Source organism: Bosea vaviloviae (assembly GCF_001741865.1).
Lineage (GTDB): Bacteria > Pseudomonadota > Alphaproteobacteria > Rhizobiales > Beijerinckiaceae > Allobosea > Allobosea vaviloviae.
The window spans coordinates 2208341-2265733 of record NZ_CP017147.1 but is presented as its reverse complement, the minus strand read 5'-3'; the positions used below and the strand labels follow the sequence as shown (position 1 = coordinate 2265733).

50 protein-coding genes (2 of these 50 only partly in view) are annotated in these 57393 nt (G+C 66.7%); 18 read left to right on the top strand and 32 right to left on the bottom strand.

What is annotated here, in order from left to right:
- The 3 genes in view from BHK69_RS10590 to BHK69_RS10580 are tightly spaced (each overlapping or abutting the next) and all read right to left on the bottom strand, a layout consistent with a single transcriptional unit that may run on beyond the window.
- Positions 1–353: the 5' end (the start) of a DUF6352 family protein gene (locus BHK69_RS10590; RefSeq protein WP_069690066.1), read on the bottom strand. 658 nt of this gene lie to the left of the window's left edge; only the first 353 of its 1011 coding nucleotides appear in the window; the start codon lies at positions 351–353; its stop codon lies beyond the left edge, outside the window.
- Positions 350–940, bottom strand: coding sequence for a DUF6505 family protein (locus BHK69_RS10585; RefSeq protein WP_069690065.1), 591 nt, complete (start codon positions 938–940; stop codon positions 350–352). The genes BHK69_RS10590 and BHK69_RS10585 overlap by 4 nt, the downstream gene beginning before the upstream one ends.
- The gene (locus BHK69_RS10580) at positions 937–1680 is read right to left on the bottom strand and encodes a biotin/lipoate--protein ligase family protein (RefSeq protein ID WP_069690064.1); all 744 of its coding nucleotides are present in this window, start codon (positions 1678–1680) and stop codon (positions 937–939) included. The genes BHK69_RS10585 and BHK69_RS10580 overlap by 4 nt, the downstream gene beginning before the upstream one ends.
- 138 nt (positions 1681–1818) lie before the next feature.
- Here BHK69_RS10580 and BHK69_RS10575 point away from each other — a divergent pair, with 138 nt between their 5' ends.
- Positions 1819–3858 (top strand): 4Fe-4S binding protein, encoded by a 2040-nt coding sequence (locus BHK69_RS10575; RefSeq protein ID WP_069690063.1) that lies wholly within the window; start codon positions 1819–1821, stop codon positions 3856–3858.
- Between the two features lie 161 nt (positions 3859–4019).
- On the opposite strand, the gene BHK69_RS10570 is transcribed toward BHK69_RS10575, so the two are convergent.
- A complete protein-coding gene (locus tag BHK69_RS10570; RefSeq protein ID WP_069690062.1) occupies positions 4020–5258 on the bottom strand; it encodes a c-type cytochrome in 1239 nt (412 codons plus the stop codon).
- A 293-nt stretch (positions 5259–5551) separates the two neighbouring features.
- Here BHK69_RS10570 and BHK69_RS10565 point away from each other — a divergent pair, with 293 nt between their 5' ends.
- The 3 genes from BHK69_RS10565 to BHK69_RS10555 all read left to right on the top strand — a co-directional run bounded on the left by BHK69_RS10565 (position 5552) and on the right by BHK69_RS10555 (position 7416).
- Positions 5552–5782: a sulfurtransferase TusA family protein gene (locus BHK69_RS10565; RefSeq protein WP_069690061.1), complete on the top strand. Its 231-nt coding sequence runs from the start codon at positions 5552–5554 to the stop codon at positions 5780–5782.
- 26 nt (positions 5783–5808) lie between these two features.
- On the top strand, positions 5809–6933 hold the full coding sequence (locus BHK69_RS10560; RefSeq protein ID WP_069690060.1) for an Mrp/NBP35 family ATP-binding protein: 1125 nt from the start codon (positions 5809–5811) through the stop codon (positions 6931–6933).
- A gap of 90 nt (positions 6934–7023) precedes the next feature.
- Positions 7024–7416: an SRPBCC family protein gene (locus BHK69_RS10555; RefSeq protein WP_069690059.1), complete on the top strand. Its 393-nt coding sequence runs from the start codon at positions 7024–7026 to the stop codon at positions 7414–7416.
- A 227-nt stretch (positions 7417–7643) separates the two neighbouring features.
- Here BHK69_RS10555 and BHK69_RS33400 read toward each other — a convergent pair whose 3' ends face one another.
- From BHK69_RS33400 to BHK69_RS10535, 4 genes are all read right to left on the bottom strand, one after another.
- Entirely contained in the window at positions 7644–7769 is a 126-nt protein-coding gene (locus BHK69_RS33400; protein WP_280142028.1) for a hypothetical protein, read from the bottom strand.
- A 207-nt stretch (positions 7770–7976) separates the two neighbouring features.
- Positions 7977–8606 carry a molybdenum cofactor guanylyltransferase MobA gene (gene mobA / locus BHK69_RS10545; RefSeq protein WP_069690057.1) on the bottom strand — a complete coding sequence of 210 codons (630 nt, stop codon included), beginning with the start codon at positions 8604–8606 and terminating at the stop codon, positions 7977–7979.
- Entirely contained in the window at positions 8599–9480 is an 882-nt protein-coding gene (locus BHK69_RS10540; RefSeq protein WP_069693549.1) for a formate dehydrogenase accessory sulfurtransferase FdhD, read from the bottom strand. Before BHK69_RS10540 ends, mobA begins: the two co-directional genes overlap by 8 nt.
- A 34-nt stretch (positions 9481–9514) precedes the next feature.
- Entirely contained in the window at positions 9515–10030 is a 516-nt protein-coding gene (locus BHK69_RS10535) for a DUF2478 domain-containing protein (protein WP_069690056.1), read from the bottom strand.
- A gap of 211 nt (positions 10031–10241) precedes the next feature.
- On the opposite strand from BHK69_RS10535, the gene BHK69_RS10530 reads away from it, so the two are divergent.
- Complete coding sequence (locus BHK69_RS10530; RefSeq protein ID WP_069690055.1) at positions 10242–11504, top strand: hypothetical protein; 1263 nt, start codon at positions 10242–10244, stop codon at positions 11502–11504.
- A 160-nt stretch (positions 11505–11664) separates the two neighbouring features.
- Here BHK69_RS10530 and BHK69_RS10525 read toward each other — a convergent pair whose 3' ends face one another.
- From BHK69_RS10525 to argE, 6 genes are all read right to left on the bottom strand, one after another.
- Positions 11665–12672 (bottom strand): ABC transporter ATP-binding protein, encoded by a 1008-nt coding sequence (locus BHK69_RS10525; RefSeq protein ID WP_069690054.1) that lies wholly within the window; start codon positions 12670–12672, stop codon positions 11665–11667.
- Positions 12669–13670 (bottom strand): ABC transporter ATP-binding protein, encoded by a 1002-nt coding sequence (locus BHK69_RS10520; protein WP_069690053.1) that lies wholly within the window; start codon positions 13668–13670, stop codon positions 12669–12671. The genes BHK69_RS10525 and BHK69_RS10520 overlap by 4 nt, the downstream gene beginning before the upstream one ends.
- Before the next feature lie 34 nt (positions 13671–13704).
- On the bottom strand, positions 13705–14646 hold the full coding sequence (locus tag BHK69_RS10515; protein WP_069690052.1) for an ABC transporter permease: 942 nt from the start codon (positions 14644–14646) through the stop codon (positions 13705–13707).
- Positions 14647–14665: 19 nt separating this feature from the next.
- Positions 14666–15643 (bottom strand): ABC transporter permease, encoded by a 978-nt coding sequence (locus BHK69_RS10510; protein WP_069690051.1) that lies wholly within the window; start codon positions 15641–15643, stop codon positions 14666–14668.
- A 150-nt stretch (positions 15644–15793) separates the two neighbouring features.
- Positions 15794–17383, bottom strand: coding sequence for an ABC transporter substrate-binding protein (locus BHK69_RS10505; protein ID WP_069693548.1), 1590 nt, complete (start codon positions 17381–17383; stop codon positions 15794–15796).
- Positions 17384–17643: 260 nt separating this feature from the next.
- Positions 17644–18795, bottom strand: a complete 1152-nt coding sequence (argE, locus tag BHK69_RS10500; protein ID WP_244548460.1) for an acetylornithine deacetylase — start codon at positions 18793–18795, stop codon at positions 17644–17646.
- Positions 18796–19227: 432 nt separating this feature from the next.
- Here argE and BHK69_RS10495 point away from each other — a divergent pair, with 432 nt between their 5' ends.
- From BHK69_RS10495 to BHK69_RS10485, 3 genes are all read left to right on the top strand, one after another.
- On the top strand, positions 19228–20196 hold the full coding sequence (locus BHK69_RS10495) for a threonine ammonia-lyase (RefSeq protein ID WP_158516188.1): 969 nt from the start codon (positions 19228–19230) through the stop codon (positions 20194–20196).
- 178 nt (positions 20197–20374) lie between these two features.
- Positions 20375–20914 (top strand): GNAT family N-acetyltransferase, encoded by a 540-nt coding sequence (locus BHK69_RS10490; protein WP_069690049.1) that lies wholly within the window; start codon positions 20375–20377, stop codon positions 20912–20914.
- A gap of 241 nt (positions 20915–21155) precedes the next feature.
- Positions 21156–22805, top strand: a complete 1650-nt coding sequence (locus BHK69_RS10485) for an OpgD/OpgG family glucan biosynthesis protein (protein WP_244548459.1) — start codon at positions 21156–21158, stop codon at positions 22803–22805.
- Between the two features lie 419 nt (positions 22806–23224).
- On the opposite strand, the gene BHK69_RS10480 is transcribed toward BHK69_RS10485, so the two are convergent.
- On the bottom strand, positions 23225–24388 hold the full coding sequence (locus BHK69_RS10480) for a mandelate racemase/muconate lactonizing enzyme family protein (RefSeq protein WP_069690048.1): 1164 nt from the start codon (positions 24386–24388) through the stop codon (positions 23225–23227).
- A gap of 100 nt (positions 24389–24488) precedes the next feature.
- Here BHK69_RS10480 and BHK69_RS10475 point away from each other — a divergent pair, with 100 nt between their 5' ends.
- Positions 24489–25388 (top strand): LysR family transcriptional regulator, encoded by a 900-nt coding sequence (locus BHK69_RS10475; protein ID WP_069693545.1) that lies wholly within the window; start codon positions 24489–24491, stop codon positions 25386–25388.
- Between the two features lie 274 nt (positions 25389–25662).
- On the opposite strand, the gene BHK69_RS10470 is transcribed toward BHK69_RS10475, so the two are convergent.
- The gene (locus tag BHK69_RS10470) at positions 25663–26742 is read right to left on the bottom strand and encodes a citrate synthase/methylcitrate synthase (protein ID WP_069693544.1); all 1080 of its coding nucleotides are present in this window, start codon (positions 26740–26742) and stop codon (positions 25663–25665) included.
- 98 nt (positions 26743–26840) lie between these two features.
- Here BHK69_RS10470 and BHK69_RS10465 point away from each other — a divergent pair, with 98 nt between their 5' ends.
- Positions 26841–27980, top strand: a complete 1140-nt coding sequence (locus BHK69_RS10465; protein WP_069690047.1) for a citrate synthase — start codon at positions 26841–26843, stop codon at positions 27978–27980.
- A 169-nt stretch (positions 27981–28149) separates the two neighbouring features.
- Here the strand turns inward: BHK69_RS10465 and BHK69_RS10460 are convergent, their stop codons facing one another.
- Positions 28150–28440 (bottom strand): peptidoglycan L,D-endopeptidase MepK, encoded by a 291-nt coding sequence (locus BHK69_RS10460; RefSeq protein ID WP_158516187.1) that lies wholly within the window; start codon positions 28438–28440, stop codon positions 28150–28152.
- A gap of 654 nt (positions 28441–29094) precedes the next feature.
- Here BHK69_RS10460 and BHK69_RS10455 point away from each other — a divergent pair.
- Together BHK69_RS10455 and BHK69_RS10450 are read left to right on the top strand one after the other, a co-directional pair.
- Complete coding sequence (locus BHK69_RS10455; RefSeq protein ID WP_069690045.1) at positions 29095–30267, top strand: M20 aminoacylase family protein; 1173 nt, start codon at positions 29095–29097, stop codon at positions 30265–30267.
- Between the two features lie 112 nt (positions 30268–30379).
- Positions 30380–31483: an NAD(P)/FAD-dependent oxidoreductase gene (locus BHK69_RS10450; protein WP_069690044.1), complete on the top strand. Its 1104-nt coding sequence runs from the start codon at positions 30380–30382 to the stop codon at positions 31481–31483.
- A gap of 129 nt (positions 31484–31612) precedes the next feature.
- On the opposite strand, the gene eda is transcribed toward BHK69_RS10450, so the two are convergent.
- The 8 genes from eda to BHK69_RS10410 form a co-directional block, all read right to left on the bottom strand.
- Positions 31613–32257 (bottom strand): bifunctional 4-hydroxy-2-oxoglutarate aldolase/2-dehydro-3-deoxy-phosphogluconate aldolase, encoded by a 645-nt coding sequence (gene eda, locus BHK69_RS10445; protein ID WP_069690043.1) that lies wholly within the window; start codon positions 32255–32257, stop codon positions 31613–31615.
- Between the two features lie 60 nt (positions 32258–32317).
- Positions 32318–33028 (bottom strand): 6-phosphogluconolactonase, encoded by a 711-nt coding sequence (locus tag BHK69_RS10440; RefSeq protein ID WP_069690042.1) that lies wholly within the window; start codon positions 33026–33028, stop codon positions 32318–32320.
- Complete coding sequence (gene zwf / locus BHK69_RS10435) at positions 33028–34530, bottom strand: glucose-6-phosphate dehydrogenase (RefSeq protein WP_069690041.1); 1503 nt, start codon at positions 34528–34530, stop codon at positions 33028–33030. Before zwf ends, BHK69_RS10440 begins: the two co-directional genes overlap by 1 nt.
- Before the next feature lie 367 nt (positions 34531–34897).
- The gene (locus BHK69_RS10430) at positions 34898–35668 is read right to left on the bottom strand and encodes an ABC transporter ATP-binding protein (protein WP_069693543.1); all 771 of its coding nucleotides are present in this window, start codon (positions 35666–35668) and stop codon (positions 34898–34900) included.
- 11 nt (positions 35669–35679) lie between these two features.
- Positions 35680–36552, bottom strand: coding sequence for an ABC transporter ATP-binding protein (locus BHK69_RS10425; RefSeq protein ID WP_069693542.1), 873 nt, complete (start codon positions 36550–36552; stop codon positions 35680–35682).
- 4 nt (positions 36553–36556) lie between these two features.
- Entirely contained in the window at positions 36557–37447 is an 891-nt protein-coding gene (gene nikC / locus BHK69_RS10420; protein WP_069690040.1) for a nickel transporter permease, read from the bottom strand.
- Positions 37448–37456: 9 nt separating this feature from the next.
- Positions 37457–38482: an ABC transporter permease gene (locus tag BHK69_RS10415; RefSeq protein WP_083269828.1), complete on the bottom strand. Its 1026-nt coding sequence runs from the start codon at positions 38480–38482 to the stop codon at positions 37457–37459.
- Positions 38483–38625: 143 nt separating this feature from the next.
- Positions 38626–40215, bottom strand: coding sequence for an ABC transporter substrate-binding protein (locus BHK69_RS10410; RefSeq protein ID WP_083269242.1), 1590 nt, complete (start codon positions 40213–40215; stop codon positions 38626–38628).
- Between the two features lie 254 nt (positions 40216–40469).
- Between BHK69_RS10410 and BHK69_RS10405 the strand changes: the two genes are divergently transcribed.
- From BHK69_RS10405 to pobA, 4 genes are all read left to right on the top strand, one after another.
- A complete protein-coding gene (locus BHK69_RS10405) occupies positions 40470–43874 on the top strand; it encodes a transglutaminase family protein (RefSeq protein ID WP_069690037.1) in 3405 nt (1134 codons plus the stop codon).
- A 127-nt stretch (positions 43875–44001) separates the two neighbouring features.
- Complete coding sequence (locus tag BHK69_RS10400) at positions 44002–46572, top strand: circularly permuted type 2 ATP-grasp protein (RefSeq protein WP_069690036.1); 2571 nt, start codon at positions 44002–44004, stop codon at positions 46570–46572.
- The gene (locus tag BHK69_RS10395; protein ID WP_069690035.1) at positions 46569–47447 is read left to right on the top strand and encodes a transglutaminase family protein; all 879 of its coding nucleotides are present in this window, start codon (positions 46569–46571) and stop codon (positions 47445–47447) included. Before BHK69_RS10400 ends, BHK69_RS10395 begins: the two co-directional genes overlap by 4 nt.
- Before the next feature lie 150 nt (positions 47448–47597).
- On the top strand, positions 47598–48770 hold the full coding sequence (pobA, locus tag BHK69_RS10390) for a 4-hydroxybenzoate 3-monooxygenase (RefSeq protein WP_069690034.1): 1173 nt from the start codon (positions 47598–47600) through the stop codon (positions 48768–48770).
- Between the two features lie 22 nt (positions 48771–48792).
- Here pobA and BHK69_RS10385 read toward each other — a convergent pair whose 3' ends face one another.
- Positions 48793–49149 (bottom strand): winged helix-turn-helix transcriptional regulator, encoded by a 357-nt coding sequence (locus BHK69_RS10385; RefSeq protein ID WP_069690033.1) that lies wholly within the window; start codon positions 49147–49149, stop codon positions 48793–48795.
- Positions 49150–49250: 101 nt separating this feature from the next.
- On the opposite strand from BHK69_RS10385, the gene BHK69_RS10380 reads away from it, so the two are divergent.
- Positions 49251–50264: a zinc-binding alcohol dehydrogenase family protein gene (locus BHK69_RS10380; RefSeq protein ID WP_069690032.1), complete on the top strand. Its 1014-nt coding sequence runs from the start codon at positions 49251–49253 to the stop codon at positions 50262–50264.
- Positions 50265–50297: 33 nt separating this feature from the next.
- Here BHK69_RS10380 and BHK69_RS10375 read toward each other — a convergent pair whose 3' ends face one another.
- The 3 genes from BHK69_RS10375 to BHK69_RS10365 all read right to left on the bottom strand — a co-directional run bounded on the left by BHK69_RS10375 (position 50298) and on the right by BHK69_RS10365 (position 54519).
- Positions 50298–52124, bottom strand: a complete 1827-nt coding sequence (locus BHK69_RS10375) for a chloride channel protein (RefSeq protein ID WP_425285553.1) — start codon at positions 52122–52124, stop codon at positions 50298–50300.
- A gap of 174 nt (positions 52125–52298) precedes the next feature.
- Entirely contained in the window at positions 52299–53744 is a 1446-nt protein-coding gene (locus BHK69_RS10370; protein ID WP_069690030.1) for an aldehyde dehydrogenase family protein, read from the bottom strand.
- 118 nt (positions 53745–53862) lie between these two features.
- Positions 53863–54519 carry a glutathione S-transferase family protein gene (locus BHK69_RS10365; RefSeq protein ID WP_069690029.1) on the bottom strand — a complete coding sequence of 219 codons (657 nt, stop codon included), beginning with the start codon at positions 54517–54519 and terminating at the stop codon, positions 53863–53865.
- Between the two features lie 181 nt (positions 54520–54700).
- Here BHK69_RS10365 and BHK69_RS10360 point away from each other — a divergent pair, with 181 nt between their 5' ends.
- Positions 54701–55915 (top strand): polyhydroxyalkanoate depolymerase, encoded by a 1215-nt coding sequence (locus BHK69_RS10360; protein WP_069690028.1) that lies wholly within the window; start codon positions 54701–54703, stop codon positions 55913–55915.
- Between the two features lie 31 nt (positions 55916–55946).
- On the opposite strand, the gene BHK69_RS32855 is transcribed toward BHK69_RS10360, so the two are convergent.
- From BHK69_RS32855 to BHK69_RS10350, 3 genes are all read right to left on the bottom strand, one after another.
- Positions 55947–56099, bottom strand: a complete 153-nt coding sequence (locus BHK69_RS32855) for a hypothetical protein (protein WP_199579085.1) — start codon at positions 56097–56099, stop codon at positions 55947–55949.
- Positions 56100–56191: 92 nt separating this feature from the next.
- A complete protein-coding gene (locus tag BHK69_RS10355; protein WP_083269241.1) occupies positions 56192–56872 on the bottom strand; it encodes a phosphatase PAP2 family protein in 681 nt (226 codons plus the stop codon).
- Between the two features lie 51 nt (positions 56873–56923).
- Positions 56924–57393: the 3' portion of a diacylglycerol/lipid kinase family protein gene (locus tag BHK69_RS10350; RefSeq protein ID WP_069690027.1), read on the bottom strand. It continues 427 nt past the right edge of the window; the window shows 470 of its 897 coding nt (coding positions 428–897); its start codon lies beyond the right edge, outside the window; the stop codon is at positions 56924–56926.

The following is a 57393-nucleotide window of genomic DNA, read 5'->3' as shown; positions in this document are numbered from 1 at the left end:
AGCTGGTCGAGGAACAAGGGCGGCACGCCCGCGACGCCCTCGCGGATGATCCGCGCATAGGCCGCCTCCAGCGTCGGCGCAGCGAGCAACCGGTCGCGCCAACCGACCAGGAAGCGCCAGTTCTCACGGGCATCCTCGTCTGCGATCGCAGCGATCTCGGCCGCCGCCACCTCGGCCTGAGGCGTCGCCATCAGCTTGGCATGCAGCGCGCGCTCGGCGTCGCAGGCCTCCTCGGGCGGCAGCACTTCGGGCCGCGCCAGATAGGCCTTGAGGAAATCATCGGTGACGACGAGCCCGCCGCCGGCGGCGCGGTCCAGCAGGACATGGCCGGAGGTCGCCCAGAAATGCATCATGATGCGTCCGTCTTCTTTCCCGATGCCAGTTTCTTGCCCGATACCGGCGTCTTGCCCAGCGCCAGCAGATCGACCTCGTCCTGCGGCCCGTCCTCGCCCTCGACCTCCATAAACTCGAAGGCGCGGAAACCCGTGCCGCCCGGCTCGCCGCGCGGGGTCAGCGTGCGGAAACGCTCGCGGATTTCGCCATCCTCCAGCGTCCGATGCAAGGCGATCAGCGTCTGCGCCGGATGGTCGCAGAGCGAGGCGGCGAAGGCGACCTCCTCGGCCGCAGCAGCGCGCGCCGTGGCGAGATCGGGCGCGCCGAGTTTTGCAACGAGATGGCCGGCAAGCTGCGCGATCGCGGCCTCGCGCTCCGCCTCCGTCGCCTCGCTCACCACCGCCAGGGTGCTCCAGCCGAAGCTCGCAATGCCGAGGAAGCCGGAGCGGAAGGCTGTGCGCCCCTTGGCGTCGAGTGCCGCGATCCCGGTGGGATCGAACAGGAAGGAGCCGGTCACCAGCCATTCGCCGGGCTCGGCGGCGCGGCGGAAGACGAATCTGTCCGACGGGTCGAGCCGGATCGCGCGTGGCAGTTTGAGCGCGTTCACAGCTTGGGCCCGCCGCTGTCGCGGTCGAGCCAGTCGGCCCGGCCCAGCGCATCGACCAGGCTCCGGCGCTCGGCGCCACTCTGCGAGGTCGCGATGAGATCGCCATTCGCCTCGATGCCGTGGCGGATGCCGACGACCTTGTCGAGCCGGTCGAGCCAGCGGCGGGCCACGGCCTTTGGGCCATCGCTTTGCCAATGCGTGACACCGAGCATGAGATGGCGCGCGAAGGATTCGATCAGATCGACGGCGTCGACCTCCTCGAAACCTTCCTCCGCCATGCCGACGCCGGTCTGCCCCAGCGCGAAGGGCGCCATGGTGGTGGCGCGCAGCATCGCGCCGAAGACCAGCCAATCCGGCACATCGCCCTCGCCGCAATCCTGCGGCCAGGCGAGCCGGCCGCCGCCGATCAGGCCATGGTCGTAGATCAGCGCGTCAGGCCAGCGGAACAGGACCGGCCGCTCCGGCGGGCAATGCACGGCAAGCGCGTCGGCAAGCGCATTCATCGCGAGATAGTGGGCGAGTCGCGCCTCGCCGAGCACGGCGTCCGGCTCCAGTACCACCGCGAATTCGACGATGTCGAAGCGGCGCACCCAGACCAGCGTCGCAGCCCCCGCCTCGGCGGCGATCGCCTGGGCATGGGCGAAGGCGTCGCCGGCTTCGCGCAGGGTCACAAGCGAAAAGCCCGGCGGCAGGACAGGCTCCCGCCTGAGATCGTCAGGGCGCGGGACATTCACCGGCATCGACCTCCTGCTCCCTGGTGGCGCGACGAATTGCTCATCGCCGGTTTCTTTTGAACCTTTCCAATTCCATATAAGCCTTGATCATCGCAAGGGAGACGAAAAGACGCTCCCGGCAGATCGGCCAAGGACGAGAACGTGATGACCGGCACCGCACGCACGCTGATGGTCTGCTCCTGCGAGGACACGATGCCGCTCGATGGCGAGGCGCTGGCGCGTGGTTGCAAGGGCGGCGAGATCAGGACGGCGCGGCATCTCTGCCGCACGCAGACGGAGATCTTCACCAAGCTGCTCGGCGAGCGCGACGCCATCACCGTCGGCTGCACGCAGGAGGCCCCGCTTTTCGAAGAAATTGCTGCGGACCTCGACTACTCCGGCGATCTCGTCTTCGCCAATATCCGTGAGACCGGCGGCTGGGCGCGCGAGGCGAAGTCGGCCGGCCCCAAGATGGCGGCTCTGCTGGCAGCCGCCGCCGAGCCGATGCCGCCGACGAGCTTCACCACATTGGAAAGCAAGGGCGTGGCGCTGGTCTATGGTCATGACGAGGTCGCGCTCTCGGTCGGGCGGACGCTGGCCGAACATCTCGACGTCACTATCCTGCTCTCGCGGCCCGGCGAGATCACGCCGCCGCGCCTCTCCGACATCCCGGTGCTGAAGGGCACGATCGTCGCCGCGACCGGCTGGCTTGGCGCCTTCGATCTGACGGTCAACGATTACGCCGCGCCCTCCCCCTCCTCGCGGGGCAAGCTCGTCTTCGGTGAAGCGCGCAATGGCGCGAATTCGCAATGCGACATCGTTATCGATGTTTCCGGCGGCGCGCCTCTCTTCCCGGCCGGCGATTTGCGCGCTGGCTATCTGCGTGCCGACCCGCGCGACCAAGCGGCGGTCGAGCGCCTGATCGGACAGGCCAGCCATCTCGTCGGCGAATTCGACAAGCCGGCTTACGTCCGGCTGAACCAGGATCTTTGCGCCCATTCGCGCTCGTCCAAGACCGGCTGCACGCGCTGCCTCGAGCTCTGCCCGACCGGGGCGATCACGCCAGCGGGCGACCATGTCGCGATCTCGGCCGAGATCTGCGCCGGCTGCGGCGCTTGCGCCGCCGTCTGCCCGACCGGCGCCGTGACCTACGCCCTGCCACCGACCGACGCGCTGCTGCGCCGCCTGCGCACCCTGCTGACCACCTATACTGAGGCCGGCGGCCGCGAGGCCGTGCTGCTGCTGCATGACGGCGAGCATGGCGAGGCGCTGATCGACGCGCTCGCCCGCTTCGGTGACGGCTTGCCGGCACGCGTGCTGCCGCTGCGCGTCAACGAGATCACGCAGATCGGGCTCGAGACCCATGCGGCGGCGCTGGCGTTCGGGGCGTCTGCCATCCGCGTGCTCGGCCGCGCCAAGCCGAAGCACGACCTCTCCGGCCTGACCCGCAATCTCGACTACGCCAACGCGCTCGCAGGCGCGCTCGGCTATAGCGAGGGCCGCGCCGGGCTGATCGAGACCGACGACCCCGACCAATTGGCGCAGGCGCTGGCGCGGATCGCACCCAGTGCGACGAGCGCCACGCCGGCCCGCTTCCGCCCGATGGGCGATGGCCGGCCGCTGCTGCGCCAGACGATCGGGGAACTGCATGCCGCCGCACCGACGCCCATCGCGGCCGTGGCGATGCCGCCGCTCGCCCCCTTCGGGACGATCCATGTCGACAGCGAGGGCTGCACGCTCTGCCTGGCTTGCGTCTCCGCCTGCCCGGTGCAGGCGCTCTCGGACAATCCCGACCGGCCGACGCTCGCCTTCCAGGAAGACCTTTGCGTGCAATGCGGGCTCTGCGCCGCGACCTGCCCGGAAAAGGTGATCACTCTGGAGCCGCGCCTCGATTTCGACGCCTGGGCCGGCGGCAAGCGCGTGCTGAAGCAGGAAGAGCCCTTCCACTGCATCAACTGCGCAAAACCCTTCGGCGTCAGGAGCACGATCGAGAAGATCGCGGCCAAGCTGGAGAACAAGCACTGGATGTTCTCAGGCGACGCCGCCAAGCGCATCTCGGTGATCAGGATGTGCGAGGACTGCCGCGTCGAGGTCGTGGTCAATGAGAGCTTCGACCCACATCTCTCGCCGCAGCGCCCGCCGGTGCGCACCACGGACGATTATCTGCGCGAACGGGCGGAACGGGGCGAGGATCCGTTGCAGTAGCGCAGCTGCTTTTCACACCCGCGCCGTCATCCCGGACGCAGCGAAGCGGAGATCCGGGATCCATCATAGGGCTGCGTCCTGCCCTACGACGGATTCCGGATCGGCGCGGCTGCGCCGCTTGTCCGGGATGACGGCGCGGGTCGGATCAGGAGTGTACTACTTCACCGCGTCACCTTCTCCAGCCACTGCACCAATGCCTGCCGGTCCTCGGCCGAACCGATCGTCTGCTCCGGCATCTTGGTTCCTGGCGTATAGGCATTCGGCCCGAGCTCGAAGAGTTTCGCCACCGTCTCCTTGCTCCAGACGATGTCCAGCGTCCTGAAGGCGTCGGAATAGGCGTAGCCCGGCGCGGTCGCGATCCTGCGTCCGAAGAGGCCATGCAGCGTCGGCCCCGCCCGGTTGCCATCCGCCGGGGCGAGCGTGTGGCAGGCGGCGCAGGCGCGAAAGACCTGCGCGCCGCGCTCGCCCTGGAAGGCCGCCAGCACGTCCTCGCCGGCGCGCGGAACCACAGTGCCGATGTGCTCGCCGGTGACCGCGTTCCAGCGCCGGACCAGCCGGTCCGCGCCGCCCGAGAGCAACTCCTTGCCGCCGGGCAGGAAAGCCAGGGACCAAACGGGCAAGCCGGGCCCGAGCAGCGTCGCCCGGATCGCACGCGCCTTGCGGTCGATCAGCGCGACCTGCCCGCGCAAGCCGCCCGCCGCGATCGTCGCGCCATCGGCCGAGAGCGTCAGCGCGATCAACGGCGTCTGACCGATCTCGATCTCGGCGCGGGCCTCTCCCTCGGGGCCGAACAGCCTGAGCCTGCCATCGGCGGCGGCGACCGCGATCTCGCCATCGGGCGCGACCACGACGCCGTTGAGCGGCGCCGGCAGCGTGACGATCCTGGCCGGCCCGTCGCCCGCCGGCCAGATCCGCAAGGTTGCGTCGTAGCCGGAGCTGACGACGGCCCCGCCGGGCGCGAAGGCGACGCCGTTCACCGGCCCCTTATGCCCCTCCAGCACGCGCGCGGAGCCATCGGCGAGCGAGGTCACGCGCAACGTCTCGTCCCAGGAGGCGGAGGCGATGCTGCCGCCTTCGGGCGAGACCGCGAGCGCCGAGACCTGCCCCTTATGCCCCTCGATCACCCGCGCCGGCTCGTTCGCATCGCCTTGCCAGAGCGCGATGCGGCCATCCTCCCCGCCTGTGGCGAAGCCGATGCCGTTCACGGTCGCAGCCGCGTTGACCGCGCCCTGGTGGAAGCGCAGCACCTTTTCGGCGCTGCCCGTGCTTAATCGCCAGAGGATCGCCGATTGATCGAAGGAGCCCGTCAGCGCGAACTGCCCGTCGGCAGAGACCGCGACCGCGCGCACCGGCCCGCCATGGCCGCGCAGCTCCTGGGCGGGGGCAGGCGCGGCAAGCATTGCCAGGAATGCAGTGAGGAGGAGCGCGCGAATCCTTCTCCCCACCCATCTCGGGCTTGCCCGAGCTGGGAAAGGCAGAGTGTCAAAGTCGGCAACAACCGACTTTGATCGGGAGAAGGTGGCAGCGCGAAGCGCTGACGGATGAGGGAAGTCCAGACGTTGTGCCATCCTTCCCTCATCCGTCTGCTGCGCAGACACCTTCGCCCCCGAGGGGAGAAGGATCAAGCCTATGGTTGCCCGCGGCGCGAAAGCCATCATATGAAGCGCAGCCCTTTCGCCGAGTTCCGTGTTCCATGACCCCGATCCCGCTCAATCTACGCGGCCTGAAATGCCCCCTGCCCGCGCTCAGGGTGCGCAAGGCGCTGAAGGGCGCTGCAGCCGGCGCGCTCTTCGTGGTCGAATGTACCGATCCGATGGCGGCGATCGACATTCCCAATCTGATGCGCGAGACCGGCGACGCGATCGAACGCAGCGCGAGCGAGGGTGACCTGCTCGTCTTTCATATCCGCAAGGCGGCGGCCTGACGCCGCACCCGATTGGAGTTGCCGAATTGGCCCTGACCCAAGCCGACATCCTGCGCGCGCTCGAACTGGTGAAGCTGCCGGCCAGCGGGCAATCGCTCGCCGCGTCCGGCCGCGTCAACAACATCCTGATCGACGGTGGCAAGGTGATCTTCGCGATCGGCATCGACGCGACCGAGGCCGATGCGATGGAGCCGGTGCGCAGACAGGCGGAAAGCGCCGTCTCCGGCCTGCCGGGAGTGACGCAGGTGCTGGTCGGCCTCACCGCCGACAAGGCGCCTTCCTCGGCCGCGGCCCAGGCGCGCAGCCAAGCGCATCGCCCCGCACCCGGCCCAGGCGGGCCACCTCCCAAGGCCGCCGGCGTTCCCGGCGTGAAGCAGATCATCGCGGTCGCCAGCGGCAAGGGCGGCGTCGGCAAATCCACCACCACCGCCAATCTCGCCGTTGCGCTCAGCGTGCTGGGCCTCAAGGTCGGCGTGCTCGACGCCGATATCTACGGCCCGTCCGTGCCGAAAATCTTCGGCATCACCGGCAAGCCGAAGCTGATCTCGGGCCGGACGCTCGCGCCGATGGAGGCTTATGGCCTCAAGATCATGTCGATCGGCTTCCTGATCGACGAGGAAACGCCGATGATCTGGCGCGGGCCGATGGTGATCTCGGCCATCACCCAGATGCTGCGCGAGGTCGCCTGGGGCGAGCTCGACGTACTCGTGGTCGACATGCCGCCGGGTACCGGCGACGCGCAGCTCACCATGGCCCAGCAGACGCCGCTGGCGGGCGCCGTCATCGTCTCGACGCCGCAGGATCTGGCGCTGCTCGATGCCCGGCGCGGCGTCGCGATGTTCCGCAAGGTCGAGGTGCCGATCCTCGGCGTGGTCGAGAATATGAGCTATTTCATCTGCCCGGAATGCGGCCACCGCTCCGATATCTTCGCCCATGGCGGGGCGCGGCACGAAGCGGAACGCCTCGGCGTGCCCTTCCTCGGCGAGGTGCCGCTCGCCATGTCGATCCGCGAAACCTCCGATGGTGGCCGCCCGATCGTCGCCAGCGACCCCGACAGCGCCCATGCGAAGGCCTATCTCGCAATCGCGCGGCAAGTGCAGGCGGGCTTAAGCGGCGCGGTCAGGGCAGCGCCCCGCATCGTCATCGAGTGAGTGCGCGGCCCGGAATCAGGGCGCCTCTTGACATGACCGCTCGATAGTTCTTCTTTTGTTCTTTATGAACCGAAGGAGCGGCCCGTGTCCATGAGCCCTGCGCGCCATATCGGGATCGGCATCGATCGTCCGGCGGACGAGGTCTATGCCTTCCTGGCCGAACCGCTGAATTTTCCGAAATGGGCCGAGGGGCTCGGGCATGGTTTCAGCCATGTCGAGGGCATGACCTGGGTCGCCGAGACGCCGATGGGCCGGATGCGGATCCTGTTCAGCGAGCCCAACCGCTACGGCGTGCTCGACCACGCCGTCATTCCCGATAATGGCAAGGCCATGCACAATCCGATGCGCGTCTTGGCCAATGGCGATGGCAGCGAGGTCGTGTTCACGCTGTTCCAGCGCGACATGTCCGACGACGAAATGGCGCGCGACGCCGGCATGATCGCCCGCGACCTGGCGGCGTTGAAGGCGCTGCTGGAGGGTTAGGCTTTCCTGCGCTCGCAAGGACCGATGCCGTCATCCTGGACACAGCGAAGCGGAGACCCGGAATCCGAAGCACGTCATGGCCGGGCTTGACCCGAGCATCTCGTAAACCAGAGCGCTCTGGTCATGAGATTCTCAGGGCACAAGCCCGAGAATGACGCTCTGCGATGGATCCCTTGTCCAGGATGACGCGGAGTTTCCGAGTAAAGGCGGCAAATTCCAAATGCGCGTCAGAGCCTGACGCTGCCGGTCGAATAGGCGGTCTCCACCGGTTTCTGGAAGAAGTCGTTCAGCACGAGGCTCGCCCCGAAAGCGGCGACCACGGCGAAGATGACGGCGGCAATGAATGATTTCACGATCTTCCCCCAAGGCTCGGCAGCGATAAGGCTCGGCAGCGATAAGCCGCTCTTATCACGAGAGATAGTCAGACGCGGTACATCTATCAAGCCGACGGCAGCCGTCATTGCGAGGAGCGCAGCGACGAAGCAATCTAGGAGGTCTCGCACTACGTCCCCTGGATTGCTTCGCTGCGCTCGCAATGACGGTATCGCGAGGCCGAAGCCTCAGCCGCCATTTGGCGAAAGGTTCGCGAAAAGCTGCTCGGCCTCGGTCAGATCCTCCGGCCGGTTGGCGTTGAAGAACGGATCGACGGGATCGACCGGCCACTCCGCGCTGGCGCAGCCATGGCGCGCCGTCCAGCGGTCGATCTTGCGCTCATCCTCGACGGTCAGCGCCTGGCGCAGGTCCTCGCGCAGTACCAGCGGCCAGAGCCCGATGACGGGATGCGTCCAGCCGCCCGATGCGGCGCAGGCAAGTGGAACATTCAGCTCCGCGCGAGCCCGATGCAGCCGGGTGACGAGATCGCGCGGGATGAAGGGCGTGTCGGCGGCGACGCTGACCATCCAGTTCGATCCGGGCCGGTGCTGCGCCATCCAGTCGAGCCCGGCCAGGATGCCGGCGAGCGGGCCGGCGAAATCGGGCACGCTGTCGGCGACGACCGGCAGGCCATAATCGGAAAAGCGCGCCGGATCGCCATTGGCGTTGATCAGCAGGCTCTCGCATTGCGGGCCGAGGCGTTCGATCACATGAGCGAGGATGGAGCGGCCCGCAATCATCCGCAACGGCTTGTCGCCACCGCCCATCCGCCGCGCGAGGCCGCCAGCGAGGAGCAGCCCGAGGGTGGGCTCAGTCATCACGCTCCGCCCCCTTGCGCCGGCTCTTGCCGCCCTCTTCCTCGACGCTCTCGGGATCCTGGTCGAAGACGATGTTGCCCTCGCCGGCGAGCGCGACGAAGCGCTTGCCGCGCGCCCGGCCGATCAGGGTCAGCCCGGCTTTCCGCGCCAGCTCGACACCCCATTCGGTGAAGCCGGAGCGCGAGACCAGCACGGGGATGCCCATGCGGACGGTCTTGATCACCATTTCCGAGGTCAGACGGCCGGTTGTGTAGAAGATCATCTTCGCAGGATCGACATCGTGGCGGAACATCCAGCCGGCGACCTTGTCGACGGCGTTGTGGCGGCCGACATCCTCCATATAGACCAGGGGCCGATCGCCCTCGCAGAGCACGCAGCCATGGATCGCGCCGGCCTCGAGATAGAGCGAGGGCGTGGTGTTGATCTTGCGGGTCAGCGCGTAGAGCCAACTCGTGCGCAGTTCGGCCTTGGGCAGTTCGATCTCGTCGATCGCTTCCATCAAGTCGCCAAAAGCGGTGCCCTGGGCACAGCCGGAGGTCAGCGTCTTCTTCTTCAGCTTCGCCTCGAAATTGGTGCGCTCGGGCGTGCGCACCACCACGACTTCGAGCTCCTCGTCATAATCGACCGCCTCGACGACATCGCCGCGTTTCAGCATGTTCTGGTTCAGGAGATAGCCGAGCGCGAGATAGTCGGGATGATCGCCGATCGTCATCATGGTGACGATCTCCTGAGTATTCAGATAGAGCGTCAGCGCCCGCTCGGTGACGACACGGGTCTCGACTACAGCTCCCGTCTGGTCGATGCCAGAGACGGTCGCGCCCAGGCGCGGCGCGGCGGGGTCCGGGCGCACCAGGTAATCGTCGAGAAAGCTCATATCCTGCGCCACGGCGCTTGCTCCGGCGGGTTTGTCAGGCCGCGATGCGCGCTTGCGCGGCGGCCCAGGCCTCGACGGCGGCCTCCTCGGGCGCGAGCTCGACCCAATCCTCGCCGGCGAAATCGCGCCAGGCCGGCAGGAAATCGCGGCGGACGGCGATGAGCAGCGGCAGGCCGGCCAGCAAGGCGGCGGCGATCTCCTGCCGCAAGCCCTGGCCGAGCATCTCCTGCCGGCCGAATTTGTTGACGATCACGAGCTCGGCCCCGCCAGCCAGCGCCGACGCCATCGCACCGCCGGCGGCTGCGAGCCCGGTCGCATCGAGCCTGCAACCCGCAGAGCCCGCGCCGCGATCCTCGCTGATCGGAAAATGCCGGCCGCTCGCCAGATCCTCCAGCATCATCGCCGCACAACCGCTCTCACAGTCATCCGCGTTGAGCTGCACGACGCCGCCGAGCCTGACGCCGCGATCCTTCAGGCGTCGCGCGAGGCCGGCCATGAAGCCGTCGATCGGGAAGCCCTGGGAATAGGGAATGGCCGCGAGCAAAGTCATGCCGATTCATCCCACGAAAGGCCCGTCCAAGGCCAGCGTGCTTTCGTCGCAGAAGCGACCAGTCCACCGGAGCCGGGTTTCGAGATGCCGGCCGAGATGCTGGCAAAGTGTTGCGCCGCACCTACAGCCGCGTGCCCGGCGGCCCGCTAGGGTGCGGGAAGGTTGATGTCCGGCGCTTTTTCCGGATGAGGCTGGCTGCTGGTTTATCGTCATGATCCGCCGTAATGCTCAAGGACCTCGCGACCCCGCCGTGGATGCCGCCGTGCTGCTGCGCCGGATCGGCTTCGCGACGCTGGCGCTCGCGCTGCCATTGGCGTCGCTGGTGTCGCGTCGCGCCGCAGTCGTGCTCGTGCCGATCGGCGTCGTCCTGCTCGTCATCTCCTCGCTGGTCGAGGAGCCCGGCTGGTTCACCGGCACGCTCAAGCGCGCTTTGCTGAGCCGACCGGGGCTGATCCTGGTCGGCCTCGTCGCCTGGTCGGTGCTCTCGCTGATCTGGAGCCCCTACACCTCCTCGGCGACGGAGAAGGCCGGCAATCTCGTACTTGCGGTCGCGCTCGGCTTCTGCGGTACCTCGGCGCTGCCCGCGCGCATGCGCGCCTCCAATCTCAATCTTGCGGCACTCGGCACGGGCCTGGCCGCCATCTTCGCGCTCGCGCTCATCGTCGTCGCGGCGCTGCGCCGCTCCGATGCGGAGATCGGCAGCGTCGAGCGCGGCATCAGCGTCGTGCTGATCATGGCCTGGCCGGCACTGGCCTGGCTTTTGTCGCGCGCACGGGGTTTAAGCGCGCTCGGGCTCGCCCTCGTCGTCGGCCTGCTCGCGCTGACGCGCTTCGAGGATGGCGAGGCTGTCGCGATGATCTGCGGCGCGGTCGCCTTCGGTGCCGTCAGCGCCAATCGCGAGAAGGCTGTCCCGATCATCGCGGCGCTGATCGGCGGCGTCATGCTGCTCGCGCCGATCCTGCCCTTCCTGCTGATCCCGATCGTCTCGCGCTTTCCCGAGAGCACCAGCGACTTCGTGCAGGCGCTCGGCGTCTGGGCCGATGTCGTCGGCCGCGAGCCGGTCCAGTTGATCACCGGCCACGGGCTCGACACGGTTCTGCGCGGCCGCGTGACCGGCGCCCTGCCTATGACGACGCCGACGACGCTGCTCTTCGAGACCTGGTACGAGCTCGGCATCGTCGGAGCTGCCGCGGCAGCGGCCTGCCTGTATTTCGCCATCCGCGCCGCCCGCCATATGCCCGTCGCGCTGGCGGCGGGTGGCGTCGCCGCCTATACGACAGCCTTCGCGTTGACCGCGCTCGGCTTCGCCACGCTGCAGCCCTGGTGGCTGATGACGCTGGCGGCAGTGGTCCTGCTATTCGCGGCGATCGCACGCGGGCAATACCGCACCGAGCGGCCGGTCGCGCCCTTGCCGGCCGATGTGCAGAACCGGCGCAAGAACGACAGGCCGCTGGCGCCCGCCGCCGAGAACTGAGCCGGCTCATATCGCCATTGCGAGCACCCGGGTCTTGCCTTCGGCAAGCCCGAGTACAGGCTCCGCGAAGTAATTCAGGAGGCGTAGAGCGAGCCCTCCTGGATTGCTTCGTCGCTGCGCTCCTCGCAATGACGGGAGAGGCCGTGCGGAAGATCTCGATTCAAGCCGCAGCTATGCGACCCTGATTGACCGCGTGGCAGGCCACCCCGTCGATCACCGGCGGGTTCTCGACGCGGCAGCGCTCGAAGACCAGGGGGCAGCGCGGATGGAAGGTGCAGCCCGAGGGCGGGCTGATCGGGTTCGGGATCTCGCCCTTCACGCCCTCGCGCGCCTTGCCGGCCATGGCCACGTCGGGCACCGCGTCGAGCAGCATGCGCGTATAGGGATGGCGCGGATGCGAGAAGAGCTGCTTGCCCTCCGAGACCTCGACGAGGCGGCCGAGATACATCACGCCGATGCGCGTCGCCATGTGCCTGACGACCGCGAGGTTGTGCGAGATGAACAGATAGGTCAGCCCGAATCTCTGCTGCAGATCGCGCATGAGGTTGAGGATCTGGGCCTGGACCGAGACGTCGAGCGCCGATGTCGGCTCGTCGCAGACGATGAACTCGGCATTGGAGGCGAGCGCACGGGCGATCGCGATGCGCTGGCGCTGGCCGCCGGAGAATTCATGCGGGAATTTCCCGGCATCGTCGGGATGCAGGCCGACCAGCGTCAGCAATTCTCCGACGCGGCCGGTGATGTCCGCTTCGCCATGGACGATGCCGAAGGCGCGGATCGGCTCGGCGATGATCCGCCCGACACGCCAGCGCGGGTTGAGGCTGGCATAGGGATCCTGGAAGATCATCTGGATGCGCCGGCGCAGGCGCTGGCGCTCCTGCGCCACATTGACGTCGTTCATCGAGATGCCGGCGATCGAGACCGTGCCGTCCGAGGGCGGCAGCAGGCCGACGACCATGCGCGCGACGGTCGATTTTCCCGAGCCGGACTCGCCGACCAAGGCAAAGGTCTCGCCCCGGCGAATGTCGAAGGAGACGCCGTCGACGGCCTTGAGATATTGGCGCGGCGCGCGCTCCAGCACGCGGTTGAGCCAGGGCTTCGAGACGTCGAAGATACGGCGCAGGTCACGGACCTGGACGAAGGGGCGCTCGGGGGGACCTTGATTCACGCTGCGATCTCCGCCTTGTCCCGCGCCGATTGCGGCTGGTCGTAGAGATGGCAGGCGACCTTGCGGTCGCCGAGCTGGACCAGCTCCGGCCGCTCGACATGGCAGCGCGCGAAGACTTTCTCGCAACGGGGATTGAAGGCGCAGCCCGGCGGAATCGCCGAAAGCCGCGGCATCGCGCCCGGGATCTGCACCAGGCGCTCGGCATCGCCCTCGAGCGAGGGTATCGCGCCCATCAGCCCCTTGGCGTAGGGGTGCAGCGGCTGCTTGACGACGTCGCGCACCGGGCCGATCTCGACGATGCGCCCGGCATACATCACCGCGACCCGGTCGGCAGTCTCGGCGATGACGCCCATATCGTGGGTGACGAGCATCACCGAGGTGCCGCGCTCCTTACAGAGCCGCCTGATCAGCGCGATGATCTGCGCCTGCACGGAAACGTCGAGCGCCGTCGTCGGCTCGTCGGCGATGATGAATTCGGGTTCGGCGCAGAGCGCAAGCGCGATCACCACGCGCTGGCGCATGCCGCCGGAGAACTCATGCGGATAGCCGTCGATGCGGCGCTCGGGCGCGGGAATGCCGACCTCGTCGAGCAAGGCGATGGCGCGCTTGCGGGCGTCCGCCGCGTTGAGATCGGTATGGGTGCGGATCGTCTCGATCAATTGCTCGCTGATGCGGTAGAGCGGGTTCAGGCTCGTCAGCGGATCCTGGAAGATCATGCCGATGCGCTTGCCCCGGACCTTGCGCATGGCGTCGGGCGGCAGATTGTCGATGCGCTCGCCCGACAGAACCACCTCGCCGCCGGCGATGCGGCCGGGCGGGTCGATCAGGCCGATGATGGCTGAGCCGGTGACCGATTTGCCGGCGCCGGATTCACCGACGACGCCAAGGACCTCGCCGCGCGCGATGTCGAAGGAGATGGCGTCGAGCGCCCGCAACGTGCCGCGCCGCGCCATGAATTCGACGGTGAGGTTGCGGACGGAGAGCACGGGGACGCTCATCGGGCCTCCGGACGCGAGCTGCATGGGGCCATGATCACCTCAGCCTTGGATTGAGGGCGTCGCGCAGCCAGTCGCCGAGCAGGTTGACCGCCAGCACCAGCGCCGCCAGCGTCACGCTGGGAAAGGTCACGATCCACCAATCGCCCGAGAACAGGTATTTGTTGCCGATCGAGATCAGCGTACCGAGCGAGGGCTGCGTCGCCGGCAGCCCGACGCCGAGGAAGGACAAGGTCGCCTCGGTGATCACGGCGAGCGCGAGGTTGATCGTCAGGATGACCAGCACCGGCCCGATGACGTTGGGCAGGACATGGCGCAGCATGATCAAGGGCGCCGGCAGTCCCACGAGGCGGGCCGCCATGACATAGTCCTTGTTGCGCTCGATCAACGTCGAACCGCGAATGGTGCGGGCATACTGCACCCAGAAGCTCAGGCCGATCGAAATCACCAGCACATAGATCGCGGTGTCCTCGCGCGAGGCCCTGGGGAAGACGCCGCGCACGACGCCGTCGATCAGCAGCGCGATCAGGATCGCCGGGAAGGTGAGCTGGACATCGGCGATGCGCATGATGAGCGCGTCGGTGCGGCCGCCGAGATAGCCCGCGAGCAGCCCCAGCGTGATGCCGATCGAGGCCGCCAGGAGGCAGCCGAGCCCGCCGACGACCAGCGAGACGCGCATGCCGTAGAGGATCGCGGAATAGAGGTCGCGGCCCTGGTCGTCGGTGCCGAGGATGAAGCGCGCCTCGCCGCCATCCTGCCAGGCGGGCGGTATCATCGAATCCGCCAGGAAGACGGTCGCAGGATCGAATGGATTGGTCGGCGCGAGCCAGGGCGAGAAGGCCGCGCCGACGAAGAGCAGCAGCACGACGAGGCCTGCGACCATCGTCACCTTCGATTTCAGGAAGCTCGCCAGGATGTCGCTGTCGCGGAAACGGCTCCAGCGCGAGGGGGCGGCTGCCGGTGGGGGGATCATGCTCATTCTCTCGCCTCCCCGTTTCTCACGCGCCGACCGTGGCGCGCAGGCGCGGATCGACCAGTGCGTAGAGCAGGTCGACCGCGAGGTTGATGCTGACGAACAGAAAGGAGATCAGCATCAGATAGGCCGCCATAATCGGGATATCGACGTTCTGCACCGAGCGCAGGAAGAGCTGGCCCATGCCCGGCCACTGGAACACGGTCTCGGTGATGATGGCGAAAGCAATGATCGAGCCGAGCTGCAGGCCGGCGATGGTGATGACCGGCACCAGCGTGTTCTTCAGCGCATGGCCGAAATGGATGGCGCGGGTCTTCAAGCCCCGCGCCCGGGCGAATTTGATGTAGTCGGCACGCAGCACCTCCAGCATCTCGGCCCGGACAAGCCGCATGATCAGCGTCATCTGGAACAGGCCCAGCGTGATCGAGGGCAGGATCAGCGCCTTCAGCCCCGAGCCGGTCAAAAGCCCGGTCGTCCACCAGGAGCCGATCTTGACGACCTCGCCACGCCCGAAGGAAGGCAGCCAGCCCAGCGTGACCGAAAACAGATAGATCAGCAGGATGCCGATCAGGAAGGCCGGCAGGCTGATGCCGATAAGCGAGATCGCCTGGAAGAGCTTGGCGAGCGGGCTTTCGCGTCTCAGCGCCGTATAGACGCCCATCGGAATGCCGACCGCGAGCGAAAACAGCGCCGAGCAGAAGGCAAGCTCCAGCGTCGCCGGGGCGCGCTCGCCCAGAAGCGAGATCACCGGCAGGCGGAACTGATAGGACACGCCGAATTCGAGCCGCGCCGCATTGTAGATGTAGCGGCCGAATTGAACGAGGAAGGCATCGTCGAGCCCCAGCGAGCGCCTGATCTCGGCGACCTGGGCCTGCGGCGTGTCGATCGAGACGATCTGGTTCACCGGGTCGCCGACGAAGCGGAACATCGCAAAGGCGATCAGCGCCACGCTCAGCATGACGATGAGCGACTGGAAGAGCCGGCGCAGGATGAAAGCGAGCATGAACGCCTTACAGGGAACGCGCTCCCCGTCATTGCGAGGAGCGGAGCGACGAAGCAATCCAGGAGCCGTAGAGCAAGACCCTCTGGATTGCTTCGCTACGCTCGCAATGACGAGGTGGGGCGACAGCGATGCGCGACAACGCGCTCCCGTTCACTCCTTGATGGCGTATTGGAAGTTCACCGCATTGTCGGCGCGCTGCGGCAGCTTGACCTTCTTCGACACGCCCCAGGCCAAGGCCTGCTGGTGCAGCGGGATGTAGCCGAAATCGTCGATCGAGAGCTGGAACGCCTCGCGGATCATCGCGTCGCGCTTGGCCTTGTCCACCTCGACCAGGATCTTGTCGGTCAGGGCGTCCAGCTTCTTGTTGCAGTACCCCCCGACATTGGATTCGCCACGCGAGGAGGCCGGGTTGTCGCGGCAGCCCATGATGTCGAAGAGCACATTGTGGGCGTCGCTGGTGCCGGGCGTCCAGCCGAGCAGATAGAACGAGGTCTTGTAGCCGCCGGGCTTCAGCACCTTGCCGAAATACTGGCCCTTGGGCTGGGCGTTGAGGTTCACCTTGACGCCGATGCGGGCGAGCATGCCGACGACAGCCTGGCAGATCGCGCCGTCATTGACGTAGCGATCATTCGGGCAATCCATGCCGAGCTCGAAACCGTCGGGATAGCCCGCATCGACCAGCAGCTTCTTGGCCGCGGCGCTGTCGAACTTGGCGCGGGTGAAGCCGGTGCTGGGGAAGAGTTCCGGCGCGATCATTAGGGGAGACGGCGTCGAGAGGCCGCGCATGACGCGGCTCTTGATCGTCTCGATGTCGATCGCCTGGTAGAAGGCCTGGCGGACCCGGACATCCTTGAACGGGTTCTTGCCCTTGACGCTGGACTCCACCAATTCGTCGCGGGTCTGGTCCATGCCGAGGAAGATCGTGCGCAGCTCCGGCCCTGTCAGCACCTGGGCGTTGCCGGAGGCGTTGACGCGCTGGATGTCCTGGATCGGCACCGGCTCGATCACGTCGACCTCGCCCGACAGCAGCGCCGCAACGCGCGTGGCATCCGAGGCGATCGGCGTGAAGATGATCTCCTTGAGATTGTGCTCCGGGCTCTTGTTCCACCAGTTCTCGTTGACCTTGTAGACGGTCTTGACGCCCGGCTGATGGCTCTCGACCTTGAAGGCGCCGGTGCCGTTGGCGTTGAGCGAGGCGAAGGTCGGGGTGGTGGCGTTGGCCGGCGTCGGCTGGGTCGAGTTGTTCGCCTCGGCCCATTTCTTCGACATGATGTACCAGGTGTCCCACTGGTAATGCAGGATCGGGTTCGGCGAGGGCAATTGGAAGTCGACGGTGTAGTCGTCGATCTTGACGACCTTGGCGCCGGTGGGGACACGGGTCTGGACGTTGGAGCCCGGCGCGCGCGAACGATCGGCCGAGAACACCACGTCGTCGGCGGTGAAATCCTCGCCGCCCTGGAACTTCACGCCCTTGCGCAGGAAGAAGCGCCAGGTCAGGCCGTCAGTCGAGACCTCCCATTTCTCGGCGAGGCCGGGCAGGATCTCGAGGTTCTTGCCGCGCCGGATCAGCCCCTCATAGGGGTGGCCTAGATGGGCGTGCGTCGTCGTCTCGTTGATGGTGTAGGGATCGAGCGATTTGAGTTCGCCCTGGTTGGCGTAGCGCAACGTCTGCGCCTGGACCGCGCCGCACATCAGCGCCAGGCCTGCCACCGCGGCAAGGCAGTTCGTCTTGAACGACATGATCGGTTGCTCCCCTTTGATTGAGAGCTCCGAACGGAACCGGAGCTCCAAGACGCCCACCCCTCCCGGGAGCGGTTTCCGATCGTCCACATGCGTTGGCGGACGATCGAAGAAGACAATAGCTTAGAGACGCCCTGGCAGCGGCGTCCAGCCTGACGCCGCCTTTTCGTTCCAGATTGAACTTTTATCCGAGCGCCATGGCCGCCATCCTTGCGTCGCCGGCGATGCAATCGCCGTGCCTTGGACCGGCGCGACTACAATCAGCGCGCGAGATCGGCGATCAGGCCGCGCACGAAAGCCGTGCCGGCCTCGAGCTGGGCGACCGTGATGAACTCGTCGGGCTGATGCGCCTGGGCGATGTCGCCGGGGCCGCAGACCACGGTCGACCAGCCCGCACCCTGGAACAGGCCGCCCTCGGTGCCATAGGCGACGACATGGCTGCCATTGTCGCCGGTCAGGCGGCGCGACAGCGCCTCGGCCGCGCCGTCCTTCTCCGGGCCGAGCGGCGGCGTGGCGGAGGTGATCTCGACGGTGATGCCCGTCTCGGGCGCGATCGCCTTCATCTCGGCCTCGATCTCGGCGACCCTGGCCTTGTAGCGCCCGACGAAATCGACGCCCTCATCGCCGGGAACGACACGGACCTCATGGCTGAACTCGCAATGCTCGGCGGTGATGTTGACCGCCGTGCCGCCCTGGACGACACCGACATGCAAAGTGCTGTAGGGCGGCTCGAAAGGGTTTTCGTTGCTCGCCCGCGCCTTGTTCTCCGCCATGGTCTGGTTGTGCCACTCGATCAGCTTGCCCGCGATCATGACCGCCGGCACGCCGACATCGACGCGGCTGGAATGAACGGCATGGCCCTTCACCGTGGTGCGCATCCGGGTACCGCCCTTGTGGCCGGTGACGACCTGCATCATCGAGGGCTCGCCGACGATCACCGCCGCGGGCTTGATGCCGGCCGCCGCCATCGCCTCGACCAGGATGCGCGCACCCAGGCAGCCGACCTCCTCGTCATAGGACAAGGCGATATGGACCGGGCGCTTCAACGGCGCCTTCAGCATCTCCGGCACGAGGGCGAGCGCGATGGCGTCGAACCCCTTCATGTCGCAGGCGCCGCGGCCATAGAGCTTGCCGTCACGCTCCGTCAGCGTCCAGGGATCGGACGTCCAGTCCTGGCCTGCGACCGGCACGACATCGGTATGGCCCGACAGCACGACGCCACCCTCAACCTTCGGCCCGATCGTCGCATAGAGATTGGCCTTCTCGCCGTCCTCGCTGGGCACCAGCGTGCTCTCGACGCCAAGGGCAGTGAGATAGTCGCGGCAGAAATGGATCAGCTCGAGATTGCTGCGCTGCGATTCCGTGTTGAACGAAACCAGTTTGGCGAGCATCTCCTTCGGCGTCAGGGTCACGGGTCACAATCTCCAAAGATCGGGCGAGAGGCAGGTTTCGTGCCGGCAGGCTACGCTGCTGGAGCGCCGGGTCAATCCGCGAAGCGCGGAGCGGGCAAGGCGATCGCGTTTCGCTTCCCTCAGCCTCATCCAGAGAGTCAGGCTGGCGCGGGGAACCCTTCTCCCGTGTGGGAGAAGGGCAGGGATGAGGGCCCGCCGCTGATTATTGAGGCGCGACCGCACCGCAGCGCCGGCTTCATCCTGAAAGCGCAGGAGACGATGCGGAGCCGCTTGCGCGATCTGGTTGTCTGGCCTGCCCTTCTCCCACACGGGAGAAGGGTTCCCCGCGCCCTTCATCCGGCACTTCGCTTTTCCCGCCCCTCCACAAATGCCCCTCGCCCGCAGCCGCTGATCGCCTATAACGGCAGCAGCCCAGCAAAAAGGCGGATGCCCATGAATTTCGACGTCACCCTCGCAGATATCCAGGCCGCCGCGACCCGGATCGCCGGCAAGATCAGGCGGACCCCGACCTATCACAGCGCGGGCTTGTCGGCCCGGCTCGGGGTCGAGACCGTGGTCAAGGTCGAGTCGCTGCAGCTTGGCGGCTCGTTCAAGGTGCGCGGCTGCTTCAACAAGCTGATGGGCATGAGCGAGGCGGAGCTCGCACGCGGCGTCGTCACGGTCTCGGGCGGCAACCACGCCATCGCCGTCTCGATGGTCGCCAGCGCGATGGGCGCGCGCGCGCTGGTACTGATGCCGAAGGACGTAGCGCCCTTGAACATCGCGCTGACCAGGAGCGCCGGCGGCGAGGTCGAGCTCTGCGAGGACGCAATCGAGGCCTTCGGCAAGGCTGCGGACTATGCCGCGCAGGGCATGACCAACATCCATTCCTTCGACGATCCCGCCATCATCGCCGGCCATGGCTCGCTCGGGCTCGAACTCGCCAGCGACGCCAGCGGGCGGCTCGACCATGTCTTCATCTCGATCGGCGGCGGCGGCTTCTCGGCCGGCGTCGGCGCGGCGCTGAAGGGGCTCGACCCGGCGGTGCGCATCCATGGCGTCGAGACCGAAGGCGCCACGACGATGACGCAGGCGCTTGCCGCGGGAAAGCCGGTGCCGCTGCGCCCGACCTCGATCGCCCGCACGCTGAACGCCCCCTTCGCAACCGAGCGGACGATGGCCGCCGCGCGGCAATTCCTCGAGGACATCGTCGTCGTGCCCGATATCGAGGCGGTGCGCGAGATCGTCTGGGTGCTGCAGAACGGGCGCGTCCTGCTCGAGCCGGCGGCGGCCTGCGTCGTCGCCGCCGCGGTCGCGAGCAAGGACAAGTTCAAGCCAGGCGAGCGCGTCGGCCTCGTGCTCTGCGGCTCGAATGTCGCGCTGGAGGACATCGCCGCCTGGCGGACGCAGTTCGGGGTGTGAGATCAGGCGTTGGCTTTGCGCCGACCTGACCACTCAGGCGGATTGCGTGCGATGGTGGCTGTGGGCGGGAAGCGGAGATTGGCGACTACCACAGCCACGTCGCAAGCTTCTCGATTTCGCCCGCCTCTTCGCTAGTTATTGGCCATGACATTTGCAGGAAGCTTGGTGGGTATTGGGGATGGCGGTGTTGCAAACAAGCGCTCTCACCCTGAGTCCTTGCAGCGCAAATGATTGCGCTGACTTCATCGGCCTCGAACTCGATCCAGAGGTAATGCATTTCCTGAACGGCGGTGCGGTCGATCATGAGAAGACCGACCCGAAGGATGTAACATTCCTTATGCCAAGGGGATCAGAGCCTTATGTTTGGACGGCGCGGCGAACAGCCACTAACGCGTTCGTTGGATGGTTCTGCTTGTTTCCGGAGACCAAGACGCTAGCCGAGATCGGATACCGCCTACGACGGGAAGATTGGGGGCAGGGATTAGCGTCGGAAGGGGCCTCGGCTCTTGTGAATTGGGGGTTCACCAGCGCCGGATATGACAAGATCATCGCCTGCACTATGGCAGTGAACCATGGCTCGCGCCGCGTAATGGAAAAGATCGGAATGAAACACGCCCGCACGACCTTCCCCGACTTTCCCGCCCGTATCCCTGGTGTTGAATACGGCGAGGTTTGGTACGAATTGCTGCGCTCGGAGTGGAATTGCAGTAACCGGTAGGTCCGCCACGGGTCGAAACCGCCCCACGCAATTGCCAACCCCGACACCCGGACCGCCCCGGGCAGAGGAACATTACCGACGCTGACCGGTTCACGATGCACAAGGCATCACGGGGCGGATCGACAATGAAAACGCGAATGAGATGTGCTGGAGCGCTGGTGGCGATGATGGTTGCCAGGCGCAGGATGCGCGCAATCGCGCCGTCCCCCTGCACGCGATGACCCAACCGAGAGACGCGTCGATGGCTGCGAAAAACGTGCACGCCATGGTTTCCGATCACCATGCCGGGCGGCTTCATTCGCGCCGCACCGCCCTGGCCCTGCTCGCATCATCAGCCCTGTTCGCCACCAGCAAACCGGGTTCCGCGGCGCCGCCGGCATCGGCTCGCGGCGGGCCGTTCAGCTATGACGACGTCGTCGAACAGGCTCGGGCGCTGGGAGAGCGCGCCTTCGATGCCGAGGGGCTGACGATCCCGCCGGAACTGTCGAAACTGACCTATGACAGCTACCGGGAAATCCGCTTCCGCCGCGAAAAGGCGTTCTGGCGGGATGGCGGCTCCGACTATCGGCTCCATCCCTTCCATCTCGGATTTCTGCACGACAAGCCGGTGCAACTGCACGTCATCAAGGATGGCAGCGCCATCCCGCTCGCCTTCACGACTGGTCTGTTCGAGTACGGCAAGGTTCCCGTTCCCAAGCAGCTTTCGCCTGCGCTGGGCTTCGCCGGTTTTGCCGTGACGACGACGCTGAATGCCCTGAATGTACAAGACGAGCTGATCGCCTTTCTCGGCGCGAGCTATTTTCGCCTGATCGGGCGCGGCCATCGCTATGGCTTGTCCGCGCGTTCGCTGGCGCTGGACGTTGGTGGAGAGCAGCCGGAGGAGTTTCCGTTCTTCAGGGCGCTCTGGCTGGAAGAGCCGACGCGCGACAGCACCGATCTCGTGATCTACGCCCTGCTGGATTCGCCATCCGTCGCCGGCGCATATCGTTACGTCGTGACGCCGGGACAGCAGACCAGCGTTGCCGTGACGGCGACGATCATCCCACGCGTAAAACTCCCCCGCATCGGCATTGCACCCCTCACCTCGATGTTCCTCGCTGGGGAAGGCGACCTCGGCCAGCGCACCGATTTCCGGCCCGAGATCCATGATTCCGATGGGCTGATGCTCAAAACCGGCGGCGGCGAATGGGTCTGGCGGCCGATCCGGAATCCGAAATCGCTTCGGATTTCGAGCTTTGGTGACAACAATCCGCGCGGCTTCGGCCTGATGCAGCGCGACCGTGAGTTCGGCCACTATCAGGATCTCGAAGCGCAGTATCACGCCCGGCCGGGATATTGGGTCGAGCCCGCCGGCGACTGGGGCGAAGGACGCGTCGATCTCATCGAGATTCCGACGACCGGCGAAGCCTTCGACAACATCGTCGCCTGCTGGACGCCGAGCACGCCGCTCGAGCCCAGGAAAGCCAGCCAGTTCAGCTATCGCATCTCGGCTCTCTCGACGACGAAGGCTCTGCATCCTTACGGGCAGGTCCGGAACAGCTTCGACGGCTCGAACACTGAGAATGGCGAAGCCAAGGACGTCGGCAAGAAGCGCTTCATCGTGGACTTCACCGATGGCGATCTCGAATATTATCTGTCCGACCCCAAGCGCGTCGAAATCGTCGCATCGACCACGACCGGGGCGATCACCGCGACGATCGTCGATGCGAACGCGGCAGCGAAAGGCTTCCGCGCCATCGTCGACGCGACATTACCCGCCGGCGAAACCGCCGAACTGCGCATCTTCCTGAAATCGCGATCCCGCACCCTGACGGAAACCTGGACAAGCTCCTGGTCGGTGCCGAAGATCGCGGCTCCGCCGCCAAGCCCAACGGTCGTCAGCAAGGATTGATCGGGGAGACACCGCCGTCATTCCGGGACACGGCGCAGCCATGGACCCGGAACCCAGAGCCGATGCCGCGGCCTGAGAAGGCACGCGGAGCCGGCTCGCTTCACGAGCCCACGCAGCGGCTCCGGGTTCCGGGTCCATGGCTGCGCCGTGTCCCGGAATGACGGCGGAGAATAACGGAACCCACGACCGGGTGCGCCCTGTGCTCCCAGCGTCATTCTCGCCCTTGTGGCGAGAATCCACGTCTTGAACACAGTACTCGCCGAAGGAAGACGTGGATGGTCGGCACAAGGCCGACCATGACGGGTTTTCCGTCTCACCCGGTCGTGGGTTCCAGGCTCACGCCTACGGCCTGCCCCGGGATGACGGTGTGGTTCCAGTGAGTCCTTACCAGCCCCAGTTCGCCCGCCAGCCCAGCCGCGTCACTCCGCCAATTCGCGCATGACCTTGATCAGGTCGGACTTGCCCTCAAAACCGATGCCGGGAAGCTCAGGCATCACGATATGGCCGTTCTCGACGCGAACGCTGTCGGGAAACCCGCCATAGGGCTGGAACAGGTCGGGATAGCTCTCATTGCCGCCGAGCCCGAGGCCCGCCGCGATGTTGAGCGACATCTGGTGGCCGCCATGCGGGACGCAGCGCGACGGCGACCAGCCGAACTGCGCGAGCACGTCGAGGGTCCTGAGATATTCGACGAGGCCATAGGACAGGGCGCAGTCGAATTGCAGCCAATCGCGATCGGGCCGCATCCCGCCATAGCGCAGGAGATTGCGCGCATCCTGATGCGAGAACAGGTTCTCGCCCGTCGCCATCGGGCCGGGATAGAACTCCGAAAGCGCCGCCTGCAGGGCGTAGTCGAGGGGATCGCCGACCTCCTCGTACCAGAACAGCGGATAGTGGCGCAGCATCTTGGCGTAGACGATGCCGGTCTCCAGGTCGAAGCGCCCATTCGCATCGACGGCAAGCTGAGCCTGCGAGCCGATCTCGGCCAGCACCGCCTCGATGCGGCGCTGGTCCTCAGCGACATCGGCGCCGCCGATCTTCATCTTCACGACGGTGTAGCCGCGGTCGAGATAGCCGCGCATCTCGGCCCGCAGGGCACTGTCATCCTTGCCGGGATAATAATAGCCGCCCGCCGCATACACGAAGACCCTGGGATCGGCCTCGCGGCCCTTGCGCTCCGCCAGGAGGCGGAACAGCGGCTTGCCTGCGATCTTGGCGACAGCGTCCCAAACGGCCATATCGAGCGTGCCGACCGCCACCGAACGCTCGCCATGGCCGCCCGGCTTCTCGTTCGTCATCATCGTCGCCCAGATTTTGTGGGGATCGAGATTGTCGCCGCTGTCATTGATCAGGCTCTCGGGAGCCGCTTCGAGGATACGGCCGCGAAAGCGCTCGCGGATGAGGCCGCCCTGGCCGTAGCGACCGTTCGAATTGAAGCCGTAGCCGACCACGCGCCGCCCGTCGCGGACCACATCGGTCACCACCGCCACCAGGCTCGCCGTCATCTTGGAGAAGTCGATATAGGCGTTGCGGATCGGCGAGGCGATCGGCTTGGTGATCTCGCGGACATCGATGATGCGCATGGCGGTCTCCCTGCGGGGCTGGCGATGCGCCATCCTCTATGCTTGGCCCCTGCCGGTCGGCCAATGCCAAGATCGGTTCATCCCATGCGCGAGCGGCATCATGGATCTGGATTGGCTGAAGGATTTTCTGGCGCTGGCCGAGCAGAAGAATTTTTCGCGCGCGGCCGAAGCCCGAAACGTGACGCAGCCGGCCTTCAGCCGGCGCATCCGCGCGCTTGAGGACTGGATCGGTGTGCCGCTTTTCCTGCGTAGCGCGCAGGGCGCGACGCTGACCCCGGCCGGCGCCTATTTCCAGCCCCTCGCCCGGGATCTGCTCCGCAATCTGCAGCGCCTGCAGCGCGAGACCAGGGCCGTCGGCGAACATGAGAGAGGGGCGCTGTCGATCGCGGCGACGCATGCGCTCTCCTTCACCTTCTTCCCGGGCTGGATCCGCCGGCATATGCGCTTCGAGGCGCTGGGCACGCTCAACCTGAGCTCGGACAGCATGGCGGCCTGCGAGCAGATCATGCTGGGCGGCGAGGTGCATTTCCTGCTCTGCCACCACCATGCCGAAGCCCCGACGCGTTTCGAGGCCGAGCGCTTCCAGAGCATCCAGGTGGGGGACGACATGCTGGTGCCGCTCTGCGCGCCGGATGCCCAGGGGCTGCCGCTCTGGCCTCTTCCTGGAACAAGCGAGCGGCCGGCGCGGCTGCTCGCCTATAGCCAGGCTTCCGGGCTCGGCCGCATCCTCTCGGCCCAGACGGCACTCGCGCAGGACACCGCCGGCATCGCGACCGTCTTCACCTCGCATCTGGCCGCGACCTTGCTGACGATGGCGCGGGACGGGCACGGCATCGCCTGGCTGCCGCTCACCCTGGCGGAAGAGGACCTCGCCCGCGCCCGCCTGATCCGGGCCGGGCCGGAGCGCTTCGACATCCCCATCGAGATCCGGCTCTTCCGCAGCCCCGACTGCCGCAACGACGCCGCCGACGAATTATGGGCTGGCCTGCAGGCGAGGTGAGTGGGGTTCCGCTCGTGATTGGCTGTGCCGAACCTGACGGAAAGAGCGCGAGGAACCCTTCTCCCGAATGGGAGAAGGGCAGGGATGAGGGTGTGCCGTCGATTGTTGGGGCGCGACGGTGCCGCAACACTGGCTTCATCCTGAAAGCACAGGAGACGATGCGGAGCCGCTTGCGCGATCTGGTTGTCTGGCCTGCCCTCACCCCTGCCCCTCTCCCATCCGGGAGAGGGGTTCCCCGCGCCTGCCCCGATAAAGGAAGGCACCCTCCCCGTCCTCAGGCAGCCTGCCTCGGCTCGGGGCCGATATAGGTCGATTTCGGGCGGATGAGCCGTCCTCCCGCGAGTTGCTCCTGCGCATGGGCGATCCAGCCGATGACGCGGCCCATCGCGAAGACGCAAGTGAAACTCTCCGGAGGGAAGGCCAGGGCTTCGAGCAGGAGCGCCGTGTAGAACTCGACATTGGTCTGCAGCGAGCGAGCGGGCTTGCGTTCGCGCAGGATCGCCAGAGCCGCCGCTTCGACGGCCTCGGCATAGGCGAGGCGGCCGGAATTCGGATCGAGCCTGCGGATCGCGCGCTTCAGCGCATCGGCGCGGGGATCGCGCACGCGGTAGATGCGATGGCCGAAGCCCATCAACCGGTCGCCGCGCTGCAGCGCCGCCTCCAGCCAGGCCCGGGCGTTGGCAGCTTCACCGATCTCGTCGAGCATCTCGATGACCGGCCCCGGCGCGCCACCATGCAGCGGCCCCTTCAGGGCGCTCACCCCCGCCAGAACGGCGGAGGTCAAACCGGCCCGCGTCGAGGCGACGACGCGCGCCGCAAAGGTCGAGGCGTTGAGGCCATGATCGCAGACCGTCACGAGATAAGTATCGAGCGCGGCGGCCTGCGCCGGGTCGGCGACCTCGCCGCGCATCATCCGCAGGATATCGGCGGCATGGGGCAGCGCCGGGTCGGGCGCGACCGGCGCCAGATGGCGCTGCATCCGGATGACCGCAGGCGTGAAGACGGCCGGCGCCGCCATCAATCGCAGCGCGGTCGCGACATCGTCGCCATCCGCCAATCGTGCCGTCAACGCCCGCATCGCCTCGACAGGGCTTGCCTGCACGAGCCCGGCATCAAGGCCCGCAACCTCGCGGAAGACCTCGAGCCTGCTCCGGCCGAGCGCCGCAGCAAGAGCCGCGCCGCGCGGCAAATCGTCGAAGAAGCCGTCCAGCAGAAGTTCGGCTGCCTCGGCAAAGCTGGTGCGGCCGGCAAGGTCGTCGAGCAGATGACCGCGAATGATCAGGCGGCCGGCAGCCCCATCGACATCCGACAGGATCGTCTCCGCAGCGACAACATCATCAAGTCCATCCGACATCGGATCCTCCAGCAACAAGGCCTTGAGGATCGCGCTGCGGTGCGGCATAATCAATCTTGAACAATATAATCAACATATCGAGATGCAAACATATTGGGATGAGCGACTGGCTGACGGCCCAGGAGGTGATGATCCGTTTGCGGCTCAAGCCGCAGACGCTCTACGCCTATGTCAGCCGCGGCCGCATCGAGGCGAAGGCGGACCCTGACGAGCCGCGACGCAGCCTCTATCGGGCGGCGGATGTCTCGCGCCTGGAGCAGCGCAAGGCGCGCGGCCGGCGCAATGCGGCGATCGCGGAGGATACGATCGCCTGGGGCGAGCCCGTCCTGGCCTCGAGCATCACGACGATCGCCCATGGCCGCCTCTGGTATCGCGGACAGGACGCCGAGGCCCTGGCGCAAACGGCACGGCTCGAGGATGTCGCGCGCCTGCTCTGGGCCTGCGGCAATGCGCGCTTCCCAACGCAATGCAATGCGATTGCTCCCGGCAGCGGCAATCAGCGCATGTTCGCCGCGATCGCAGCCCGCGCCGCCACCGATCCGGTGATTGGCGGGCGAAGCTTGAAATCACTCTATTTCGAGGCGGCGGCCGTCCTCGATGCGCTCGTCGACGCCGTCGCCGGCCGCCCGGGCAATGGTCCGATCCATGAGCGCCTCGCGGCGGCCTGGGCCTGCGACGCAGCCGGCGCCGATCTCATCCGCCGCAGCCTCGTCCTGCTCGCCGACCACGAATTGAACGCCTCGACCTTCGCCGTCCGCGTCACCGCCTCGACGCATGCCTCGCTCGCCGCCTGCGCTTTGGCTGGGCTGTCGGCGCTGTCGGGCCCCCTGCATGGCGGCATGGCGCCGCGCGTGCGCGCTTTGCTCGAGGAATGCCGGCGCGACGGCATCGAGCCCGCGATCCGCGCGCGCCTGACGCTCGGCGTGCCGATCCCGGGCTTCGGGCATCCGATCTATCCGGAGGGCGATCCGCGGGCACGGGCGCTGATGGCGGCTTTCACCCTGCCGGCGCACTATGAGGAGGTCCGCCTCGCCATCGAGGCGATCACCGGCGCGCTGCCGAATATCGATTTCGCGCTCACCGCCCTAGCGTCTGTGCTGGCGCTTCCCAAGGACGCGCCGTTCCAGATCTTCGCGACGGCGCGCTGCACCGGCTGGATCGCCCATGCGCTCGAACAGTTCCAGACCGGGCGCCTGATCCGCCCTCGCGCCCGCTATATCGGCCCGGAGCCACGGTGAGGGTTTTCTTCCCTTCTCCCCTGGCGGGAGAAGGTGGCTCGGCGAAGCCGAGACGGATGAGGGGGCGCTCGACGATTGCTGGTTTGCCTTAGAAGGCTAGCCGGAAAGGGCACGGCGCCCCCTCATCCGGCGCTACGCGCCACCTTGCGAGGGGAGAAGAAAGAAAACGTCAGCGCCGCCGCAGCGCCAACTGCGCGTATTGGCGCCTTGCGCGCTTGTGGCCGTACCAGGAGGCCTCGCGATCGCCGACATCGACATGCACGAGTCCGCCCGGATAGGAGCCGACGCCGCCGGTGCTATCCAGCGCCTTGGCGGCCGCGACCGCGGCGCGCGTCGAGGTTGCGAGCGGCCTGAAATCCACGGCCTTGCCGCTGTAGTGCTGGGAGTGGCGGGCATGACGGCCGCCACAGGTCGAGGTGACCTGGATCGGGCCGATCTTGGCCACGAGTTCTTTGAGCATCGCCAGCGTTTCGGACTTGAGGCAACCGAGCCCCTTGACCTGCGGTTGGAAGGAAATTTTCTCGATGGGAAGGTTGGCCCAGGCGGCCATAGGCATGCAAGCTGTGAGAGACACAGCCAAGATCAATCGACGCATAATCTACCAGAACTGATTGGGGAGGATCGGAAGGCTCAAGCCACCAAATCCTGGCCTGGCAGAGCATGTGATTGCGGACCTATTCTACCGATAAGGCAAAATCATGGCTTGACCTCTGGATCTCATCTTCCCGGATCGTTTTGAGGTCCTTCCACCGCATCGCACGCCGCTCGGTAATAGCCATCGCGCCAGCATGGTCAGCTGGATCTGGACTTCAGGATCCGGGCCACGCGACCAGAGCGTTTTCGTGCGAAGTGGACGCCGGCTCGCCAGCGACAAACGCGAAGCGTTTGCGCGGAGAAAACGGGTTGAAACAAAAGCCAGGAGCGATTGAACGATCCAAGCGGATCGGACATCGCTCTACGACAGGCAGCGGCATCCGGCTCACGCATTCACCATGCCGCCACCTCCGCCCCCTCATGCCGCAAACGGCTTGGACGGGGCAGGCGAGCCGCGCTAGCTTGCGCGCCTGGGCCACCCGTTTCCTGCGAAGCGCCCCGCAACCCTTCCGAGGATATGATGCCGAAATCCGAACTCATCGCCGCGCTCACCCCCGAGATCAGTGCGATCCGTCGCGATTTCCACCGGCATCCCGAGCTGCAATACGACGTCCACCGCACCGCCGGCATCGTCGCCGAGAAGCTCAAGGCCTGGGGCGCCGACGAGGTCGTGACCGGCGTCGGCCAGACCGGCGTCGTCGGCGTGATCAGGGGCAAGGGCCAGGGCTCCGGCAAGGTCATCGCGATGCGCGCCGACATGGACGCGCTGCCGATCCATGAGGAGACCAATCTCGAGCATCGCTCGACCGTGCCGGGCAAGATGCACGCCTGCGGCCATGACGGGCACACCGCCATGCTGCTCGGCGCCGCAAAATACCTCGCCGCCACCCGCGATTTCGACGGCACAGCCGTGCTGATCTTCCAGCCTGCCGAAGAGGGCGGCGCCGGCGCCAAGGCGATGATCGACGACGGCATGATGGACCGCTTCGGCATCCAGGAAGTCTACGGCATGCACAACAAGCCGGGGCTGGCGATCGGACAGTTCGAGATCCGCAAGGGGCCGACCATGGCCGCCGCCGACCGCATCCACATCAAGATCGAGGGCAAGGGCGGACACGCCGCAGCGCCGCACCGCGTCAACGATCCGATCGTCGCCGCCTGCCAATTGGTGACGGCGCTGCAGACGATCTCCTCGCGCAATGCCGACCCGCTCGACTCCGTCGTCGTCTCGGTGACGGCGGTGAATGCCGGCGAGGCCTTCAACGTCATTCCGCAGACAGTCGAGATCAAGGGGTCGATCCGGACACTGACGCCCGAGATGCGCGAACTGGCGCAAAAGCGCGTCACCGAGCTCACCGATGGGCTGATGAGGGCGTTCGGCATGAAATACGACCTCGACTACCATCTCGGCTATCCCGTCACCGTCAACCATGCCGGCCAGACCGATTTCGTCACCAGCGTGACCAGGAACGTCTTCGGCAAGGATGCGATCGACACCGAAGTGCCGCCGACGATGGGCTCTGAGGATTTCTCCTACATGCTGGAGGAGCGCCCGGGCGCCTTCATCAATATCGGCAACGGCGACTCCGCCGGGCTGCACCACCCCGCCTATGAGTTCAACGACACCGCGATCCCGGTCGGCGTCACCTATTGGGCGAGCCTGATCGAAATCTCGATGCCGCAGCGGGCGTGATGGCGAGCCGCGACGTGTTCCCTTCTCCCCCATCAAAGTCGGCTGTTGCCGAGTTTGACATTCTGCCTTTCCCATCTCGGACAAGCCCGAGATGGGTGGAGAGAAGGCAGAGATGAGCGACATCGATTGCCTGGTGATCGGGGCCGGCGTCGTCGGCCTCGCCACCGCGCGGGCGCTTGCGCTCGCCGGCCGCGAGGTCGTGATCGCGGAGGCGGCGGACGGCATCGGCACCCAGACCTCGGCGCGCAACAGCGAGGTCATCCATGCCGGGATCTATTATCCGCCGGGCTCGCTGAAGGCCAAGGTCTGCGTCGAGGGCCGCAAGCGCCTTTACGCCTATCTCGCGGAGCGGGGCCTGCCGCACAAGGCCTGCGGCAAGCTGATCGTCGCGACCTCGGCCAGCCAGCGCCCGGCGCTGGAGACGATCCTGGCGCGAGCCAAGGCCTCGGGCGTCGAGACCGTGCGCTGGGTCGATGCGAGCGAGGCCAGGGCGCTGGAGCCGGAGGTCGCCTGCGAGATCGCCCTGCTCTCACCCGAGACCGGCGTCGTCGACAGCCATGCCCTGATGCTGTCCTTGCTCGGAGAATGCGAGGTGGCCGGCGGTTCGCTGGCGCTCAACACGCCGATCCTGGGCTGGCGACGCGAGGCGGAAGGCTTCAGCGTCGATTTCGGCGGCGACGATCCCGCGACCTATACGGCCCGCACCATCGTCAATTCGGCCGGGCACGGCGCGCCGCGCCTGCTTGGCAAGCTCGAAGGCTTCCCCGCAAGGCACGTGCCGCTCCAGCATTTCGCCAAGGGCAATTATTTCTCGCTGCTGGGAAAGCAGCCCTTCTCGCATCTGGTCTATCCGGTACCGGAGGCGGCGGGGCTCGGCATCCACGCCACGATCGACATGGCCGGACGGGTCAAGTTCGGGCCCGATGTCGAATGGGTCGCGGATGATCAGGATCTGGTGGTCGACCCAGCGCGTGCCGAAAAATTCTATGCCGCGATCCGGACCTATTGGCCGGGCCTGGCGGACGGTGCGCTCGTCGCCGACTATGCCGGCATCCGGCCCAAGCTGCATTCGGCGAGCGAACCGATGCCGGATTTCCGCATCGACGGGCCGCAGATCCATGGCGTCGACAATCTGGTCAACCTGCTCGGCATCGAGAGCCCGGGGCTGACGAGCTCGCTGGCGATCGCGGAGATGGTGGTGGAGAGGTTGCGATAGCCGTCATGCTCGCCCTTGTGGCGAGCATCCACGTCTTGAACACCACCCTTGTTGAGCGAAGACGTGGATGGTCGGGACAAGCCCGACCATGACGGGAAGGGCTCGCTCAGTCCGAGAATGACGCGTGTCTCAGCCCCGCAGCGCCTTGACGCGCTCGCGCGCCTCTTTCGCGAGCTGCGTCACCCGCGCCCAGTCGCGATTGGCGATCGCGTCCGCCGGCACGAGCCAGGAACCGCCGACGCAGATGACTTGCTTCAGCGCCAGATAATCAGCGAGATTGTTCAGGCCGACGCCGCCGGTCGGGCAGAATTTCATTTGTGGGAACGGCCCCGAGAGCGCCTTGAGCGCCGAGGTGCCGCCGGCCTGCTCGGCCGGAAAGAACTTGCAGGTCAATCGTCCAGCGGCAACGGCGCGCATGCAGTCGGAGGCCGTGGCGACGCCGGGCAGCCAGGGCAGGCCGGCGGCGCGCATGGCGTCGTCCACCGCTTCGCTGAAGCCGGGGCTGACCACGGCCTGGGCGCCAGCCTCCTTGACGTCGGTGACCTGGGCGGGCGTCACCACCGTGCCGGCGACGCTCAGGATTTCGGGCACCTCGCGCGCGATCGTCTCCAGCGCAGCCAGAGCGGCCGGACGGCGCAAGGTGACTTCGATCACGTCGATGCCGCCCGCCAGCAGTGCGCGCGCCAGCGGCACGGCGAGATGCACGTCCTCGATCACCACGACCGGCACGACGCCGCAGGCGGCGAGCCGCGCGATTTCAGGTTCATTCGACATGGGTGACACTCCGTGAAGCTCCGGCTCGCTTAAGAGCCTCTAACAGAACCTGGAGGGGCTCTAAGCCTTCGCCCAGTAGACGTCGAGCCCCTGCGGCCGGCCAAGCAGCAATCCGACCGGATAAGCGCCGGGCAGAGCCTGTGCCGTGGTCAGAACCTCCGCCTTCTCCGCACCTGAGACGAGGAGCGACGCCCAGGCGGCCCCAGTGAGCCGCGCCGGCGAAAGCGAGATGCGCGCCGGCAGGCCGGCGGGATGGGCCGCAACCGCATGGAGACCGCGTCCGGTCATCGCGGCCGCCGGCTCGCCTGGAAAGAGCGAGGCGACATGACCGTCCGCACCCATGCCGCTGACCAGGATGTCGAGCGCCGGCAGGGCTGCGAGCTCGGCCGAGACCGCGCCCGCCGCGGCATCGAGATCGCCGGCCGCGCGATGAAAGGAGAGGAAGCGCGCCCTGCCTCCGTCCAGCTGCGCGAAGGCCTGGCCCAGCGGCGCGAAGGCCTGGCGGATCATGCGCTCGTTCGAGGCGAGATCGTCGGCTGAGACGAAGCGTTCATCGGTCGGCAGCAGCGTGACCTTGTCCCAGGCGAGATCATGTGCGCCGAGCGCGGCCAGGAAACGCGCCGGCGTGGTGCCGCCCGGCACGGCGAGGAGCGCGGAACCTCGTGTGGCAATGACGGTGCGCAGCCTCACCGCGACCGCCTCGGCCAGCGCCTCGGAGGCGTCGACCAGCGTCTCGAAACGATGCCAGATCAATGGCCCGGAGGTGATCATCAGATCAGGTCCGGATCGGCCCAGGAGCGGCCTTCGCGCTCGATCAGGCCGATCGCCTGCGAGGGGCCCCAGGAGCCGGCGGTATAGCGATGCGGGTGCAGGCTGTATTCCTGCCAGCCGGCGATGATCGGATCGACCCAGGCCCAGGCCTGCTCGACCTCGTCGCGATGCATGAACAGGGTCTGGTCGCCGCGGATGACATCGGTCAGCAGGCGCTCATAGGCATCGGGCGTGCGCTCGTCGAAGGCGGTGGAATAGCGCAGGTCGAGCTGGCGCGGCACGACCTTGAGGCGGCCCGAGCCCGGCACCTTCATCATCAGCTGGAGCTGGACGCCGTCATTGGGCTGAAGCCTGATGACGAGCCGGTTGGCATCGAGCCGGTCGCAGCTGCCGCCGCCGAAGATGGAATGCGGCACGGGCTTGAAGGTGACGGCGATCTCGGAATAACGCTGCGCCATGCGCTTGCCCGTGCGCAGATAGATCGGCACGCCGGCCCAGCGCCAGTTGTCGATCTCGCAGCGGATCGCCACGAAGGTCTCGGTGTTGCTGGCGTAGCCGAGCTCGTCAGTATAGCCGCGCACGCGCTGGCCATCCATCTGGCCCGGGCCGTATTGCCCGCGCACGGTATAGCGCTGGACGTCGGGACCGACGATCGGACGCAGCGCCTTCAGCACCTTGATCTTCTCGTCGCGGACCGCGCCGGCCTCCAGCATGTTGGGCGGCTCGATGGCGAAGAGGGTGAGCAGCTGCATGAGATGGTTCTGGACCATATCGCGCATATGGCCGGCCTTGTCGTAATAGCCGGCGCGGCTTTCGAGCCCGACGGTCTCGGCCACCGTGATCTGGACGTTGTCGATGTCGCGGCTCGACCAGGAGCGCTCGAACAGCGTGTTGGCGAAGCGCAGCACCAGGAGGTTCTGCACCGTCTCCTTGCCGAGGTAATGGTCGATCCGGTAGGTCCGGCTTTCCGGCAGGATGGCCGCCACGGCGTCGTTGATTTCACGAGCCGAAGCGAGATTATGCCCCAGCGGCTTCTCCAGGATGACGCGCGAGGTCGGGGTGAGGATATCGGCCTTGGCGAGGTTCTGGCAGATCGGGATGAAGAGTTCCGGCGGCGTCGAGAGATAGAAGGAGCGCACGCGATCGGTATCGCCGAGCGCCGTCTTCAGCGCGCCGAAGGTCTCGGGCTTGAGCGCATCGGCCTGGACCACCGTCAGACGGCGCAGGAAGGCCGCGACCTGCTCGGCTGCGAGGCCCTCCTCATTGAGGCGGTTGGCGACCTGCTTGGGCAGGCCCTCGAGATCCTCCGGCTTGCGAACGATGGCGAGGATGCGGCTCTCTTCCGGCAGCACGCCTTCCCGGTTGCGCTGCGCCAGCGCGGGAAAGAGCTTGCGCAGGGCGAGATCGCCGCCGGCTCCGAAGATCACCAGATCGAAGGGCGGCACCGGGGTGCGCTCGGGCGCAGCCTCGGGCCTCAGCGCGCGATCGGCGATGGCATCCATAGGGGTCGACTCCGTCTTGGCCTGTGATCCGGCTCCGCTGAGTTTAGAGCATGCGGGCTGCGACAAGAATGAGGCGTTGGCGTCGCTTTGCCAAACGCCATGAGCGCGCAGCCGTCCCGCCCGGACCGCTGGAGCCCTCAGAGGCTGGCCTGAAATGAAGCCAATGATCTCAATGGCTCGGCCTTGATCACCTACGCGCTGTCATCCTGGGCGAAGCGAAGCTTCGTCCCGGGATCCATCGGAGGGCTCCGGAGCTCTCCGATGGATCCCGGAGCGGCGCCGCTTCGCGGCTTGTCCAGGATGACGACGCGGGGACATCAAGCGATCGCAAATATTTGATATCTCTAATTTTATTTCAAGCAGCCTCTCAGGCCGGCAGGGCCGCGGCCTGGCGCTTGAAGCCTTCGCTGGCGGTGAGGAGCTGCTGGGCATAGGCGGTCTGGGGCGCGCGCGCGGCGAGCGTCCCGGCCGTCATCTCCTCGACGCCCCGGCCGAACTGCATGACGAGCAGGCGCTCGCACATATGGGCGACGACGGCGAGGTCGTGGCTGACCAGGATATAGGTGAGCTTGCGCTCCTGCCGCAGCGCCTGGAGCAGGTTCAGCACTTCGGCCTGGATCGAGACGTCGAGCGCCGAGGTCGGCTCGTCGAGCAGCAGGATCGTCGGCTCCAGCACGAGCGCGCGCGCGATCGCGACACGCTGGCGCTGCCCGCCGGAAAGCTGGTGCGGATAGCGGAAGCGGAAGGAGGGCGGCAGGCCGACATCGGCCATGGCCCGGCCGATCCTGGCCTCGGCGTCGCGGATGCCGTGGATGGTCAGCGGCTCGGCCAGCGCATCGTCGACCGTCTTCTTGGGGTGCAGCGAGCCGTAAGGATCCTGGAAGACCATCTGGACCTGGCGGTGGAAGGCCTTGTCGCGGATCTTCGGCTGCGCCTTGCCGAGGATGGCGATCTCGCCGCTCCAGTCACGGTTCAGCCCGGCGAGGACGCGCAGCACGGTCGATTTGCCGGAGCCGGATTCACCGACGATGCCGTAGCTCTCACCGGGCTGGACGGTGAAGCTGAGGTCCTTCACGACATGGGCGTCGCCGAAGGAGACGTTGAGCTTGTCGAGGGCGATGGCTGGTTGTGTGGTCATGATGGTCGCGCTCATGCCAGCCATGCTGGGTCGCGGGTGAGGGTTGCGAGCTTTGCCTTGGGATGGTCGAGGTCCGGCAGGCAGCCGAGCAGGCCGAGCGTGTAGGGATGGCGCTGCGACCTTGCGGCCTCGTCGGCGAGTTCAGCGGCCGGCAGCGTCTCCATCGCCTTGCCGCCATACATCACGATGACGCGGTCGCAGAAGGACTGCACCAGATGCAGATCATGGCTGATGAAGATCAGCCCCATGCCGCGCTCGGTGACGAGATCGTCGAGGATCTTGAGGATCTGGAGCTGGACGGTGACGTCGAGCGCCGAGGTCGGCTCGTCGGCGATCAGGATGTCGGGCTCGGCGATCAGCATCATCGCGATCATCACGCGCTGGCCCATGCCGCCCGAGACCTCGTGCGGATAGAGCTCATAGACCCGCCCCGGCTCGCGGATCTGCACGGCCTCCAGCATGGCGAGGCTACGCTCCCTGGCCTCGCGCGCGCTCGCCTTGTGGTGGACGCGATAGGCCTCGGCGATCTGCTCGCCGACGGTCTGGACCGGGTTGAGCGAGAATTTGGGATCCTGCATCACCATCGAGATATGACGGCCGCGCAGCTTGCGCCGCGTGCGCTTGTCCATGGTGAGCAGATCCTGGCCGCGATAGACCAAGCGGTCGGCCAGAACCTCGCCGGGATAGGGGATGAGGTCGAGGATGGCGCGCCCGGTCATCGACTTGCCGGAGCCGGATTCGCCGACGATGCCGAGCCGCTCGCGGCCGAGCGTGAAGGAGAGCCCGCGCACAGCGCGTACGATCCCGGTCGGCGTGTGGAAATTGACCCGGAGATTGTCGAGTTCGAGCAGCGGCTGCTCGGTCGGCGTGGTCAAGGCGCGCATCATCTCACCTCTGATCCATGACGTCGCGCAGGCCGTCGCCGAGCAGGTTGAAGCCGAGCGCGACGACGCAGATGGCAAGGCCCGGGAAGGTCGCGACCCACCATTGGTCGAAGATCTGCTCGCGCCCGGCCGAGATCATGGCGCCCCATTCCGGGATCGGCGGCTGCGCGCCCAATCCGAGGAAGCCGAGGCCCGCCGCGGTGAGGATGATGCCGGCCATGTCGAGCGTGGTGCGCACGATCAATGAGGGCAGGCAGAGCGGCACGACATGCTTCCAGACGATGCGCCATTGCGAGGCGCCCTGCAGGCGCACGGCGGCGATATAATCCTGCTGGCGGATGATCAGCGTCTCGGCGCGGGCGACGCGGGCATAGGGCGGCCAGGCGGTGATCGCGATGGCGATGACGGCATTCTCCAACCCCGGCCCGAGCGCGGCGACGAAGGCGAGCGCCAGCACAAGGCGCGGGAAGGCCAGGAAGACGTCGGTGATGCGCATCAGCAGACGGTCGACCCAGCCGCCGAGATAGCCCGAGGCCGCCCCGATCAAGAGGCCGACCGGCCCAACCGTGATGACGACCAGAAGCACGATCACCAGCGTGACGCGCGCGCCGTAGACGATGCGGCTGAAGATGTCGCGGCCGAGCGAATCCGTGCCGAAGAAATTGACGGCCGAGGGCGGCAGCAGGCGCTTGTCGAGATTTTGCGCGAGCGGATTATGCGGCGCGATCAGCGGCGCGAAGGCGGCGATCAGCAGCAGGGCCACGACGATGACCAGGCCGGCGACCGCGAGCGGGTTGCGCTTGAAGGCGAGCCATTGCCGATAGAGCTGGCCGAGCCTGGCCTGGCGGCGGGAGGTCGGGGAATCGGTGGTGAGATAGTCGGTCCAGGTCGTCATGGCTCGCCCTCACCGCGTCCTGGGATCGACCAGCCGGCCGAGGATGTCGGACAGCAGGTTGACGCCGATGAAGACCGCACCGACCACCAATGTGCCGCCGAGCACGGCGTTCATATCGGCGTTCAGCAGGGAGTTGGTGATGTAGCGGCCTAAGCCGGGCCAGGCGAAGATCGTCTCGGTCAGCACCGAGCCTTCGAGCAGATGCGCATAGGAGAGCGCGATCACGGTGATCAGCGGCACGAAAGCGTTGCGCAGCGCATGGCGCCAGATCACACGGAACTCCGACATGCCCTTCACCCGGGCGGCGATGACATATTGCTGCTGCAGCTCGGTGATCATGAAGCTGCGCGCCATGCGGCTGATATAGGCCAGGCTGAACAGGCCGAGCACCGCCGAAGGCAGGATGAGATGCGACCAAGCATCCCAGAACGCCTCCCATTCGCCCTGGATCGCCGCGTCGATCATCAGAACGCCCGTCATCGGCGTGACGAAATCCTGATAGGCGACGCCGATGCGGCCGGGCCCGCCGACCCAGCCGAGCTTTGCGTAGAACAGCAGGAGCCCCATCAGGCCGATCCAGAAGACCGGGATGGAATAGCCGAACAGCCCGACGACGCGGGCGATCTGATCGGGCCAGCGGCCCTGATAGACTGCCGCGAGCACGCCCAGCGGAATGCCGAGCGCCACGCCGATCAGCGTGCCCAGCGTGGCGAGCTCGAGCGTGGCGGGGAAGACGCGCTTGATGTCGTCGACAACGAGATTCGAGGTCAGCACCGACTTGCCGAGATCGCCGCTGAAGACCTTGCCGACATAGACGGCGAATTGCTGCCAGAGCGGCTTGTCGAGGCCGAGCACGGCGCGTGCGGCGTCGTAGACGTCAGCCTTTGCATTGTCGCCGACAACAGCCAGCACCGGGTCGATCGGGATCACGCGGGCGATGACGAAGGTCACCAGCAGCAGGCCGAAGATCGTGATCGCCACGGTCGACAACTCGCGCCAGGCGAGCTTGCCCCAGCGGATGGATCGCCCTGTCATGCTTGCCGCCATATCGACCGACCGCTTCTTGTTGCTGGCGTGTAGTTCATCTTGCTTGGCCTGGACTCAAGATTTGGCCCAAACCCAAGCAAGAACCCCGCCGCGGCTTTGAGAGCCGCGGCGGTTCGATCGGAGGTCCGATCTCAGTTCTTGCTGAGCGTCGAGTAGAGGTTGCTGGCCGAGCCCGGCCCCAGGATCAGCCCATCGACATTCTTGCGGTGGGCGGCGACCTCGACCTGCTGGAACATGATGACGAAGGGCGAGACCTTCTGGTGCTCGCGCTCCATCACCTCATAGCCGGTCTTGCGCTTGTCGCTGTCGGTCTCGAAGACCAGCGCGCCGGTCTTCTTGCTCATCTCCGGGATGTCCCAGGCGTTGCGCCAGGCGAGCGTCTTGGAGCGGGCATCCTCGGCATTGTTCTCGTTGATGGCGAAGGTCTCGGCGTTGGTGTGCGGGTCCTGATAGTCCGGGCCCCACTGGCCGATATAGATGTCGTGCGTGCGTGCACGATATTTGGTCAGCGTCTGCTTGCCGTCGCCGGGGATCAATTCGAGCTTGATGCCGGCCTGGCCCCAGTTCGCCTGGATCGCCTGGGCGATGTCGGTGATCGGGTTGACCGAGCGGGTATCCATGGTGACGGAGAAGCCGTTCGGCAGGCCGGCCTTGGCGAGCAGCTCCTTGGCCTTGGCCGGATCGAACTTATAGGGCCGGTCGTCGATGGCGCCGAGGAAGCCCTTGGGCAGGAAGGCCTGGTGCGGCTTGTAGGTGCCGGCCACGATGTTGCGCTCGATCGAATCGTAATCGACCAGGTATTTCAGCGCCTCGCGCACCTCGGGCTTGGCGAGATTGGGATTCTTCTGGTTGAGGCCGAGATAGAGGATGTAGCCCTTGTCGCCGACCTGCTGGACGATGTCGGCGTTGCTCTTGATCGAATCAAGCTGGTCCTTCGACAGGTTGCGGGCATAGTCCACATCGCCCTTCTCCAGCAGCAGCCGCTGCGAGGCGGGCTCGGCGACATGGCGCACGACGACGCGCTTCACCTTCGGCGCGCCCATGAACCAGTCGGGATTGGCCTCGAGCGTGTATTGCTCGTTGGCGCGCCAGGCGCGCAGCTTGTAGGCGCCCGAACCGGCCGAGTTCTGCTTGAGCCATTCATAGCCGAAATCGCCGGCCTTCTCGTTCGCCTTGACCAGCTTGGAATCGACGATCACCGCGACGTTGGCGGTCAGGCAGTTCAGGAAGAAGCTCGGCGCATAGGGCTTGTCGACCGTGATGGTGACGGTCTTGTCGTCGACCGCCTTCACCATCTCGGTGACGTTGTCCTTGGTCAGGCCGAACTGGGTCAGGATGAAGCCCGGCGACTTATTGAGCACGACAACGCGCTGGAAGGAGTAGACCACGTCGGCGGCCGTCAGCGGGTTGCCCGAGTGGAACTTGACGTTGGGCTTGAGCTTGAAGGTGTAGGTCTTGCTGTCGGGGCTGATGGTCCAGCCCTCGGCGAGGTCGCCATAGAGCTTGGAGGGATCGGCCAGATCGAACCGCACCAGCTTGTCGTAGACATTGCCGACGACCTCGCCGCCGGAGAATTCGAACACTTCGGCGGGATCGAGCGAGATGATATCGTCGATCTGCTTGGCCATCACGACCGTGTCCTTCGGCGTCTGGGCCATGGCGGTGGTCGCCATCAACGCAGTAAAGGCCGACACACTCAGCAATTTCGCAACATGACGCATGGAAATCCCCATCGTTTGATTTCGCCGGCCTTTCGGTGGCCGTTCAGTCCAATGTGGAACCAGTTGCCGGGTGATGTCCAGCGGCGCCGCGAAGAGCGCAGAGGCAAGCGCTGTGGAGAACTGCCTAATTCTTGCGCAGTCGCCGCGATTGCCGGCGTGCCCTTGCGCAAGTTGCGCCTTTGCGGGTTTTGCCGGCATCGCTAACGTGTCATGGCCCGGCGCCCCGCCGGACGACGACAAGCAGGTGCCAAGCCTTGGCCATCATCGCCGCGCTGAACCACGTCACCCATTACAGCTATGACCGGCCGGTCACGCTGGGGCCGCAGATCATCCGCCTGAGGCCGGCGCCGCATTGCCGGGCCGCGATCAACAGCTATTCGCTGAAGGTCACGCCGGCCGAGCATTTCGTGAACTGGCAGCAGGACCCCAGCGGCAACTGGCTGGCGCGCTTCGTCTTTCCCGAGCCGGTGAAGGAATTCCGCATCGAGGTCGACCTCGTCACCGAGCTCTCGATCATCAATCCGTTCGACTTCTTCGTCGAGACCGACGCCGAGATCTTCCCCTTCGCCTATCCTGAGGAATTGCGCGCGGAGCTCGCGCCCTATCTCGTCACCGAGCCGGCGGGTCCGCTGCTGGCGGCCTATCTCGCGACGATCCCGCGCGAGCCGACCAACACGGTCAACTTCATCGTCGATCTCAACGCCCGCCTGGCGCAGGGCATCGCCTATGGCATCCGCATGGAGCCCGGCGTCCAGGAGCCCGAGCACACGCTCGACATCAAATCCGGCTCCTGCCGCGACACGAGCTGGCTGCTCGTCCAGATCATGCGCCATCTCGGCTTCGCCGCGCGCTTCGTCTCCGGCTACCTGATCCAGATGAAGGCGGATATCGACCCGCTGGAAGGCCCGCGCGGCACCGACAAGGATTTTACCGACCTCCACGCCTGGGCGGAGATCTACATCCCCGGCGCCGGCTGGATCGGGCTCGACCCGACCTCGGGCCTGCTCACCGGTGAAGGGCATCTGCCGCTGGCGGCGACGCCGCATTACCGCTCGGCCGCACCGGTCTCGGGTGCCGCGAGCTACGCCGAGACCACATTCGACTTCTCGATGAGCGTGGCGCGCGTGCATGAGGTGCCGCGCATCACCCTGCCCTTCTCGGACACATCCTGGGGCGAGCTCGACGCACTCGGCGAAAAGGTCGAGGCCGATCTGAAGGCCGGCGACGTCCGCCTCACCATGGGCGGCGAGCCGACCTTCGTCTCGATCGACGACCAGACCGGCGAGGAATGGAACATCGCCGCCGTCGGCCCGACCAAGCGCCAGCGCGCCGATGTGATGATCCGCCGCCTGCGCGAGCGCTTCGCGCCGGGCGGCATGCTGCATTACGGCCAGGGCAAATGGTATCCGGGCGAGAGCCTGCCACGCTGGGCCTTCGCGCTCTATTGGCGCGATGATGGCGAGCCGATCTGGCGCGACGCCGCGCTGATCGCGCGCGAGCCGGGAGCACCGACCGGTGGCGACCGCGAATTGGAGGCGGCCGCCTCGATCCGCGACGCCGAGGCGCTGGCGGCCGGCCTCTCGGAAAAGCTCGGGCTGGGCGCCGATTATGTGCTGCCGGCCTATGAAGACACCGGTCACTGGCTCCTGAAGGAGGCGCAGCTTCCCGACAATGTCGACCCGCTCGACCCGCGCCTTGCCGATCCGGAAGAGCGGGCGCGTATGGCGCAGGTCTTCCAGCTCGGCTTGGGCAAGCCGCGCGGCTATGTCATTCCGGTGCAGCGCTGGCAGTCCCAGGCCGGCGACCGGCGCTGGCGCTCGGAGAAGTGGAAGCTCCGGCGCGGCAAGCTCTTCCTGGTGCCGGGCGACTCGCCCGTGGGCTACCGCCTGCCGCTCGGCTCGCTGCCGGTGGTGCCGAAGGACGAGTTTCCCCATATTCACCCGCAGGATCCGATGGAGCCGCGCGGAACCCTGCCGCCGGCTGCCAGCCTGGGCGGCGGTGGGACAGCGCCCCCGGCTATCAACGGCGCGCAAGCCGCGCCTCCGGTCGCCGCGCCGCCCGCGCATCACCAGATGTCGCGCCCGGTCGAGACACCAGGCGAAGGCAGCGCGCAGGACCGCACCGAGCAGGAGATCGGCGGCGAGCATGTCCGCACGGCGCTGAGCCTCGAGGTCCGCGACAACATCCTGTGCGTCTTCCTGCCGCCGGTCGAGAAGCTCGAGGATTATCTGGAGCTGATCGCCAGCGTCGAGACTGTGGCGCAGGAGCTGAACTTGCCGGTCCATATCGAGGGCTATTCGCCGCCCAACGATCCGCGCCTCAACGTCATCAAGGTCACGCCCGACCCCGGCGTGATCGAGGTCAACATCCACCCGGCCAAGAGCTGGCGCGAAGCGGTCGAGATCACGCGCGGCGTCTATGAGGAGGCGCGGCAGTCGCGGCTCTGCGCCGAGAAATTCATGGTCGATGGCCGCCATACCGGCACCGGCGGCGGCAATCATGTCGTGCTCGGCGGCTCGACGCCGCCCGATAGCCCGTTCCTGCGCCGGCCGGACCTGCTCAAGAGCATCATCCTGTACTGGAACAGGCACCCGTCCCTGTCCTTCCTGTTCTCGGGGCTCTTCATCGGCCCGACGAGCCAGGCGCCGCGCATCGACGAGGCGCGTTTCGACCAGCTCTACGAGCTGGAGATCGCGCTCGCGCAAGTGCCGGGGCCGGGCGCGCCTTCGATCCCGCTCTGGCTGGTCGACCGGCTGTTCCGCAACCTCCTGGTCGACGTCTCCGGCAACACGCATCGCACCGAAATTTGCATCGACAAGCTCTATTCACCGGACGGGCCGACCGGCCGTCTCGGACTGATCGAGTTCCGCTCCTTCGAGATGCCGCCCGATGCGCGCATGAGCCTCGCGCAGCAACTGCTGATCCGGGCGCTGGTCGCCTGGTTCTGGCGCGAGCCGCAGAGCGGCAGCCTGGTGCGCTGGGGCCCGACGCTGCATGACCGCTTCATGCTGCCCGAACTGGTCTGGCAGGATTTCAAGGACGTGCTCGCCGATCTCGGCCGCGCCGGCTATGCCTTCGACCCGGTCTGGTTCGAGGCGCAGGCCGAGTTCCGCTTCCCGTTCTACGGCAAGGTCGAGCATGGCGGGGTCGAGCTCGAACTGCGCCAGGCGCTCGAACCCTGGCATGTCATGGGCGAGGAGGGCGCGATCGGCGGCACGGTGCGCTATGTCGACAGCTCGGTGGAGCGGCTGCAGGTCAAGGCCAAGGGGCTCGTGCCCGGCCGCCATCTCATTACCTGCAACGGCCGCCGCATGCCGATGACGCCGAGCGGGAGCACCAGTGAGGCGATCGCCGCCGTGCGCTTCAAGGCCTGGCAGCCGAGCTCGGGCCTGCACCCGACGATTCCCGTGCATGCGCCGCTGACCTTCGACATCGTCGACACCTGGGTCGGGCGCTCGCTCGGAGGTTGCGTCTACCATGTCGCCCATCCCGGAGGGCGCAATTATGAAACTCCTCCCGTGAATTCCTACGAAGCCGAGGCGCGCCGGCTCGCGCGTTTCGAAGCGATCGGGCATAGTCCTGGCGCGCTGGCGATTCCGCCGGAAGAGCGCAGTGTCGAATTTCCGCTCACATTGGATTTGCGACGCCCAAGAGCATGATGCCGAAAAGTGGGAAACCGGTTTTCGGGCGACATCATGCTCCCACTTATTGTTGTAGAGACGGATTCAGATTTCAGGCCGATTCGACCCGAAATCATCCGGCTCTAGAGGAGTATAAACGCAAGCGATGGCGTTGCAGGGCCGATCACCGTCGACGCGCGTGAAAGCGGAGCGGCGCAACGCTCTGCTGGCCGGTTATCGCCCGCTGGCGGGCGCCTATGACGAGTTCATGGCGCAGGATGGCAGCATCCGCCCGCATTGGGAGCCGTTCCTGACGGAATGGAGCGCGCTCTCGCAGGACGAGCTCAACCAGCGCTTCGGCCTCGCCGACCGGCATGTCCACGACACCGGCGTCTCCTACCGCGTCCATGGCGATATCGACGAGCGCGACCCGCAGGCCGGCGAGCGCGCCTGGCCTTTGAGCCATGTGCCGCTGGTGATGACCGGCGCGGAATGGCAGACCATCGCGGCCGGCGTCGCGCAGCGCGCGCAATTGCTGGCCTCATTGCTCGACGACATCTACGGCCCCGGCGAGATGGTCGCGAAGGGCCTGCTCCCGGGGGCGGTCGTCACGGGGAGCCCGGACTATCTGCGCCCGCTCCACGGCGCGCCGGATGGCGGCTCCCTGCAGCTCTATGCCGCCGATCTCGGCCGCGGGCCGGATGGGCGCTGGTGGGTGCTGGGCGACCGCGCCCAGGCGCCGTCGGGCGCCGGCTACGCGCTGGAGAACCGGCTGGCGCTGGCGCGCGCTTTTCCCGACCTGTTCCGGACGATGAACATCGAGCGGCTCGCCACCTTCTTCCAGGGCTTCCGCGCCGGGCTCGTCGCCAAGTCCAGGCGCGTCGAGCCGCGCATCTGCCTGCTGACGCCCGGGCCATTGAACGAGAGCTATTTCGAGCAGGCCTATCTCGCGCGCTATCTCGGTTTCCTGCTCGTCGAGGGCGGCGACCTGATGATGCGCGACGGCCGCATCCATGTCCGCACCATCGCCGGGCCCAAGCGCGCCGATGTGATCTGGCGGCGCATCGACGGCGATTTCTCCGACCCGCTCGAACTGAATGCGCGCTCGGCGCTCGGCGTGGCCGGGCTCGTGCAGGCGGTGCGCCAGGGCCATGTCCATGTCGCCAACGGGCTCGGTTCCGGCGTCGTCGAGGCGCGCGCGCTGATGGGCTTCATGCCCAAATTGGGCGAGCAGCTTCTCGGCGAAAAGCTGATCCTGCCCAATGTCGCGACCTGGTGGTGCGGCCAGCCGCGCGAGCGCGCCGCCGTGCTCGACCGGCTGGACGAGATGAGCATCGCGCCGGCCTTCCGCTCCGCCGGGAGCGGTCTCGACAGCGATCCGATCCTGGCGGGAGAACTGCCGGCGGCCGAGCGCGCCGCCTTGCGGGCGCGGATCGAGGCGCGCGGGATGGATTATGTCGGCCAGGAGGTGGTGCGGCTCTCGACCATGCCGGTCTTCCAGAACGGCCGTTTGCAGCCGCACCCGGTGACCTTGCGCGTCTTCGCCGCCGCCACGCCCGATGGCTGGAAGGTCATGCCCGGCGGCTTCTGCCGCATCTCCGACGAGCCCGACGCCCGCGCCGTCAGCATGCGCAGCGGCGTGCGCTCCAGCGATGTCTGGGTCACCTCGGATACACCGGTCGAACAGGTCAGCCTGCTACCCAGCGGCGACCGCATCGCGATCCGCCGCGTCGTCGGGACCTTGCCGAGCCGTGCCGCCGACAACCTGTTCTGGCTCGGGCGCTATCTCGAGCGGACGGAGGCGACGCTGCGGCTCGTGCGCGCCTTGCTCGGCCGTCTGATCGACGCCGACACGACTAATCCCGCCCGGCCCGACACGGTGCGACGCCTCGCCAATCTCCTGGTCGCCTGGGGCGCGGCGCCTGCGGCCAAAGCCGCCACGGGGAGGGGCTCGGCGGCCCGCAATCTCACTGCTGCCAAAGGCTCGCCGGTTCTGGCACAGGCAACCTCCGCGCTCTACGACGCGGCCGAATACGGCTCGGCCCGCGCCAATGTCGGCGAGGCACGGCGCACCGCCTCGGTCATCCGCGAGCGGCTTTCGATCGACGCCTGGCGGCTGTTCGGTGATTTGCAGCGTCAGTTGACGCTTGAGCCCGGACGGCAGCCCAGCGAGGGCGAAGTCTACGAGGTTGCCGATCGCGCCTTGAAGACGCTCGCCGCCTTCTCCGGCCTGAGCCAGGAGAACATGGTGCGCGGCGCGGGCTGGCGCTTCCTCGACATCGGCCGGCGCCTGGAGCGTGGCATCGCGACCTGCCGCTTCGCCCGCCATTTCGCCGAGACGACGGCCCAGAGCGACGGCCTCGACGCCCTGCTCGACCTGACCGATTCGCAGATCACCTATCGCTCGCGCTACATGCTCGGCGCGAGCCTGCAGCCGGTGCTCGATCTGGTCATGCTCGACCCCTATAATCCCCGCTCCGTCGCCTTCCAGGTCGATCGTCTCGACATCGAGATCGCGCATCTTCCGTCGCTGACGGAGGACGGCATGCTGGAAGCGCCGCGCCGGCTCGTGCTGAAGCTCGCGGCCGAATGCCGGACATCGGAGGCTGGCCGGCTCGACCGCACCAGCATCCTGCTGTTCGAGCAATTGCTGATGGGGCTGTCGAGCGCGATCGCCGACCGCTACTTCCTCCAGAACAGCGGGCCGGAAGGCTCGAGGCTGACAGGCATCGCGTGATCTACGACGTTCGTCACCTGACCACCTACGGCTATAGCCGTCCGGTGCCTTTCGCGCGCTGCATCCTGCGCCTTCTGCCGCGCAACGATGGCGGCCAGACGGTGAAGAAGAGCGAACTCGTCGTGACGCCGCGCCCGGCCGATCGCATCGACGGGATCTGCTTCTTCGGCAACCAGATGACGACGCTGACGATCTCCAAGGCGCATCGCGAATTGAAGGTCGAGATGCGCGCCCGCGTCGAGGTCAACCGGCCCACCCCGCCCTTCCCGGGCCTGACCCGGCATTGGGAGGAGGTCGGCGCGCTGGCCCTGGCCTCGACGAGTCTGGAGCCCGATTCGCCGACGCATCATCTCTATCCGAGCCGGCTGGTGCCTGCGGTTACCGACGTCGTCGACTACGCCCGCAAGAGCTTTCCGCCGCTGCGGCCGGTGCTGGAGGCGGCTTCCGAGCTGATGGCGCGCATCCGTGCCGACTTCACCTACGACCCTGATGCAACCGAGGTTACGACGCCGCTGGCCGAGGCCTTCCACCAGCGCCACGGCGTCTGCCAGGATTTTGCGCATATCATGATCGCCGGCCTGCGCGGCCTCGGCCTGCCCGCCGCCTATGTCAGTGGCTATATCCGCACGATCCCGCCGCCGGGCCAGAAGCGTCTCGAGGGCTCGGATGCGAGCCATGCCTGGGTCATGCTCTGGTGCGGCCCGGAGACCGGCTGGATCGGGCTCGACCCGACCAATGACCTGATCGTCGCCGACGACCATATCGTCACAGCCTTCGGCCGCGACTATGCCGATGTCTCGCCGCTCGACGGCGTGCTGATCGGCCCCGGCTCGCAGAAGGTCGGCGTCGCTGTCGACGTCGTCCCCGTCGGATGACCCGGCCCGCCGCCATGCGCGGCCTGGAGGAAGCTCTTTCCAGAAGTTAGTTGCTGTGGCAACTTATCTCCCGCTGCGCCGCCGGCCATTCGCAATGCGCCCCGTTCCAGAGGGCGTTCGCGCCGGGCGGCGCCATGGGGAGACGCTGGCTTGCGCACACAGGTCGCCATCATCGGTTCGGGCCCGGCTGGGCTGCTGCTCGGCCAATTGCTGCATCTGGCCGGCATCGACAGCGTCATCCTCGAGCGCAGGGATCGCGCCTATGTGCTCGCCCGCATCCGCGCCGGGGTGCTGGAGCAAGGCACGGTCGGGCTGATTGACAAGGTCGGCGCAGGCGCGCGCCTCCAGGCGGAAGGGCTGAAGCATGACGGCTTCGACCTGCTCTTCGGCGGCCAGCGCCACCGCATTGCGCTCGATGGCGCGACGGGCGGCGGGCATGTCACCGTCTACGGCCAGACCGAGGTGACACGCGATCTGATGGACCAGCGCGCCGCCCAGAACGGGCGGACCGTCTTCGAGGCCAAAGACGTCGCGCTGCATGATTTCGACCGCGCCAGGCCCTTCGTCAGCTATCTCGAGAACGGCGTCTCGAAGCGCCTCGATTGCGATGTCATCGCCGGTTGCGACGGCTATCACGGCGTCTCGCGCGCCAGCGTGCCGGAGAGTGCGATCACCAGCTTCGAGCGCATCTATCCCTTCGGCTGGCTCGGCATCCTCGCCGATGTGCCGCCGGTTTCGCATGAACTGATCTATTCCGGCGGAGAGCGCGGCTTCGCGCTCTGCTCGATGCGCTCGGCCACACGCAGTCGCTATTATGTGCAATGCGCACTTGATCAACGGGTCGAGGACTGGTCGGACGAGCGCTTCTGGGACGAGTTGCGCCGACGGCTCGACCCAGCCTCGGCGGAGGCGCTGGTGACGGGCCCCTCGATCGAGAAGTCGATCGCGCCATTGCGCTCCTTCGTGGCAGAGCCGATGCGGTTCGGACGCTTGTTCCTGGCCGGCGACGCCGCCCATATCGTGCCGCCGACCGGGGCCAAGGGGCTGAACCTCGCCGCCAGCGACGTGCATTACCTGTCGCAGGCGCTGATCGAGTTCTTCGTCGAGCGCTCCAGCGCCGGCATCGACGCCTATTCGGCCAAGGCGCTGGCGCGCATCTGGAAGGCCGAGCGCTTCTCCTGGTGGCTGACCGCGCTGATGCACGATTTCCCGGAGAACGGCGGCTTCGGCCAGCGCATGCAGCGCGCCGAGCTCGACTATCTCGTCTCCTCCGACCCCGCCATGGCGGCTCTGGCGGAGAACTATGTCGGACTTCCTTACTAACCCTTAGACTGCCTACTGAGCCTCAGGCCGCAGCCTCCGCATCGTCCGACGGCATCACATGCTCCTCGCCCCAGGCCCTGAGCGCCATGATGACCGGCTCCAACGTCCGGCCCTTGGCCGACAGGCTGTATTCGACACGCGGCGGCACCTCGGCGAAGACAACGCGGATGATGAGGCCGTCCGCCTCCAGCTCGCGCAGCTGGGCGGTCAGCATGCGTTGCGTCACGCCGGGAATGTAGCGGCGGATGACGTTGAAGCGCAGCGTGCCGCCGAGCAGATGGTAGAGCACGATCCCCTTCCACTTGCCGCCGATCAGGCCCAGGGCGGCCTCCACAGGGCAGGCCGGGGAGTTGAACGGCTTCTGGAAACGAGGCGGCATGACAGTATCCTTTTCGATACTATATGCGAAAATTGTGCGTTCTTGCACAGCCTGTTTGTAAGGCGCATCTCGCCTGCATCGCAACGCAGGAGACAAAAGTTATGCGCGCCATCGGCTTTCGTGAACCGCAGCCCATCAGCTCGGAAACCAGCCTGATCGATCTCGACCTGCCCGTGCCCGTCGCCGCCGGGCGCGACCTGCTGGTCGAAGTGAAGGCCGTGTCGGTCAACCCGGTCGACACCAAGGTCCGCAGGAATGCGCGCCCGGCCGAGGGCGAGGTGCGCGTGCTGGGCTGGGACGCTGCCGGTATCGTCAAGGCAGTCGGCCCCGATGTGAAGGCTTTCAAGCCGGGCGACGCCGTGTTCTATGCCGGCGCGATCGACCGTCCGGGCTCCAATGCGGAATTCCAGCTGGTCGACGAGCGCATCGTCGGCAGCAAGCCCGCCAGCCTGAGCTTCGCGGAAGCCGCCGCCCTGCCGCTGACCGCGATCACGGCCTGGGAGGCCCTGTTCGACCGGATCAAGATCGCGGATGCGGTTCCAGGCGCGGCAAAGGCCCTGCTGATCGTCGGTGGGGCCGGCGGCGTCGGCTCAATCGCGATCCAGCTGGCGCGGCAACTGACGGACCTCACCGTGATCGCCACCGCATCGCGGCCGGAGACGCAGGCCTGGGCTCGCGAACTCGGCGCCCAGCACGTCATCGACCATGGCAAGCCGCTTGCCGCCGAAGTCGAGGCGCTGCGGATCGGCGCGCCCGGCCTCGTCTTCGTCACCACCCATACGCTGGATCATCTGCCGGAGATCATCAAGCTGATCGCGCCGCAGGGCCGGATCGCAGTGATCGACGATGCTCCGGCGCTGGATGTGATGCCGCTGAAGGGCAAGAGCCTGTCACTGCATTGGGAGATGATGTTCGCCCGCTCGCTGCACCAGACGGCCGACATGCAGGCGCAGGGCGATCTGCTCAACGAGGTCTCCCGGCTGGTCGATGCCGGTAAGATCCGCACCACGCTGACCGAGACCTTCGGGACGATCAATGCGAGCAATCTCAAGCGGGCTCATGCGCTGATCGAGACCAACCGCGCCAAGGGCAAGATCGTGCTGGAGGGGTTCTGACGCCTAAAAGCAGGAGCAGTGCTCCTGCGCCGCTCAGACGCCGGTCAGGTCGCGGCTCTGCCGGTCGAGCTCGGCGTTGTAGCGGCGCAGGGCGAATTGCTCGGTGAGCAGGCCGAGGACCCGCAAGGTTTCGCGGCCGTCGACGACGACGAGCTCCTCGGTCTGCGAGGTCGCAAACAGGCTGGCGGCCTCGCGGATGTTCATATGGGGCAAGAGGACGTCCTTGCGATTGCGGGCGAGTTCCGCAATCGTTTCGACCGCGACATCGGCACCATCAGCGTCGGCACCATGCGCATCCGCGACGAGGATGATGCCGGCATAGCGACCCAGGTCATCGACGAGCACGGCGCGCTGATTGGCGCCGAGCGGGAAATCGCGCCGGAACTGCTCAAGGGTCAAGGTTGAGGGCACGGTGCGCACATCCCGGCGCATCATCCGGCCAACGCTCAACTCCCGCATCCAGCCGATATCGGCGGCGCTGCGGATGGTCTCGCCGCGCAAATGGAAGCGCCAGGTGGCAAAGGAATAGCCGAAAGTCCGGCGCACCGTCATCGATGACAGGACGGACGCTGCGAGCACCGCGATCGTGAGCGGCAGACTGCCTGTCGTCTCCAGCGCCAGGAACGACATCGTCAGGGGACCGCCGACGACCGCGGTGGCCATCGCGCTCATGCCGATGACGGCGATGACCACGGAGGGCGTCTGCAGGCCGAACCCGGTGATCCAGATCACCGCGACGAGCTTGCCGAACATCGCGCCGATGAACAGCGAGGCAAAGAAGAGACCACCGCGAAAGCCGGAGCCGATCGAGATCGCCGATGCCAGCGATTTCAGCACGATCAGCAGGACAAGAAAGCCCGCCGGATAATAGGCATCGAAGCCGACATGCAGCGCCGAATGGCCCGAGGAGAGAACCGCCGGTGTCACCAGCGCCATCAGGCCGACGAGCAGGCCGCCGACCGCGGGCCGCAGCGCCAGCGAAATCCGGCTGCGGCGGAACAGGCTCTCGGCGAGCGCGACGCCGCGCATCAGCACGATGCCGAGGCCGGCGCAGAGGATGCCCATGATCATCACCAGCACGTAGTCTGAGCCCGAGAGGGGGCCGGAAAAGCCGAATTGCAGCGTCACAGGGGTGAGGAACAGCCGCGTGACGCCGACCGCGCAGATCGAGGCGACGACGACGGGCGCCAATGAGCCGACCGTATAGGTCACGATGATCAGCTCGAAGGCATAGAAGGCCCCGGTCAGAGGCGCGTCGAAGGCGGCTGCGATCGCGCCCGCCGTTCCGCAACCGACCAGCATGCGCAGATCGGCCCGCCGGACCCGCAGAAGCCGCCCGAGGCCCGACGCGAAGGCCGCGCCGCCCTGGGTGTAGCCCGCCTCCATGCCGACAGAGGCGCCAAAGCCGTTCGAGACCATGGTCTGGACCACCAGGATCAGGCTGTCCTTCAACGACAGGCGCCCGCCATGGAGCGCATTCGCCTCGACCGGATCGACCACCGTGCCGCGGCCGCGGCGGGCCAGGAGGATGCCGATCGCCCCGATCACCAGGCCGCCCAGAACCGGCATGCCGACGGCCCGCAGCGGATCGACGAATACCGCCCCGCTGACCTCGCCATGGCGTGTCGCGAAGAAGGCGGCATGCAGCGCTTTGGAGACGCCGACCATCGCCGTGACGAGCACCCCTGCCCCGACCCCGATCAGCGCGGCCAGGAGCACGAGCGAGATGTCGTCGCTGCGCAGCAGGCGCGGCAGTTTGCGTCGGAATCGCAGATAGGCGGCGCGGCCATTGCGGCGGAGGCGCTGCGATCGGGTCCGGCTGGCGGTCATGGCGCTCGGGATGTCAGCAACGCTCGTCATCAAAGCACGGCCCAGGGGCGAGACTTCACGGACGGACAGACCGGCGATCCTCAGCCTCGCCGCGCTGTAGGTTTGGCCTTAGGTCAAGTCAACCCGGCCAACGCGGTCAAGCCGACAGCAAAAGGGCCGCGCCCGGAAGGCGCGGCCCCATTGCGATGATATGCCTTCCGAGGCTCAGGCCAGCGTGTAGGCCGTCTTGACCGTCGTATACATTTCCTTGGCGTAGGCGCCCTGCTCGCGCGGGCCGTAGCTCGAGCCCTTCCGGCCGCCGAAGGGCACGTGGTAGTCGACGCCGGCCGTGGCCAGGTTGACCATCACCATGCCGGCCTCGCTGTTGCGCTTGAAATGCGTCGCATGCTTCAGCGACGTGGTGCAGATGCCGGCGGAGAGGCCGAACTCGGTGTCATTGGCCAGCGTCAGCGCCTCCTCGTAATCCCTGGCGCGGATGACGTTGGCGACGGGGCCGAAGACCTCCTCGCGCGAGATGCGCATGGCGTTGGTCGTCTCGGTGAAGAGGGCCGGCTGGAGATAGAAGCCGGGCGTCTCGCGCGTGAGCACTTCGCCGCCCCAGGCGAGCTTGCCGCCCTCGTCCTTGGCGATCTGGATGTATTTCAGATCCTGGTCGAGCTGGCTCTGGTCGACGACCGGGCCGATATGGGTGCCGCTTTTAAGCGCATCATCGATCACGACGCCCTTCAGGCGCTCGATGCAGGCTTCAACGAAGCGGTCATGGATGCCGGCCTGGACGATCAGGCGCGAGGAGGCCGTGCAGCGCTGGCCGGTGGAGAAATAGGCGCCGGTGACGGCGGCCTCGACCGCGATCTTGAGGTCGGCATCGTCCAGCACCACGAGCGGGTTCTTGCCGCCCATTTCGAGCTGGACCTTCTTCATCGGCGAAGAGGCGATGCAGGCCTCGGCGACCTTGCGGCCGGTCGAAACCGAGCCGGTGAAGGAGATCGCTTGCACGTCCTTGTGCTGCAGCAGCGCCTGGCCGACGACCGAACCGCGCCCCATGACAAGGTTGAGCACGCCCTTGGGCAGGCCGGCGCGCTGGATGATGTCGACCAAGGCCCAGGCCGAGCCCGGCACGAGATCGGCCGGCTTGATGACGACGCAATTGCCATAGGCCAGCGCCGGCGCGATCTTCCAGGCCGGGATCGCGATCGGGAAATTCCAGGGCGTGATCATGCCGATGATGCCGACCGGCTCGCGGGTGATTTCGACGCCGACGCCAGGGCGCACGGAGGGGATCGCCTCGCCCGACAAGCGCAGGCACTCGCCGGCGAAGAAGGCGAAGATCTGGCCGGCACGGCCGGCCTCGCCGATACCCTCGGCGAGCGTCTTGCCCTCCTCGCGCGAGAGCAGGCGGCCGAGCTCTTCCTTGCGGGCGAGGATCTCGTCGGAGGCCTTCTTCAGGATCTCGTAGCGCTCTTGCGGGCCAGAACGGCTCCAGGCCGGAAAAGCGGCCTTGGCGGCCGCGACCGCATCGTTCATCTGCTCGACGGAGCCCTGCGCATACTCGCCGACGACATCATTGGTGTTGGACGGGTTGATGTTGCGCGAGGCGTTGCCGGCACTGGCCCATTCGCCAGCGATCAGGTTCTTGAACATCTCGGTCATCTCAGGCCTCCCACGGCAATTATGGATTTCGTGGGTGGTGGTAACGCTTTTGAGCCGCGAAGGCCAATGCAGCAGTCGCTATCGCTTCAGTCCTTTTGCGCATCATGGACGATTCCGCTCAGAACTCGGCGTCGAGTTCCTCCAGTTCCTCCGGCTCGGATTTCGCCGCCTCGATCCAGCTTTTCAGCGCCGGCCATTGCGAGATCGTCTGGCAATAGGTCCGGCTGACGGAATCGAGCGGCACGTCATAGGTCAGGAAGCGCAGGCAGACGGGGGCATACATCGCATCCGCCATGGTCAGCCTGTCCCCGAAGAGATAGGGGCCGCCATAAGTCTCCAGGCAATCGCGCCAGATTTCGGTGACACGGTCGATATCGGCCTGCGCCCCGGCCCAGATCTTGAAGCCGGGGTAATGCGCCTTCAGGTTCATCGGCAGGGCCGAGCGCAGATTGGCGAAGCCCGAATGCATCTCGCCGCAGATTGCGCGGCAATGGGCGCGCGCCTTGGCATCCCCGGGCAGCAGGCCGGCCTGCGGGCTGATCTCGTCGAGATAGGCGGCGATGGCGAGCGTGTCCCAGACCTTGATCTCGTCATGCGTCAGGCACGGCACCAGGAAGGATGGCGACAGCAGCAGGAGTTCAGCCCGGGCGGAGGGATCATCGACCGAGAGCATGCGCTCCTCGACCGCGAGCCCGGCCATCTGGCAGAGCAGCCAGCCGCGCAGCGACCATGACGAGTAGTTCTTGCTGCTGATGGTCAGGGTCGCGGCGGTCATAGCAGGCATCCTCTTCGGAAGAGGTGATGATCGTAGCAAGAGATGTTCCAAAGTGTGATGGCTTTAGAACAATCTTGCGAAAGATTGCTTTTGCAGTGCAACATAAGGAGCGGCGACAGGCTGCGGACGGCATCTCCGCCAGCCGTAGCCCGGGTTCCGCTCGTTTCGAGGTCGCACGCTGATGCTCTATGCCGCCTACCAGGCCCAGTCCGACCTGATCAATCCCGCCCGCATGATGGCTCAGGCCGCCCTGACCGCCCTCGGCGCCAAGGCGATGATGGGCCAAGCGGTCGACATCCGCGCCGCGGCCGCCGCCTATGAGATGATCGCGCGGGCCGGGCTGACGCATGAGCGGCCGTCCTATGAGATCGACAGCGTGCGCACCGGCAATCACGATGCGGCCGTGACCGAGGAGGTCGCGCTGTCGCTGCCCTTCGGCAGCCTGCTGCGCTTCCGCAAGGACACGAACGCCGTTCAGGCCAAGGTCCTGGTCGTCGCGCCGATGTCGGGTCATTTCGCCACCCTGCTGCGCAACACGGTGGCGACGCTGCTGCGCGACCACGACGTCTATATCACCGACTGGCACAATGCCCGCGACGTCAGTCTCGAGGCCGGCGCCTTCGGCTATGACGACTATGTCGACACGCTGATCAGCTTCATCGAAAAGCTGGGGCCCGACACCCATGTCGTCGCGGTCTGCCAACCTTGCGTGCAGGTGCTCACCGCGGCTGCCGTGATGGCGCAGGCGGGCAGCCCCGTCCAGCCGCGCAGCATGACGCTGATGGCCGGACCGGTCGACACCCGCATCAACCCGACCGCGGTCAACAAGCTCGCGAATGACAAGCCGATCGAGTGGTTCCGCAAGAACCTGATCGCGACCGTGCCGTCACGCTATCCCGGCGCGGGACGGAAGGTCTATCCGGGCTTCATCCAGCTCGGCGCATTCCTGGCGATGAACATGCAGCGCCACGTCAACGCCCATATCGACCTCTTCACCCATCTCGCCACCGGCGAGACCGAAAGCGCAGCGACGATCAAGAAATTCTACGACGAGTATTTCGCCGTGCTCGACCTGCCGGCCGAGTTCTATCTCGAGACCGTGCAATGGATCTTCCAGGAGGCGCGGCTGGCGGCGCGAACGCTGACCTATCGCGGCGAAAAGGTCGATTGCAGCGCCATCCGCAAGACCGCGCTCCTGACCGTCGAGGGCGAGCGCGACGACATCTGCGCGCTCGGCCAGACCTCGGCAGCCCATGATCTCTGCAGCGGCCTGAAGCCCTTCCGCAAGCGCCATCACATGCAGGCCGGCGTCGGCCATTACGGTGTTTTCTCGGGCCGGAAATGGGACGGGCAAATCTACCCCATCGTCCGCAACATGATCCTCGCCAACAGCTGAGCGAGCCCAGCCTGCATTCAGCCTGAAGGCCTCACTTCTCCTTGATGGAGAGACCGTCCTTGCCGATGGAGATCTGCACGCCGTCGGGCTGCTTCTTCTCCTGATAGAGCGCGTATCCCGTGACCGCGAGGCCCGCGAGGAGCAGCACGACGAGGGCGACCAGAAGATTGCGCGAAGCGAGCATGATGGATCCAAAATGAGCGTCGCAAACAGCGGCGACGACCAAACAACCCTGTTTTCGCCGCAAAGTTCCTCGCAGCGCCTTGCCATGCCGGGTCAGCGCGCCAGTTGTGCCCCGCTGGCGACCGGCGCATCGACTGCCATGCCGCGCCCGAGCAGGGCGACGGCCACGCTCGACCAGGCAACACCGAGACACCAGCCGGCGAGGACGTCGGTCGGCCAATGCACGCCGAGATAGACCCGGCTGAAGCCGATCAGGATGATCATCGTCCAGGCGAGGCCGAGGCAGACCCGCGTGATGTCGTCGCGCCGCGCCGCCAGGCCGACGAAGCCCGCAATGCTGAGCAGCGTCACCGCCGAGAGGAAGGCGTGGCCGCTCGGAAAGCTCGCGGTGAAGGTCAGGGCCGTATGCGCGACGATATCGGGCCGCTCCCGCCCGATCAGGATTTTCAGGCCGGTGCTGACGAGCGTCGCCAGGACCACGCTGACAGCGAGCGCCACCGCCAGTCGGCGATGGCCGCACAGCCAGAGAGTCAGGCTCGCCGTGATCGTCATGAAGCCGAGGCCGACGAAGCTGCCGAGCCCGCTCAGATCACGCATCGCCTCGCCCAGCCACGACGGGCCGAGCGGGGTTGCGGGGTCGCCGGGCACGCGCAGCAGCAGCACGAGGCGGCTGTCGAAGGCGAAGCTGTGGCCGGAGACGATGAGCAGCGCCAGGCCGATGAAGGCGAAGCCCGCTGCGAGCGGAACCAGGAAACGGGGATGAAGGAAGGACATCGGGCTCCGACTGTTGACGGCTAGAGCAGGATGTAGTGTCGCCCCGGCCGTTCAGACAAGGGCGCGCGCGCCGATGAGCCGGATCGCCTTGGGCAGCAGCCGATAGGCCAGGGCATCGGCCTTGCGCTCGACCTCGCCGTCGAAGGTGATATGCCCGCGCTTCTTGTCGCGCCGCGTCAGCGTGACCTCATCGGCGGTGAAGGAGGTCAGGTTGTGCGAGCGGCGCCAGCCGCCGGTCACGACAGACAGCGCGGCCTTGCAGCGCGAATAGAGCCCGCCGGCATTGAGGATGTGGACCTCGAAGACGCCGCCATCGAGCCTGGCGCGCCGCCATTCGGCCCCGTCGAAGCGGTTGATGGTCACCAGCACCGCGTCGGCCTCGACATGGCGGAGGCCGTCGGCAGTGCGAATCTCGACCGAGATCGAACGCGTGAACAGGATCGAGCGCGTCGCCGCGACGGCAAAGGCGACATGGCGGCTGAAGGGAAAGCGCCTGCGCGCATATTCGCGCTCGCGCGCCA

Excerpts from the sequence above, each read along its gene's own strand:
- BHK69_RS10580 (WP_069690064.1), bottom strand. The coding sequence starts at position 1,680 with ATGCCGGTGAATGTCCCGCGCCCTGACGATCTCAGGCGGGAGCCTGTC.
- BHK69_RS10575 (WP_069690063.1), top strand. The coding sequence starts at position 1,819 with ATGACCGGCACCGCACGCACGCTGATGGTCTGCTCCTGCGAGGACACG.
- BHK69_RS10570 (WP_069690062.1), bottom strand. The coding sequence starts at position 5,258 with ATGCTTGCCGCGCCTGCCCCCGCCCAGGAGCTGCGCGGCCATGGCGGG.
- BHK69_RS10565 (WP_069690061.1), top strand. The coding sequence starts at position 5,552 with ATGACCCCGATCCCGCTCAATCTACGCGGCCTGAAATGCCCCCTGCCC.
- BHK69_RS10555 (WP_069690059.1), top strand. The coding sequence starts at position 7,024 with ATGAGCCCTGCGCGCCATATCGGGATCGGCATCGATCGTCCGGCGGAC.
- mobA (WP_069690057.1), bottom strand. The coding sequence starts at position 8,606 with ATGACTGAGCCCACCCTCGGGCTGCTCCTCGCTGGCGGCCTCGCGCGG.
- BHK69_RS10540 (WP_069693549.1), bottom strand. The coding sequence starts at position 9,480 with ATGAGCTTTCTCGACGATTACCTGGTGCGCCCGGACCCCGCCGCGCCG.
- BHK69_RS10535 (WP_069690056.1), bottom strand. The coding sequence starts at position 10,030 with ATGACTTTGCTCGCGGCCATTCCCTATTCCCAGGGCTTCCCGATCGAC.
- BHK69_RS10530 (WP_069690055.1), top strand. The coding sequence starts at position 10,242 with ATGATCCGCCGTAATGCTCAAGGACCTCGCGACCCCGCCGTGGATGCC.
- BHK69_RS10520 (WP_069690053.1), bottom strand. The coding sequence starts at position 13,670 with ATGAGCGTCCCCGTGCTCTCCGTCCGCAACCTCACCGTCGAATTCATG.
- BHK69_RS10515 (WP_069690052.1), bottom strand. The coding sequence starts at position 14,646 with ATGAGCATGATCCCCCCACCGGCAGCCGCCCCCTCGCGCTGGAGCCGT.
- BHK69_RS10510 (WP_069690051.1), bottom strand. The coding sequence starts at position 15,643 with ATGCTCGCTTTCATCCTGCGCCGGCTCTTCCAGTCGCTCATCGTCATG.
- BHK69_RS10505 (WP_069693548.1), bottom strand. The coding sequence starts at position 17,383 with ATGTCGTTCAAGACGAACTGCCTTGCCGCGGTGGCAGGCCTGGCGCTG.
- BHK69_RS10495 (WP_158516188.1), top strand. The coding sequence starts at position 19,228 with ATGAATTTCGACGTCACCCTCGCAGATATCCAGGCCGCCGCGACCCGG.
- BHK69_RS10490 (WP_069690049.1), top strand. The coding sequence starts at position 20,375 with ATGGCGGTGTTGCAAACAAGCGCTCTCACCCTGAGTCCTTGCAGCGCA.
- BHK69_RS10485 (WP_244548459.1), top strand. The coding sequence starts at position 21,156 with ATGGCTGCGAAAAACGTGCACGCCATGGTTTCCGATCACCATGCCGGG.
- BHK69_RS10480 (WP_069690048.1), bottom strand. The coding sequence starts at position 24,388 with ATGCGCATCATCGATGTCCGCGAGATCACCAAGCCGATCGCCTCGCCG.
- BHK69_RS10475 (WP_069693545.1), top strand. The coding sequence starts at position 24,489 with ATGGATCTGGATTGGCTGAAGGATTTTCTGGCGCTGGCCGAGCAGAAG.
- BHK69_RS10470 (WP_069693544.1), bottom strand. The coding sequence starts at position 26,742 with ATGTCGGATGGACTTGATGATGTTGTCGCTGCGGAGACGATCCTGTCG.
- BHK69_RS10465 (WP_069690047.1), top strand. The coding sequence starts at position 26,841 with ATGAGCGACTGGCTGACGGCCCAGGAGGTGATGATCCGTTTGCGGCTC.
- BHK69_RS10460 (WP_158516187.1), bottom strand. The coding sequence starts at position 28,440 with ATGCTCAAAGAACTCGTGGCCAAGATCGGCCCGATCCAGGTCACCTCG.
- BHK69_RS10455 (WP_069690045.1), top strand. The coding sequence starts at position 29,095 with ATGCCGAAATCCGAACTCATCGCCGCGCTCACCCCCGAGATCAGTGCG.
- BHK69_RS10450 (WP_069690044.1), top strand. The coding sequence starts at position 30,380 with ATGAGCGACATCGATTGCCTGGTGATCGGGGCCGGCGTCGTCGGCCTC.
- eda (WP_069690043.1), bottom strand. The coding sequence starts at position 32,257 with ATGTCGAATGAACCTGAAATCGCGCGGCTCGCCGCCTGCGGCGTCGTG.
- BHK69_RS10440 (WP_069690042.1), bottom strand. The coding sequence starts at position 33,028 with ATGATCACCTCCGGGCCATTGATCTGGCATCGTTTCGAGACGCTGGTC.
- zwf (WP_069690041.1), bottom strand. The coding sequence starts at position 34,530 with ATGGATGCCATCGCCGATCGCGCGCTGAGGCCCGAGGCTGCGCCCGAG.
- BHK69_RS10430 (WP_069693543.1), bottom strand. The coding sequence starts at position 35,668 with ATGACCACACAACCAGCCATCGCCCTCGACAAGCTCAACGTCTCCTTC.
- BHK69_RS10425 (WP_069693542.1), bottom strand. The coding sequence starts at position 36,552 with ATGCGCGCCTTGACCACGCCGACCGAGCAGCCGCTGCTCGAACTCGAC.
- nikC (WP_069690040.1), bottom strand. The coding sequence starts at position 37,447 with ATGACGACCTGGACCGACTATCTCACCACCGATTCCCCGACCTCCCGC.
- BHK69_RS10415 (WP_083269828.1), bottom strand. The coding sequence starts at position 38,482 with ATGACAGGGCGATCCATCCGCTGGGGCAAGCTCGCCTGGCGCGAGTTG.
- BHK69_RS10410 (WP_083269242.1), bottom strand. The coding sequence starts at position 40,215 with ATGCGTCATGTTGCGAAATTGCTGAGTGTGTCGGCCTTTACTGCGTTG.
- BHK69_RS10400 (WP_069690036.1), top strand. The coding sequence starts at position 44,002 with ATGGCGTTGCAGGGCCGATCACCGTCGACGCGCGTGAAAGCGGAGCGG.
- BHK69_RS10385 (WP_069690033.1), bottom strand. The coding sequence starts at position 49,149 with ATGCCGCCTCGTTTCCAGAAGCCGTTCAACTCCCCGGCCTGCCCTGTG.
- BHK69_RS10380 (WP_069690032.1), top strand. The coding sequence starts at position 49,251 with ATGCGCGCCATCGGCTTTCGTGAACCGCAGCCCATCAGCTCGGAAACC.
- BHK69_RS10375 (WP_425285553.1), bottom strand. The coding sequence starts at position 52,124 with ATGACGAGCGTTGCTGACATCCCGAGCGCCATGACCGCCAGCCGGACC.
- BHK69_RS10370 (WP_069690030.1), bottom strand. The coding sequence starts at position 53,744 with ATGACCGAGATGTTCAAGAACCTGATCGCTGGCGAATGGGCCAGTGCC.
- BHK69_RS10365 (WP_069690029.1), bottom strand. The coding sequence starts at position 54,519 with ATGACCGCCGCGACCCTGACCATCAGCAGCAAGAACTACTCGTCATGG.
- BHK69_RS10360 (WP_069690028.1), top strand. The coding sequence starts at position 54,701 with ATGCTCTATGCCGCCTACCAGGCCCAGTCCGACCTGATCAATCCCGCC.
- BHK69_RS32855 (WP_199579085.1), bottom strand. The coding sequence starts at position 56,099 with ATGCTCGCTTCGCGCAATCTTCTGGTCGCCCTCGTCGTGCTGCTCCTC.
- BHK69_RS10355 (WP_083269241.1), bottom strand. The coding sequence starts at position 56,872 with ATGTCCTTCCTTCATCCCCGTTTCCTGGTTCCGCTCGCAGCGGGCTTC.